The 57,671-nt window shown below is 42.2% G+C and carries 53 protein-coding genes and 1 tRNA gene (2 of these 54 cut by a window edge); 30 read left to right on the forward strand and 24 right to left on the reverse strand.

Going from position 1 to position 57,671, the window contains the following annotated elements; genetic code table 11:
- Positions 1-464 carry the end of a mucoidy inhibitor MuiA family protein gene (locus ABJH64_RS09315; protein WP_348274567.1) on the forward strand. It extends 1,411 nt beyond the left edge of the window, so 464 of the gene's 1,875 nt are visible here — the last part of the coding sequence; its start codon lies beyond the left edge, outside the window; its stop codon occupies positions 462-464.
- Positions 465-503: 39 nt separating this feature from the next.
- On the opposite strand, the gene ABJH64_RS09320 is transcribed toward ABJH64_RS09315, so the two are convergent.
- Genes ABJH64_RS09320 through ABJH64_RS09330 form a run of 3 tightly spaced genes read right to left on the reverse strand, consistent with a single transcriptional unit; the run spans position 504 to position 1,913 of the window.
- Positions 504-1,016: a hypothetical protein gene (locus ABJH64_RS09320; RefSeq protein ID WP_348274568.1), complete on the reverse strand. Its 513-nt coding sequence runs from the start codon at positions 1,014-1,016 to the stop codon at positions 504-506.
- Positions 1,017-1,063: 47 nt separating this feature from the next.
- Positions 1,064-1,351: a transcriptional regulator gene (locus ABJH64_RS09325; protein ID WP_348274569.1), complete on the reverse strand. Its 288-nt coding sequence runs from the start codon at positions 1,349-1,351 to the stop codon at positions 1,064-1,066.
- A complete protein-coding gene (locus ABJH64_RS09330; protein ID WP_348274570.1) occupies positions 1,338-1,913 on the reverse strand; it encodes a hypothetical protein in 576 nt (191 codons plus the stop codon). Before ABJH64_RS09330 ends, ABJH64_RS09325 begins: the two co-directional genes overlap by 14 nt.
- Before the next feature lie 340 nt (positions 1,914-2,253).
- Here ABJH64_RS09330 and ABJH64_RS09335 point away from each other — a divergent pair, with 340 nt between their 5' ends.
- Positions 2,254-2,706: a DUF1569 domain-containing protein gene (locus tag ABJH64_RS09335; RefSeq protein WP_348274571.1), complete on the forward strand. Its 453-nt coding sequence runs from the start codon at positions 2,254-2,256 to the stop codon at positions 2,704-2,706.
- Positions 2,703-3,071, forward strand: a complete 369-nt coding sequence (locus tag ABJH64_RS09340) for a glyoxalase (protein WP_348274572.1) — start codon at positions 2,703-2,705, stop codon at positions 3,069-3,071. The genes ABJH64_RS09335 and ABJH64_RS09340 overlap by 4 nt, the downstream gene beginning before the upstream one ends.
- 24 nt (positions 3,072-3,095) lie before the next feature.
- Here the strand turns inward: ABJH64_RS09340 and ABJH64_RS09345 are convergent, their stop codons facing one another.
- Genes ABJH64_RS09345 through ABJH64_RS09355 form a run of 3 tightly spaced genes read right to left on the reverse strand, consistent with a single transcriptional unit; the run spans position 3,096 to position 4,651 of the window.
- Positions 3,096-3,668 (reverse strand): aminodeoxychorismate/anthranilate synthase component II, encoded by a 573-nt coding sequence (locus ABJH64_RS09345; protein ID WP_348274573.1) that lies wholly within the window; start codon positions 3,666-3,668, stop codon positions 3,096-3,098.
- Positions 3,652-4,197 carry a CvpA family protein gene (locus ABJH64_RS09350; RefSeq protein ID WP_348274574.1) on the reverse strand — a complete coding sequence of 182 codons (546 nt, stop codon included), beginning with the start codon at positions 4,195-4,197 and terminating at the stop codon, positions 3,652-3,654. Before ABJH64_RS09350 ends, ABJH64_RS09345 begins: the two co-directional genes overlap by 17 nt.
- A 1-nt stretch (position 4,198) precedes the next feature.
- The gene (locus ABJH64_RS09355) at positions 4,199-4,651 is read right to left on the reverse strand and encodes a GatB/YqeY domain-containing protein (protein ID WP_348274575.1); all 453 of its coding nucleotides are present in this window, start codon (positions 4,649-4,651) and stop codon (positions 4,199-4,201) included.
- A 60-nt stretch (positions 4,652-4,711) separates the two neighbouring features.
- Here ABJH64_RS09355 and ABJH64_RS09360 point away from each other — a divergent pair, with 60 nt between their 5' ends.
- The 5 genes from ABJH64_RS09360 (at position 4,712) to ABJH64_RS09380 (ending at position 9,490) form a co-directional block, all read left to right on the forward strand.
- A complete protein-coding gene (locus ABJH64_RS09360; RefSeq protein ID WP_348274576.1) occupies positions 4,712-5,425 on the forward strand; it encodes a pyridoxine 5'-phosphate synthase in 714 nt (237 codons plus the stop codon).
- 136 nt (positions 5,426-5,561) lie between these two features.
- Positions 5,562-6,320, forward strand: coding sequence for an alpha/beta fold hydrolase (locus ABJH64_RS09365; RefSeq protein WP_348274577.1), 759 nt, complete (start codon positions 5,562-5,564; stop codon positions 6,318-6,320).
- 35 nt (positions 6,321-6,355) lie between these two features.
- On the forward strand, positions 6,356-7,507 hold the full coding sequence (locus tag ABJH64_RS09370; RefSeq protein ID WP_348274578.1) for a lycopene cyclase family protein: 1,152 nt from the start codon (positions 6,356-6,358) through the stop codon (positions 7,505-7,507).
- A gap of 198 nt (positions 7,508-7,705) precedes the next feature.
- Positions 7,706-8,416: an SAM-dependent methyltransferase gene (locus ABJH64_RS09375; RefSeq protein ID WP_348274579.1), complete on the forward strand. Its 711-nt coding sequence runs from the start codon at positions 7,706-7,708 to the stop codon at positions 8,414-8,416.
- Positions 8,417-8,419: 3 nt separating this feature from the next.
- The gene (locus tag ABJH64_RS09380; protein WP_348274580.1) at positions 8,420-9,490 is read left to right on the forward strand and encodes a membrane dipeptidase; all 1,071 of its coding nucleotides are present in this window, start codon (positions 8,420-8,422) and stop codon (positions 9,488-9,490) included.
- Between the two features lie 230 nt (positions 9,491-9,720).
- Here the strand turns inward: ABJH64_RS09380 and ABJH64_RS09385 are convergent, their stop codons facing one another.
- A complete protein-coding gene (locus ABJH64_RS09385) occupies positions 9,721-11,193 on the reverse strand; it encodes a hypothetical protein (protein WP_348274581.1) in 1,473 nt (490 codons plus the stop codon).
- A gap of 4 nt (positions 11,194-11,197) precedes the next feature.
- On the reverse strand, positions 11,198-12,274 hold the full coding sequence (locus ABJH64_RS09390) for a hypothetical protein (RefSeq protein ID WP_348274582.1): 1,077 nt from the start codon (positions 12,272-12,274) through the stop codon (positions 11,198-11,200).
- An 855-nt stretch (positions 12,275-13,129) separates the two neighbouring features.
- Here ABJH64_RS09390 and ABJH64_RS09395 point away from each other — a divergent pair.
- The 6 genes from ABJH64_RS09395 to ABJH64_RS09420 all read left to right on the forward strand — a co-directional run bounded on the left by ABJH64_RS09395 (position 13,130) and on the right by ABJH64_RS09420 (position 19,647).
- A complete protein-coding gene (locus ABJH64_RS09395; RefSeq protein WP_348274583.1) occupies positions 13,130-13,828 on the forward strand; it encodes an orotidine 5'-phosphate decarboxylase / HUMPS family protein in 699 nt (232 codons plus the stop codon).
- Positions 13,829-13,841: 13 nt separating this feature from the next.
- Complete coding sequence (locus ABJH64_RS09400) at positions 13,842-14,879, forward strand: zinc-binding dehydrogenase (RefSeq protein WP_348274584.1); 1,038 nt, start codon at positions 13,842-13,844, stop codon at positions 14,877-14,879.
- Between the two features lies 1 nt (position 14,880).
- A complete protein-coding gene (locus ABJH64_RS09405; protein WP_348274585.1) occupies positions 14,881-15,678 on the forward strand; it encodes an SDR family oxidoreductase in 798 nt (265 codons plus the stop codon).
- A 145-nt stretch (positions 15,679-15,823) separates the two neighbouring features.
- On the forward strand, positions 15,824-16,711 hold the full coding sequence (locus ABJH64_RS09410) for a sugar phosphate isomerase/epimerase family protein (protein WP_348274586.1): 888 nt from the start codon (positions 15,824-15,826) through the stop codon (positions 16,709-16,711).
- Positions 16,712-16,829: 118 nt separating this feature from the next.
- On the forward strand, positions 16,830-17,708 hold the full coding sequence (locus ABJH64_RS09415) for an SMP-30/gluconolactonase/LRE family protein (protein ID WP_348274587.1): 879 nt from the start codon (positions 16,830-16,832) through the stop codon (positions 17,706-17,708).
- A gap of 58 nt (positions 17,709-17,766) precedes the next feature.
- Positions 17,767-19,647: a heparinase II/III family protein gene (locus ABJH64_RS09420; protein ID WP_348299329.1), complete on the forward strand. Its 1,881-nt coding sequence runs from the start codon at positions 17,767-17,769 to the stop codon at positions 19,645-19,647.
- A gap of 474 nt (positions 19,648-20,121) precedes the next feature.
- Here the strand turns inward: ABJH64_RS09420 and ABJH64_RS09425 are convergent.
- A tRNA-Arg gene (locus ABJH64_RS09425) sits at positions 20,122-20,193 on the reverse strand.
- 150 nt (positions 20,194-20,343) lie between these two features.
- Here ABJH64_RS09425 and ABJH64_RS09430 point away from each other — a divergent pair.
- Genes ABJH64_RS09430 through rplS form a run of 4 tightly spaced genes read left to right on the forward strand, consistent with a single transcriptional unit; the run spans position 20,344 to position 22,615 of the window.
- Positions 20,344-20,937, forward strand: coding sequence for a 30S ribosomal protein S16 (locus tag ABJH64_RS09430; RefSeq protein WP_348274669.1), 594 nt, complete (start codon positions 20,344-20,346; stop codon positions 20,935-20,937).
- An 11-nt stretch (positions 20,938-20,948) separates the two neighbouring features.
- Positions 20,949-21,479, forward strand: coding sequence for a ribosome maturation factor RimM (gene rimM / locus ABJH64_RS09435; RefSeq protein ID WP_348274668.1), 531 nt, complete (start codon positions 20,949-20,951; stop codon positions 21,477-21,479).
- Between the two features lie 3 nt (positions 21,480-21,482).
- Positions 21,483-22,199 (forward strand): tRNA (guanosine(37)-N1)-methyltransferase TrmD, encoded by a 717-nt coding sequence (gene trmD, locus ABJH64_RS09440; protein ID WP_348274667.1) that lies wholly within the window; start codon positions 21,483-21,485, stop codon positions 22,197-22,199.
- Positions 22,200-22,249: 50 nt separating this feature from the next.
- Positions 22,250-22,615, forward strand: a complete 366-nt coding sequence (gene rplS, locus ABJH64_RS09445; protein WP_348274666.1) for a 50S ribosomal protein L19 — start codon at positions 22,250-22,252, stop codon at positions 22,613-22,615.
- 782 nt (positions 22,616-23,397) lie between these two features.
- On the opposite strand, the gene ABJH64_RS09450 is transcribed toward rplS, so the two are convergent.
- Both ABJH64_RS09450 and aroQ read right to left on the reverse strand, forming a co-directional pair.
- Complete coding sequence (locus tag ABJH64_RS09450) at positions 23,398-24,453, reverse strand: aminotransferase class V-fold PLP-dependent enzyme (RefSeq protein ID WP_348274664.1); 1,056 nt, start codon at positions 24,451-24,453, stop codon at positions 23,398-23,400.
- A gap of 11 nt (positions 24,454-24,464) precedes the next feature.
- The gene (gene aroQ / locus ABJH64_RS09455; RefSeq protein WP_348274663.1) at positions 24,465-24,878 is read right to left on the reverse strand and encodes a type II 3-dehydroquinate dehydratase; all 414 of its coding nucleotides are present in this window, start codon (positions 24,876-24,878) and stop codon (positions 24,465-24,467) included.
- Positions 24,879-25,009: 131 nt separating this feature from the next.
- On the opposite strand from aroQ, the gene xerD reads away from it, so the two are divergent.
- From xerD to ABJH64_RS09470, 3 genes are all read left to right on the forward strand, one after another.
- On the forward strand, positions 25,010-25,915 hold the full coding sequence (xerD, locus tag ABJH64_RS09460; protein ID WP_348274662.1) for a site-specific tyrosine recombinase XerD: 906 nt from the start codon (positions 25,010-25,012) through the stop codon (positions 25,913-25,915).
- A 60-nt stretch (positions 25,916-25,975) separates the two neighbouring features.
- Complete coding sequence (locus ABJH64_RS09465; protein ID WP_348274661.1) at positions 25,976-26,548, forward strand: redoxin domain-containing protein; 573 nt, start codon at positions 25,976-25,978, stop codon at positions 26,546-26,548.
- 324 nt (positions 26,549-26,872) lie between these two features.
- Positions 26,873-27,514: a hypothetical protein gene (locus tag ABJH64_RS09470; protein WP_348274660.1), complete on the forward strand. Its 642-nt coding sequence runs from the start codon at positions 26,873-26,875 to the stop codon at positions 27,512-27,514.
- Between the two features lie 37 nt (positions 27,515-27,551).
- On the opposite strand, the gene ABJH64_RS09475 is transcribed toward ABJH64_RS09470, so the two are convergent.
- Positions 27,552-29,120 (reverse strand): phage tail sheath C-terminal domain-containing protein, encoded by a 1,569-nt coding sequence (locus ABJH64_RS09475; RefSeq protein ID WP_348274659.1) that lies wholly within the window; start codon positions 29,118-29,120, stop codon positions 27,552-27,554.
- Positions 29,121-29,565: 445 nt separating this feature from the next.
- Here ABJH64_RS09475 and ABJH64_RS09480 point away from each other — a divergent pair, with 445 nt between their 5' ends.
- Positions 29,566-30,438, forward strand: coding sequence for a glycoside hydrolase family 16 protein (locus ABJH64_RS09480; protein ID WP_348335459.1), 873 nt, complete (start codon positions 29,566-29,568; stop codon positions 30,436-30,438).
- Positions 30,439-30,590: 152 nt separating this feature from the next.
- Positions 30,591-31,862, forward strand: a complete 1,272-nt coding sequence (locus ABJH64_RS09485; RefSeq protein ID WP_348274657.1) for an alpha/beta fold hydrolase — start codon at positions 30,591-30,593, stop codon at positions 31,860-31,862.
- Positions 31,863-31,962: 100 nt separating this feature from the next.
- Here the strand turns inward: ABJH64_RS09485 and ABJH64_RS09490 are convergent, their stop codons facing one another.
- Both ABJH64_RS09490 and ABJH64_RS09495 read right to left on the reverse strand, forming a co-directional pair.
- The gene (locus ABJH64_RS09490) at positions 31,963-33,039 is read right to left on the reverse strand and encodes a BamA/TamA family outer membrane protein (protein ID WP_348274656.1); all 1,077 of its coding nucleotides are present in this window, start codon (positions 33,037-33,039) and stop codon (positions 31,963-31,965) included.
- Between the two features lie 227 nt (positions 33,040-33,266).
- The gene (locus ABJH64_RS09495; protein ID WP_348274655.1) at positions 33,267-33,764 is read right to left on the reverse strand and encodes a hypothetical protein; all 498 of its coding nucleotides are present in this window, start codon (positions 33,762-33,764) and stop codon (positions 33,267-33,269) included.
- 433 nt (positions 33,765-34,197) lie between these two features.
- Here ABJH64_RS09495 and ABJH64_RS09500 point away from each other — a divergent pair, with 433 nt between their 5' ends.
- The 4 genes from ABJH64_RS09500 (at position 34,198) to ABJH64_RS09515 (ending at position 39,880) form a co-directional block, all read left to right on the forward strand.
- Entirely contained in the window at positions 34,198-35,757 is a 1,560-nt protein-coding gene (locus ABJH64_RS09500; protein ID WP_348274654.1) for an SDR family oxidoreductase, read from the forward strand.
- A 150-nt stretch (positions 35,758-35,907) separates the two neighbouring features.
- Positions 35,908-37,296: a dipeptidase gene (locus tag ABJH64_RS09505; protein ID WP_348299327.1), complete on the forward strand. Its 1,389-nt coding sequence runs from the start codon at positions 35,908-35,910 to the stop codon at positions 37,294-37,296.
- A gap of 180 nt (positions 37,297-37,476) precedes the next feature.
- Entirely contained in the window at positions 37,477-39,594 is a 2,118-nt protein-coding gene (locus tag ABJH64_RS09510; protein WP_348275685.1) for a cytochrome c biogenesis protein CcdA, read from the forward strand.
- Between the two features lie 130 nt (positions 39,595-39,724).
- Positions 39,725-39,880, forward strand: a complete 156-nt coding sequence (locus ABJH64_RS09515) for an addiction module protein (protein ID WP_348335465.1) — start codon at positions 39,725-39,727, stop codon at positions 39,878-39,880.
- 364 nt (positions 39,881-40,244) lie between these two features.
- Here ABJH64_RS09515 and ABJH64_RS09520 read toward each other — a convergent pair whose 3' ends face one another.
- From ABJH64_RS09520 to ABJH64_RS09565, 10 genes are all read right to left on the reverse strand, one after another.
- Complete coding sequence (locus tag ABJH64_RS09520) at positions 40,245-41,522, reverse strand: alginate export family protein (protein WP_348275684.1); 1,278 nt, start codon at positions 41,520-41,522, stop codon at positions 40,245-40,247.
- A 109-nt stretch (positions 41,523-41,631) separates the two neighbouring features.
- Positions 41,632-43,074 carry a rubredoxin gene (locus ABJH64_RS09525; RefSeq protein WP_348275683.1) on the reverse strand — a complete coding sequence of 481 codons (1,443 nt, stop codon included), beginning with the start codon at positions 43,072-43,074 and terminating at the stop codon, positions 41,632-41,634.
- Positions 43,075-43,085: 11 nt separating this feature from the next.
- Positions 43,086-46,610, reverse strand: coding sequence for a molybdopterin-dependent oxidoreductase (locus tag ABJH64_RS09530; protein WP_348299325.1), 3,525 nt, complete (start codon positions 46,608-46,610; stop codon positions 43,086-43,088).
- Between the two features lie 101 nt (positions 46,611-46,711).
- A complete protein-coding gene (locus ABJH64_RS09535; protein ID WP_348276161.1) occupies positions 46,712-48,136 on the reverse strand; it encodes an MFS transporter in 1,425 nt (474 codons plus the stop codon).
- Positions 48,137-48,282: 146 nt separating this feature from the next.
- A complete protein-coding gene (locus tag ABJH64_RS09540) occupies positions 48,283-48,945 on the reverse strand; it encodes a response regulator transcription factor (protein ID WP_348276160.1) in 663 nt (220 codons plus the stop codon).
- Between the two features lie 59 nt (positions 48,946-49,004).
- A complete protein-coding gene (locus ABJH64_RS09545) occupies positions 49,005-50,816 on the reverse strand; it encodes a type IV pili methyl-accepting chemotaxis transducer N-terminal domain-containing protein (protein WP_348276159.1) in 1,812 nt (603 codons plus the stop codon).
- A gap of 4 nt (positions 50,817-50,820) precedes the next feature.
- On the reverse strand, positions 50,821-51,399 hold the full coding sequence (locus tag ABJH64_RS09550; protein ID WP_348276158.1) for a DUF4202 domain-containing protein: 579 nt from the start codon (positions 51,397-51,399) through the stop codon (positions 50,821-50,823).
- A gap of 13 nt (positions 51,400-51,412) precedes the next feature.
- On the reverse strand, positions 51,413-51,790 hold the full coding sequence (gene nirD / locus ABJH64_RS09555; protein WP_348276157.1) for a nitrite reductase small subunit NirD: 378 nt from the start codon (positions 51,788-51,790) through the stop codon (positions 51,413-51,415).
- A gap of 19 nt (positions 51,791-51,809) precedes the next feature.
- A complete protein-coding gene (gene nirB, locus ABJH64_RS09560) occupies positions 51,810-54,320 on the reverse strand; it encodes a nitrite reductase large subunit NirB (RefSeq protein ID WP_348276156.1) in 2,511 nt (836 codons plus the stop codon).
- Positions 54,321-54,813: 493 nt separating this feature from the next.
- Positions 54,814-55,236 (reverse strand): nucleoside-diphosphate kinase, encoded by a 423-nt coding sequence (locus tag ABJH64_RS09565; protein WP_348277035.1) that lies wholly within the window; start codon positions 55,234-55,236, stop codon positions 54,814-54,816.
- Between the two features lie 184 nt (positions 55,237-55,420).
- Here ABJH64_RS09565 and ABJH64_RS09570 point away from each other — a divergent pair, with 184 nt between their 5' ends.
- The 3 genes from ABJH64_RS09570 to ABJH64_RS09580 form a co-directional block, all read left to right on the forward strand.
- Positions 55,421-56,455 (forward strand): bifunctional oligoribonuclease/PAP phosphatase NrnA, encoded by a 1,035-nt coding sequence (locus ABJH64_RS09570; protein WP_348277036.1) that lies wholly within the window; start codon positions 55,421-55,423, stop codon positions 56,453-56,455.
- A gap of 168 nt (positions 56,456-56,623) precedes the next feature.
- On the forward strand, positions 56,624-57,547 hold the full coding sequence (locus ABJH64_RS09575; RefSeq protein WP_348277037.1) for an FKBP-type peptidyl-prolyl cis-trans isomerase: 924 nt from the start codon (positions 56,624-56,626) through the stop codon (positions 57,545-57,547).
- A gap of 47 nt (positions 57,548-57,594) precedes the next feature.
- A protein-coding gene (locus ABJH64_RS09580) for an FKBP-type peptidyl-prolyl cis-trans isomerase (RefSeq protein WP_348277038.1) crosses the window boundary here: on the forward strand, positions 57,595-57,671 show its 5' portion. 475 nt of this gene lie beyond the right edge of the window; the window shows 77 of its 552 coding nt (coding positions 1-77); it begins with the start codon at positions 57,595-57,597; its stop codon lies off the right edge, out of view.

Genomic DNA, 57,671 nt, shown 5'->3' on the forward strand with positions numbered 1-57,671 from the left:
TTGCTGAAATCGCCGACTGGAGCAAATACAGTTTACTCCAAGGAGAAAGTAATTTGTACTTCGAGGACGGCTTTGTCGGAAGATCTATTTTGGATGGCTCTTCACTGCAGGATACCTTGCAAATCTCCATGGGACGAGATAGAAGCATTGTGATTCAGCGGGAGAAAAATGATGAATTTTCCAAAAAGCGCACCATAGGGTCAAATATCACCGAAAACCGCGAGTATAAGATTACTGTGAAAAACAACAAATCTCAGGCAGTGACGATCGATGTAGAAGATCAGATTCCAGTATCTGTGAATTCTGATATTACAGTGGAGGCTCTAACTCTTTCCGGTGGAAATCTGGATGCTCAGACAGGAAAAGTAACTTGGACGATTACCCTACCACCAGGCGCTCAGAAAGAGCTTATATTCCAATACGAAGTGAAATACCCGAAGCGAGAGAAAGTGCTTTTGGATTAACTAGGGAAGGCTCAAATTCAGAGGAATTTGAGCCTTTTTTTAGGGTACTTTATCTAGAGTCATCTCAAAGAATGGATACCAATTTCCAATTTTATTGATTTCCCCGATTTCATACCATTGACCTTGCTCATTGACGCGGATGGTATAGCGAATGAAATTGGTGGGATACCAATAAAGAGCCCCTTCTGTTAATTCTGATTTGTATAGTCCTTTTTGGCCAGAAGGAAGAAATGATTGAAAATCATACTGATTACTTTCTCCTTTATAGGTGATGATTGCCAGTGCTTCCTGCACTATTTTTTCATTGGATTGACCTTTGCCTTCTATCAAAAGAGCAGTAGAATCCAGTTTAAACTGTACTGTTTCTGTTTGATCGAATGTGCGTTTGATCATGTCTTGACCGATTATCCATCCTGAACCTTTCCATTCGCCTACTAGAAAATTCAGTTTTAGTGCCTTTTCCTGGGCGATGGTGTCTGTTTTATAATTTTGGGCTTGCACACAGAATGCTGCATCAAATAAAATGAGTAGTAAAAATGCTGTCTTTTTCATGATTTATATAAATAGGTTTACTTTATAAACCTAAGATTCAAATTTTTTTAAGTGATGTAGTTTTTAAGATTTTCTACATATTGCTCGAATGCCTTCACCCCGGTTGGGGTTATTTCACAAGTAGTAAGCGGACGTTTTCCCTTGAAAGATTTGGTGATTTTAATGTAGCCAGCCTTATCAAGCTTGTCTAACTGCACGCTAAGATTTCCTGCGGTCGATTCTGTTTTATCTTTCAGGAATGTGAATTCAGCTGACTCCAAACTGATAAGCAAGGACATGACAGCCAGGCGCAACTGTGAATGTAATAGGGGGTCTAACTGCTTAAATTCGCTCACGATAAGTATTTTTCAAATAGTAACCAGGCACAAGGTATCCCAAAACCATGGCAATTCCAGCCACTAGATATTGGTCTGTCACAGGTACCGTAAAAGCTATAATGGTCGCAATGCCTAATACTAATGCGCCCATTTTCACTATAACAACCCGAATCAAACTCCCAGTGACGAACATCCCGATAGCCGCCAAAATCAAAATCACAGGGTTATGATTAAAGCTCAACGTAGGCATGAATGCTAAGATGACTATAATGGCTACAAATACAGCTATCCATAGTTGATTCAGTGTTTGATCAAGATGAGTTCTGATTTTTGAATTACTTCTTTTTTTATAACTCCAGTAAAAACTGAAGAAGGTTGCAGGTAGGATCAAAACCCATATGTAATAGGGATGTTCAACGTTGGCCTTTTCCAGAAAGTAATATCCAAGATTGCAGACTGCAATCACCCAGCCCCACAGGAGTAAATGAAAACTTCCATCTCCGGCAGCTTCTTTTTTCGCCTTTGCTATCATATCTGTGATGATGGCTAAAGATTCTTTACTTGTCAATTCTTTTTCCATGATTTTAAGTTTAAAATAGAATGTTGGATAAATGTAAATAGGTTTATGATATAAACCAAATTGTTTTTCCAACTCAATGCAGCTTTATATTCCTACTAGGGGATTTGTTTTCGATCTCAAATTAGTAATCGAGTGAAAACTCGTTTTAGAGTCCATTTCTTTATATTTAACATGTAAATCCGCTATGTTACCAGTAAAGAGTTAAAAGCATGATAGGATTTGGTCAACATAAGAATTGAGGTCACTTCGGTCTTCTATCTGGTTGAGCAAAGGAATTTTATGTACTGGTAAGATTGCGGATAATCAGCTTAGTTAAAATTCAATCTTTTGCTACCAAGACATGAAAAATATTTTTGACCCAAAAGTCACTCAAGAATTGATCGATCGAATTAACTCTCTGGCACCAGAGACCACACCTAAATGGGGAAAAATGTCAGTAGATCAAATGCTAGCGCATTGCGCTGTCGCTTACGAAATGGCCTACACAGACAAACACCCTAAGCCGAATGGTTTGGTACGATTTCTCTTGAAAACTTTTGTGAAAAAGGGAGTAGTCAATGAAAAGCCTTATCCCAAAAACTCCCGGACCGCACCTGCTTTTATCATTGCGGATCAAAGGGATTTTGAGAAGGAGAAGAACCGACTGATATCTTATCTCAAAAAGACACAGGAGTATGGCGCTTCTTATTTTGATGGGAAAGAGTCCTTGTCGTTTGGGGTCATGACGACTGAAGAATGGAATAATCTGTTCTATAAACACCTCGATCACCATCTCACACAATTCGGCGTATGATCCATCCAGCCAAATCTATTCGCACTTTTATTGGATCCAAAAACTACGCAGAAAGCATACGATTCTATGAAGTTTTGGGCTTTGATGTGCATTCGGTAGGAGAGAAAATGTCAGTCGTGACAGTAAAGGAAAACATCGTTTTTTATCTTCAGGATGCCTACTTGAAATCATGGTGTGAAAACTCCATGATATTTCTGGAAATCGAGGACGACCTAGAGTCGTATTGGGAGGCGATCAAAGTCTTGGGTTTGCCGGATAAATTTCCCGGTACAAAACTCAGCACAATTCAACACAACGACTGGGGCAATGAGTTTTTCCTGCACGATCCAGCCGGAGTTCTCTGGCATTTTGGAAATTTCAAGTAAGTTTTAACAGCAAAAACTTGGGAACTAACTTTCCTTACCAATTGACTGAACCCAATTTTTCACCACGTCCAATCCATACTCAGTCAGGTAAGCTTCTGGATGATACTGTATTCCTAGAATAGGCAGTTCTCGATGTGCAATCCCCATAATCTCTCCTGATTCAGTCTCCAATAGTACTTCAAGGTCGGCTGGTAAGTCTTTCAGCTGAAGGGAATGATAACGAGTTACATTGAAAGTTTCGGGAATTTCATTGGTATAGACATGAGTGATAGTCTTTCTTACCTTCCTCACTTTACCATGGGTGGGGACAGTATTCTTTATCAGTTTGGCGCCAAAGAACTCCCCGATAGCCTGATGACCAAGACACACTCCAAGTATAGGTACCTTATCGTGGTAATGAGCTAAGATTATATTGAGATTGCCTGCCTGACTAGGAATGCCAGGCCCCGGAGATAAAACTAAGCCATTAAACTTCAGCTTTTTAATTTCTTTCAGCGTGACATCATTGCGAACTACAAGTAATTCTTCGCCAGTCTGCCTCAGCAGATCCGCCAACATGTGGCTGAATGAATCAAAATTATCAATCAGTAGTAGCATCTTTGATATTCTCCACTACCTCTTCCAACTTCTCCAAACTCTCTTCTATACTTGGGAAAAATGGCTCAATTCCAGCGACAATTGCTGGCGCAATGGGCTCAATAAAATACAACATCTCTGAATCTTTCGTCCATTTCTTTGGCATCTCCAATTTGAAAAGACCAGCCTGCCAAAAGAACAAGCTGATAAAAAATGCAGCTTTCACTGCGCCAAAAAGGCCGCCAACTATGGAATCTAACGGTCCCAGCAAAACCATATCCATCACCTGTTTTAAGATCCAGCCAGCTATTTTAATGAATAATAGAGTCAATATAAATACAACGATAAATCCTAGAATGGGAAATCCCAGATTGAATTCTGTGACATTTGCTGCAAGCCAGTCATTCATGGGTGACATAAAATATAAGCCTAGAATCACGGCGATCACAAAGCCAAAAAGGCCAAGGACCCCAAGAAGGAAACCTTTTCGGTATCCTTCGTAGGTTCCTAGGCCTAGGAGAACCACGATGATGATATCTACGGCGCTCAACTTAGCTGTTCAGTATGGCTTTCACTTTCTCAGAAATCACCTTTCCATCAGCTTTTCCAGCTAGTTCCTTGCTGGCGACACCCATGACCTTACCCATATCTTTTGGGCTGGAAGCGCCAGTTCGAGTGACGATTTCTTGTATAGCAGCAGTTATTTCTTCGTCAGTCAGCGCCTGTGGCAAAAACTCCTGAAGTACTTCCAATTCAGCCATTTCCACTTCATAGAGGTCAGCTCTATTTTGCTGTTGATAGATATCCGCTGAATCTTTACGTTGTTTCGCTGCCTTGGTCAATAACTTCAACTCATCTTCTTCAGTGATCTCAGCTTTGGCACCACTTTTAGTTTCTTCCAAAAGAATCAGCGACTTGATAGATCTCAAAGCTCCCAAGCGGGTTTTGTCTTTTGCGATCATGGCTGATTTAATTTCACTTTCTATTTTCTGCTTTAAACTCATTAGTCCTAAGTTTGTGTTACATTCTAAAATTCAAACAAAAATACCTTTTTCGACTCGGATATGACTAAGCTAAGTGTAAATATTAACAAGATCGCCACCCTTCGCAATGCGCGTGGGGCAGATAATCCTAATGTGGTGAAGGTAGCATTGGATGCCGAACGGTTTGGATCACAGGGAATTACTGTGCATCCAAGGCCTGATGAGAGGCATATTAGATATCAAGATGTAATTGACCTTGCAGAAGTAGTGACGACGGAATTCAACATCGAAGGCTATCCCGATCAGCGTTTTATGGAATTGATTCGTCGGGTAAAACCGGCTCAGGCAACACTAGTTCCCGATCCGCCAACAGCGATTACTTCAAATTCAGGATGGGATACCCTAGCTCATCAAGATTTGTTGAAAGATATTGTGGCTGAGCTTCACGAGTCTGGGGTTCGGGTTTCTATTTTCATTAACCCTGAGACAAAGTACTTTGAGCCTGCAAAACTTACTGGTACGGATCGAGTCGAGCTATACACTGAGCCCTATGCCGCGCACTATCACCAGGATCGAGAAGCTGCGGTGAAACCTTATGTGGAGGTGGCAGAATTAGCGAGGGAATTGGGATTGGGACTGAATGCAGGGCACGATCTGGATTTACAAAACTTGGCTTTTCTGAAACAAAACATTCCGTTTCTAGAGGAGGTTTCCATTGGCCATGCCTTAGTTTGCGATGCGCTTTACTATGGTTTGGAAAATACTATTCAGCTGTATAGGAGGAAGCTTGAATAAAAACTGTTGGGTGTTTGTTGCCCGATGCCAGATGTGGTATTTCAACTACAGTTGTGTAAAAAAGTTTGAGTATAAAAATAGAGGTTGGAGGTTCAAAAGACCTCGTAAATCCTAGTTCAAAAATCGTAAATCCCAAATGCAGTTAAATTTCAAAAAATTAGGCGCAGGAAAGCCATTAATTATACTTCACGGACTTTTCGGATCGGCAGATAATTGGTTCAGCATTTCCAAAGAACTTAAAGACAACTTCACGCTTTACCTGATTGATCAGAGAAATCACGGTGATTCACCACAATCAGAGGAGTGGAATTATGAGGTGATGGTGGAGGATCTAAAGGAGTTCATGGATAATGAGGGCTTGAAGAAAGCGTTTCTCATGGGGCATTCCATGGGTGGGAAAACGGTAATGAATTTTGCCTTGAAGTATCCTGAGAAAGTCGAAAAACTGATCGTAGCGGATATTGCTCCTCGGTATTATTCTGTCCATCACCAGACTATTTTGGAAGGATTGAATTCGCTGGATTTGTCAGAAATCCAATCTAGAAAAGAAGCCGATGCAGAATTGGCCAACTACATTCCTGAAATCGGAGTTCGTCAATTTTTGCTGAAAAGCCTCGGTAGAGATGCAGATGGGTTTATGTGGAAAATCAACCTTCCTGTGATCACTTCAAATATTAATGAGGTTGGGAAGGCTTTGCCGGAGGGTCAGCAGTTTCAAGGCCCTACTTTATTTTTGGCTGGCTCCAACTCCAGTTACATTCAGCAGTCTGACCTGGATGATATTGACACATTTTTCCCTACTAATAAAGTGGAATTCATCGCGGATGCTGGCCACTGGCTTCATGCCGAGCAGCCAGACGCGGTAATCGAAGAAATAAGGAAGTTTCTACTCTGATCTATCTATAGGTTCACCAACTTTGAAATAACCCCATGTCCACCTCTTTTGACTACATCATCGCAGGATCTGGCCTTGCCGGCTTGAGTTTGCTACATCGACTGGCGCAAGATGAGCAGTTTGCCGAGATGAAGATTTTGGTGATTGATGGAGAGAAAAAGACTAAAAATGATCGGACTTGGTGCTATTGGGAAAAAGGCGAAGGAATCTTCGAGCCAATCGTTCATCATAGCTGGAGTACGTTGAGTTTTCTCACACCGGAATTCACCAGAACTTTCCAGCTGGAATCTTACCAGTATAAGATGATCTTGGGGGATGAGTTTTACCGCTTTGTGCTTGAAGGAGTGAAGGGGAAAAATAACATTAGTTTCTACACGGGCGAAATACAGAAGATTTACTCGGAGGCGAATAGTGGAGTGGTGCAGACAGCCTCAGAGACCTTTCGGGCGACTTATGTATTCAATTCTACCAATCTTTTTTATCCTAAAATCACCACCCAGAATTCACTTCTACAGCATTTTCTAGGCTGGAAAATCAAGGTGAATCAACCCACTTTTAATCCAAGTGAAGCCACATTGATGGACTTCACGTTGGATCAAAAGCATGGAACTACCTTCATGTATATGCTTCCCACCACTTCCCAGGAAGCGTTGGTGGAATACACCCTTTTCAGTCCTGAGGTATTGGAGCGCGAGGAATATATAGCTGCACTCAAGCGGTACATAGCGGAGGATTTGGGTATCGCTGAATATGAGATTACGCACGAGGAGTTTGGAATCATTCCTATGTCGTTGGCTCGATTTGATCGAAGTATAGGGGGAGAAAAAAGGATCATCAATATTGGTACTGCGGGAGGTTTCACCAAAGCCAGCACAGGTTATACTTTTTATTTTGTGCAAAAACATCTAGATCAGTTAATAGTAAGTCTGAAAGCTGGGAAATCTCCTGCGCTTAAGAAAACCTTTCGGGAAAAAACGCTCGACTGGTACGATAGGACCTTGCTGGATGTTCTCTTGACCAAGAAAGCAGAAGGCAGGGATGTTTTTGCGCAGCTCTTCAAAAATGTCCCTCCGGAGTCAGTTCTCGCTTTTCTGGCCAATGAAAGTACGGCTTGGGAAGAATTCCGTATTCGGCACAGTGTTCCGCTAGGGCCATTTATAAGTTCGGGCATGAATCAGCTATTTTGAGCGTATGCTCAAAACTCTCAACAGTCAATCTAGAAGACTAGCTTTGTCCATAGCCATAGAAGCCCTCGAGCTTGGTTGATTACTTCAATTAGCAGCTTTCTAATTCCCGGGATACCTACAGTTTGTTTGTATCAAATAAAATGTCAAAGATTTTACCTATTAACTTTTAACTTTGACCCTACATCCTGATTAGTAAAAATGCCCAAAGGAAAACTTTTCCTCATCCCCAATGTCCTAGCTGAAAACACGGCTCAATCGGTAATTAGTCCGCAGATCAAAGAGGTGGTGGCACACACCAAAGTTTTCTTGGTAGAGAATCTTCGTACTGCTAGGCGCTACATCAGTAGCTTGAAATTAGGGGTAAATATCGAAGAGCTCCACATGGAAATCCTCGACAAGGACACGGCTCCTGAGACTATTAATCGCCTCATGCAACCTTTACTGAATGGAGCAGATATGGGGATCATCTCTGAGGCGGGCTGTCCTGGAATAGCAGATCCGGGAGCTATAGCTGTAGCCCATGCACATGTGAAAGGTATCCAAGTTGTGCCACTTTCCGGGCCTAGTTCCATGTTTATGGCGTTGATGGGCTCAGGGTTTTCAGGTCAATCTTTTGCATTTCACGGCTATTTACCGATTGATAAAAAGGAGAAAGCCGCAGCAATCAAAAAGCTAGAATCAGAATCTCTTCGAGAAAATAGAGCTCAGATTTTTATGGAAACTCCTTTTCGCAATAATCAACTGCTGGAAGATTTGCTGAAAACACTTGCTCCACAGACCAAGCTTTGCATCGCAAAGAATATCACAGGTTCTGATGAAATGATCCTGACCAAAACGGCTCAAGAATGGAAGCAATTCCCTCTTGATCTGCATAAAATTCCCACTGTTTTCGTACTTCAAAGTTTTTAAAACATGTTTACAATCGACGCCCACCTTGACCTAAGTATGAATGCGCTGGAATGGAATCGTGATCTCACACAGGCCGTTTCAGCTATTAATTCCCGAGAATCAGGCCTGACAGATAAGCCGGACAGAGGAAATGCAGTGGTTTCTCTTCCCGCACTTCGGGAAGGAAATATAGGTTTGGTCGTTGCTACGCAGATAGCCCGCTACGTCGCCCCGGGCAATTCCCTGCCTGGTTGGCACTCTCCAGAGCAAGCTTGGGCACAGACTCAAGGTCAACTGGCTTGGTACCAGGCGATGGTGCAAAAGGGAGAAATGGCGCAGATCAGGAATCTAGCTGAGTTAGACGCGCATTTGGCACTGTGGGAAAATGGGGGAGATAACTCGACCAAGCCGGTAGGTTTTATCCTTTCACTCGAAGGAGCGGATTCTATTGTGACGCTTGATTATTTGGAAAAAGCCTACGAAAATGGACTTCGCGCGCTTGGTCCAGCTCATTATGGTCCAGGCAGATATGCTTTTGGAACGGATGCGTCAGCACCCCTGAGTGAAGAGGGTAAATCACTAATCCGGAAAATGGACGAGCTGGGAATAATCTTAGATGCGACTCACTTATGTGATTTGGCATTTTGGGATGCGCTGGATAGTTACCAGGGGCTAGTTTGGGCAAGTCATAACAATTGCCGGGCTTTAGTGGACCACAATCGCCAATTTTCTGATGAAATGATCAAAGCACTGGTCGATCGAGGAGCAGTGATCGGTGCGGCGATGGATGCCTGGATGCTGAGTCCTCATTGGCAACGTGGAAAATCCACTCCTCAAGAACGAAATGTGAGTTTGGAGACTGTGATTGATCACATGGATCATATTTGCCAGATAGCGGGAAATGCCAACCATATAGGGATAGGCTCTGATTTGGATGGGGCTTTCGGAAGCGAGCAGTGTCCTGCTGATCTCAAAACCATAGCTGATTTGAATACCATACCAGACTTACTTCGAAAAAGAGGATTTACCGAAAAAGATATTTCCAAAGTCATGCATGGAAATTGGTTGAAGTTCCTCAGAAGGGCCTGGGGATAATTGGGAAATTTTTTGGTGATTTAATCACCTAAATACTTCACGTTTAATTATTTAACGAAAAATAATCGCAAACCACCTATTAATGAAGTAGAAGTAGTTGTTTCACTTACTAGCTTAACGGGATGCTACCATATGTCGCTTTGAATGTCAGAAGTTTAGAAATCACAGCTGAGCCCTACGATGCTGAAATCTTAGTAGATGGAAGAATAATTTCCTTCTTAATTTTTTCCTCATTTATAATCAATCCATATAGCTCGTAGTTGGCCAACTACGTCTTCGATTATCTCGATTTCTTTATCTCGAAACTCTTCACTGCTTGATTCATTTTTTTTGTTTGAAGTGTTAGAAGCACCTGAAGGCCACGGTCGTAATCTTTTGCCGGAATTAGCTAGGAATTGCTTCTCAAGCGGTATTTTCTTACCTAAGTCTGAATTAACCTTGGCATAAATTTTATCTGAGACGCTACTACTTCCCTGCCAGTATTTAGGATCATAAGGAACCATACTTTCCAATCCAATTTTTGACATAGCTTTTCTTAAATTGTCTAGATTTTCATCACTTACTGCCTTATAATTTTTTAGATACATCTTCTCGGAAATGGAAGCTTCGTTACCCTGTTCAAATGGTCTTGGAAGACCAATATTTCTTCCACCAAAAAACTTAGCTTCCAACCCAATTTCCGAAGGTATTATTATATTATTTTCCTTCTCATAAGAGACTGAAAGCACGCCACTGATTTCCCAAACTAGTCTCCTTTTCAATTCTAAATTTATAGCTTTGTAGCTGGAGAAATTAAATATCAACTTATCGACCATATCACCACTGCTAGTTAGATAAAGAATCCCTTCTCCTATCAAAAACAAAGGGAGTTTAGCATCTGATTTGAATTGGTCTTTGACATTGAAATAAATCACATCATTGTTGTCCTCAACTCCATATTTAAAATCATAGTACTTTATACTTTTTTCATCCAATGGGCCCGATACCTCTAATGCTCTGTAGATTTCTCTGGAATAAAATGGCAACATCCCATATTCTTTATCTCTAGTGGGCTGATTGAAAAGTTGACTTGCAATGGTATCTCCATTTGTATTCCAGTGGAAACTTCTTCTGATTTCCATGGGAACCAAATGATTGTAAGATTCTCCAGTCGAATTATTATTTGCAAAATCCCATGGCTTCCACTTCTTATTTCCAGAAAGTAGCGACAGCCCATCCGCTTCATAATAATCTAAAATTTTTTCTTTTTGACTGACCAGAAAATATCCTGAAAAGGCACCTAAATGAGGAGAAGAAATATACTCAGCGCTTATTTGCTTTGACAGCTGCTTCACATGGTCTCTAGGATCCTTAAAAAATTTAATTTCAAAAACCTGTAAAGCCACATCTTCATATTCCAAAATGATTTTTGTCAATCGATTTTCTACTACTTGAAAAGTAGTATCAGTATAGAAAAGACTTCTTATCTGAAATGATTCACCGATAGGAAGGGAAACAACACCAACACTATCTGCCAAGGCCTCTACCTCGCCCGCTTGATTATATATAGGTAAAAATGGTAGAGAAATGGTACTTTCTCCTTCCTTGAAAAAAAATTTTGCTCTACCTCTTGCTCCGTCTTGAGCAAAAAGCGGCGTGACCGCAAAAAGTATCAGTAAGAATAAAACTTGAGTTTTGACTAATTCATTAAATGCTTTTGCCATGATATCAATTTTCTGGTAATTCAAACCTTAAAAGTTTTATGGGATCCTCCTCCTTGTCTGCTCTGTACCTAAACTCACCATAATAATAAGGTGCTTTATAACCTACGAAACGAAAGTCTTTGGGAACTTCTACATCTCCTATCAAGCTGTCATCTCGGTAGATCTGAAGACCATCTGTGGCTGAATTAGATTTGGTGTACCCTCTAAACAGCAGACCTGTCTCTTTGACATAATCAAGTGAAAAATAATAGCTATACCGCGCTCTATCCAACTCCCTAACCGCATCATACTCTTCTATACTTTCAGCTTTAAAATTGTCATAAGATATATTCATTTCCTTTCCAGCAACTCCAAAAGCATAGTGTGATTCTCCAGCATCACTCAACTTATATAAGATACTATCTGCCTCATATCCCTGAATGTAGGTATCCGCATTCAGATAAGTAAAGGGTGCACCAAGCAAAGTGGACAAAAATTGAAATTGGTTGTAGATATTTGAATACCTGCCTTGGATAGCTACTTTGCCATCGTCAGGATTGATTTTACCCAGAATTCGTGCTTCTCGATAATAGGTCTCATGCCAGACATAATTAAAATCAGGATGAGGAATACCCACTGAAAACACCAGATTGCCTTTGTAGTCATGACTTAGCTTTAAAGGTCCATCTAAAGTCTCATAGAGCCCAATATAATTCGCCTTAGGATTTTTCAATAGTTCCTCGTAAGGTGTTTCCTCATGATAAAAATCCAATTGTCCTCTATTCTCGATTTCCCAATTTTTATTGATTAGGCTATAGTCATAACTCCCACCTAATAGTACCAGGTAATCATCCATGACCGTTTGTTGTAGGATAATATTGCTAAGTAAGTTTGGCCCATCTCCTTTTCCCAAATACGTTGATCGATGAACTAACTCATCAGAAAAAACATAGGCTGAGTCCAACCTCTTATCTAAAAGCGTCAAACTATCATTAAAAATTACCCATAATCCAAGTCCTGAGTAAAAAAACGATTCGTTCGTTAATGTATCTATTCTTACAGCATCGATTGACAATTCTTTTTTTGGATAATATTTAATCACTTCTCCTTTATAGGTTACCTCTTTTTCGTGTTGGCATCCAAAGCATATCGCAAAAATTAAAAAAAAGATAAAATAATGAATTTTGTAATTCATAGTTACTCTAAATATTGAATTTGAAATAGGAGTTTTGAAAATTTTCAAAACTCCTGAAATTAAAATTAATCAGTATTACTACAGATATTACTCCATGCAGTACAATCGCCAGTCCCCCCTGGGAATTCTGCACACTTTGGCCTTACACTAATGTAATTACCAGGTCCACAATATTTAATTCCTTCTCCATCATTCCTACACCTGCATTTCAGCGCACCAGTATCTGGCCATGGCTCTTCAGATAGCGAAATTTGAGAAATTGCTTCTCGAAGTTCTAATGTAAGACTTGGACCTTCGAAATCCACATTAACCCCATCTATTACATTTAAGGTTAAACCAAACACTAAAAGTGTTGCAATCTAGTAACTTACTCTTTTCATAACTATTGTTGTTTTAGTTAAAATTATTTGATTTGATGAAAACTTTAAAAACCTATCGACTAATAAAGCTGTTTTAAAGAAAGAAAGAAAGAAAGAAACAAATTTTTAGTTAAATTTTTTTAGTAGGTTCTATCACGAATTTGAAGGAGATCTTCTTATGCGAAAATTTAGTGCCTCCCTAGGAGATAACTATGCTATCATTTATACTCTGAGTTAAAAATAACTTAAGTGCTCTTTTTCAACATATTTTCAGAATATAATCTCCCATTTTATACCAATACAGGAAAGTATCTTTTCCAATTTTCCTTAACTTAAAAATCTTAGTGCATCCCGATAGCTTAGAACTCTTTTTTTCAACGGACTACTTTTAACCCAACCCAAAATGAAACCTATAGTACAAATCTCTTTAGATCTGACGGACATTGATGAAGCGCTGGAAACGGCCGTTTTGGCAAGACGAGCTGGAGTAGATTGGCTCGAAGCTGGCACGCCATTGATTCTAGCCGAAGGACTTCATGGAGTCAGGAAATTACGGGAAGCTTTCCCCGGAGTGCCAATTGTAGCAGATCTAAAAACCATGGACGGAGGCTATCTGGAAGCAGAAATGATGGCAAAAGCAGGAGCTACTCATGTGGTAGTGATGGCAAGAGCACATGCAGAGACAATCAAATGCGTGGTTCAGGCAGGAAAAGATTATGGGGTGAAAGTCATGGGAGATAATCTGGGTTGTCCGGATATGGTGGAGGGAGCAAAATTTTTAGAAGACCTCGGTTGCGACTTTGTCATTCATCATATTGGATATGACGAGCGACGTGGGGTCGCTGCAGCTGGCCATAGAATGCCAAGTCCCTTAGACCAATTACGCGAAGTGGTGAAAGCTGTAAAAGTGCCCGTACAAGCGGTAGGGGGACTTTCGCTTGAGCAAGCAATCCAATGTCCGCAGTTCGGTGCTCCACTCGTAGTGCTAGGTGCGCCGCTGACGATTGACGCCGAAGCCTTTAAAACTGCCGGTGGCGACCTGGAAGCCTCTTTGAGGAAAATATGTGCGGCCATCCATTCTCAACACGTGATCAAACCTTAAACTTAATTTCATAATGTCAATTTCAGGCAAATCAGCAGCTGTCGTTAATTATTCGGAAACCAAGGGCTCCGTAGAAATCAGGGAAATTTCCGTCCCGAAAATAGGAGAGGAGGATGTTTTATTGGAAGTAGAAAATGTGGGAGTTTGCGGAAGCGACTTACATCAATGGACTTCCAATCACTCCTGGCCGGTGAATTACCCGGTGGTTTTGGGTCACGAATTTGGCGGGAAAATAGCTGCACTTGGAGACCGGGTCAACGGCTGGAAAGTAGGGGACAGCGTAGTAAGTGAGACGGCAGCAGTGATAGATTCTCAAAATCCCATGAGTAAAATAGGCCTGTACAATTTGGACCCAACTCGCAAGGGTTTTGGGTACGGAGTGAATGGCGCAATGACCAGATTTGTGAGAGTTCCTGCACGATGTCTGCATCGGATACCAGAAAACCTGTCGTTTGAAGAAGCTTGCCTCACCGAACCCTGCTCGGTAGCCTACAATGCAGTTGCTGTCAATTCACATATCAAGCCTGGCGATCGGGTGCTAGTGATTGGTCCCGGAACGATCGGGATACTTTGCGCTGCAGTTGCCAAAATCTGTGGAGGGGATGTAGCCATTTTAGGTTTGGAAAAAGACCGTGGTAGATTGGAAATAGCGAAAAGTTACGGAGTCACTCCCATCATTAATGACGCCACTGATTGGGCGAGAAAAGTAGATGGATTGGGTGCTGACTTGATTATTGATGCGGCGGGAATCAGTGCCACGCTCAAGATCGCCATGGATTTAGTCCGGCCAAATGGACAAATCACCAAAGTAGGCTGGGGACCTACCCCTTGTAATTTTTCTATAGATCCTTTGGTACAAAAAAATGTACGTCTTCAGGGAAGTTTTAGTCATAATTGGCTCATTTGGGAAAAAGTCATCGGGATTCTGGCTTCAGGTGCGCTAAATGTAAAGCCGATTATTGGGGGTGTATGGCCAATTACAGAATGGCATACGGCTTTTGAGAAAATGCATTCTGGAGAGGTGGTAAAAAGTGTACTAAAACCAGTGTAATATGAGATTGAAGGATAAAGTCATCATCGTCACAGGAAGTACGATGGGGATAGGTAAGGCCATCGCCAGGAAGGTCGTTGCCGAAGGTGCAAAAGTTATAATACATGGTTTGGAAGAAGATTTAGGAGCTCAAGTAGTATCCGAATTAGGTGCTGAAAATGCCCTACTTCACATAGAAGATCTATCCAATCCTGGAGCTGGGCAAAACCTAGTCGAACTAGCCGTAACCACCTGGGGAAGAATCGATTGTATTGTGAATAATGCCGCAATTGTGGCAGCATCAGATATTCACACTACTGACAGGGCATTTTTAGACAAGCTAATGGAGGTAAATACCTATGCTCCTTTATTTCTGATCAAATCCGCCTTGCCTCATTTAATTGAAAGTCAAGGTGCTGTACTAAATATTGGTTCGATAAACGCCTGGAGTGGGGAGCATAATTTATTGGCTTACAGCATTTCCAAGGGTGCACTTATGACGATGACTCGGAATCTGGGAGATTCCCTTTTTCGGGAACATGGCGTGCGTGTCAATCAGATAAATCCTGGATGGGTCCTGACGGAAAAGGAGATTGAGCGGAAAAGAGAACATGGTCTTGCTGATTCATGGTATAAGAATTTGCCGAAAATGTTTGCGCCAGCTGGCAGGATTATTTGGCCAGAAGAAATAGCTGCCGCGACTATTTATTGGCTTTCAGATGAAGCTGGTCCTATCAGTGGTCAGGTAGTTGATCTGGAACAATTCCCGATGATAGGCAGAAATATTCCGAAGGATGCAGGTACTATTCCACATAAATAATGGAGGTAGTTATCAGAAGAGATTGCTATTGCCTTAAAACCTTTGCTTATCAGGTTGGAAGTGCGAAGCCCCTAAACTCAAGAGTTTAGCAGCAACTTCTTTCCTTTAGGTTTTTAATAAAAACAAACTTCAAAAACAGTACACAATGCCAAAAATTGCCGCTTTTCCCAAAGCCTTTATGCAAGCACTTTGCAAAGACGGAAGCATGAAATTATCGGAGTGGATAGAACTTTCTGCTGTACTGGAAATTGATGGATTGGAGTGGTATGCAGGTTTTCTGGAAATGGAAAACCAAGCCAATTGGCGGCTTTTCCGCAGAATGGTGGAAGACCAAGGAATGGTGATCCCAATGATGTGTTGCTCTCCGGATTTCACTCATCCGGACAAAGCTTTTCGAGACAAAGAAATCCAGAAACAGAAGCGTTGGATAGAGATGACGGATGAACTCGGAGGGAAATACTGCCGCGTACTTTCTGGACAATATCGTCCTGAACTCACGGAAGATGAGGGAATAAAATATGCTTCTGAGTCAATTCAAGCCTGTTTACCTTATGCAAAATCACTTGGAATCACACTGATTTTGGAAAACCACTATAAAGATGACTTTTGGAATTATCCCGAATTTGCGCAGAAGAGGGAGCTTTTCACAAAGTTGGTCCATAGCATCAAGCATCCGAATTTCGGCGTGAATTACGATCCTAGCAATGCTTTTTTGGCGGGAGAGGATCCACTCGATTTACTGTATGAGGTTTCGGAGCGAATAGTTACCATGCACGCCAGTGATAGGTTTTTGAAGTATGGAACTATTGAAGACTTGAAAAAGGAGGAAAGTGGCGTGACTGGCTATGCAGCAAGATTAAGTCATGGGGAAGTGGGGAAAGGCTTAAATGATTACGATGCCATTTTCACTGAATTAAAGCGTGTGGGATTTGACAACTGGATCAGTATAGAAGATGGGGTCGATGGCATGGATCAGCTCGAGCGATCTGTGGCATTTTTGAAAAAGAAAATTGCTCAGTATTGGCATGAATGATTTACGAAATGAGAATTACGAAATATGGCCTTAGGAGTAACCTTTGAGGTGTCATTTCGAAGGAGGAACGACTGAGAAATCTCCTCGAAGGTTTATAAAATATTTAATCGAAACAACCTTGAATACCTACAATTACACCTCCATCCCATCTCAATGCTTCCTCGGTGAAGGACCTTATTGGCATGCTGGAAGACAAAATTTCTTCTGGGTGGACATTGAAAATGGGAAACTATACGAACATCAGCTCAAGACTGGGGAGACGAAAACGCGAAGTTTCCCACATCGTTTGGCAGTGGCTTTAGAATCAGAAGACGGAAGTTTAATGTTAGGTTTGGACCGAAAAATCGCAAAGTTTGATTTAGATACAGAAGAACTAACCTGGCTATGCGAGGTGGAATCAGATTATACTTTGCATCGCTTCAATGATGGGAAAGTGGATGCCAAAGGAAGAATTTGGATTGGAACTTTGAGTACCAAGTTCACTGAGGGAGCAGGATCCCTTTATTGTATCGATCAGGATTTAGAACCAAAAAAGAAACTATCCAATCTGACTATTTCCAACGGAATGGCCTGGACAGCAGACAATCAGACTTTTTACTTTATCGATACACCTACAAGACAAATCAAAGTCTTCCACTTTGACCTTGAATCTGGTGAAATAGAATTTGATAGGATTGCTGTTGAGATTCCGGAGGAGTTGGGATTTCCTGACGGCATGTGCATCGACCGAGAAGGCATGCTTTGGGTGGCTCATTATGGGGGTTCGGGAGTTTATCGCTGGAATCCAAGGAATGGTGAATTGCTGGATAAAATTGAGCTCCCTGTACCGCAAGTTACTTCCTGTTGCTTTGGTGGCGAAAACCTGGATACGCTTTTGATTACAACTGCTCAGGAAAATCTAAGTGAAGCCCAACTCAAGGAATATCCGCAAAGTGGTGATGTGTTTTTGGTAAAAACTACTACCAAGGGCTTTTTAGCAAACAAAGCAAGTATTTAAGGAATTCGAAAAATTATAAAATCACCTCTTAAGATTGATTATTAAAACCCAGAAAACCATGCATTCAAAACTCAGATTGATTCTCTTACTTTTTTTTACTCTGGCTCTTTTTCCAGCTTTGGCACAAGAGCAAGAAATCCCCAAACTTGACAATCCCATGTCGGTTTCTTACCTCCAAAAAAATCTGAGAAAATCTTCCCCAAGATTGGTTTTCGACCAGCCAATTTTGATGGATCTGAAAAAGAACATCAATACAGATCCAGTTTTACAAAACATGTATGGGAGTATCCAAAAGAATGCTGAATCTATTCTGGAAGAGCCACTTTTGGAAAGAGTGATGGAAGGAAGAAGGCTCTTGAGGACTTCCAGAGAAATGCTTTATCGGATCAACATGCTAGGTGTCGTTTACCTCATGGAAAAGGACGCTAAGGTATTAGCCAGAATCAATGATGAAGTATTGGCAGTTTGTAATTTTTCTGATTGGAACCCAAGCCATTTCTTAGATGTGGCTGAAATGGCCACTGCGGTAGCTTTTGCGCTTGATTGGACAGCTGGTGACTTACCAAAAACCACACAAGAACTGGCTAAAAAATCCTTGATTGAAAAAGGTATTCTTCCAAGTTGGCCGGAGAATGGAGAATCTCCTGAATGGGCTGATGGCACCAACAATTGGAATCAGGTCTGTAACGGAGGAATGATTGCCGCATCTATTGCGATCGCTGAAGATAATCCTTCATTGGCATCTAAGACTATCAGTCGGGCATTGGATGGCTTGCCTCACTCTCTTGCTGAATATGGTCCAGATGGGGTTTATCCCGAAGGATCTACGTATTGGGCTTATGGCACCAGCTATTCAGTGACAACAGCCGCTATGCTGGAAAGCGCTTTCGGAACAGACTTCGGACATTGGGAATTCCCGGCATTTAAGGAAAGCGCTGTTTTCAGAACTTTGGCAAATGCCCCTTCAGGATGGTATTATAATTTTGCAGATTGTGGAGATCAGAGAAGCGAGGCTGGCGACTTTACCTTGGCATGGTTTGCAGCCAAATCCGGTAATCCTCATTATTTCGAAAAGGAGCGATTTCTTATTTCTCCAGAAAAAATGGGGAAACTTGGTCGTCTGGCTGGAGCTTCACTGGCCTGGCTTTCCCAGTATGAAGAAAAAGGCGGAGCAGGGATTCCTACTGCCTGGAAGGGCGAAGGTTCTAACCCAATTGTGATTTTTACCGGTGGTGAAAACGATCCCCATAATTTCTATTTCGGGGGTAAAGGTGGCCGTGGAATGGTCAATCATGGCAACATGGATGCTGGTTCCTTTGTATTTGAACTGAATGGTGTCCGATGGTCCATTGACCCAGGAAATCAAAATTACAATGACCTGGAAATAAATGGTTTCGACCTTTGGAATCGATCTCAAAGCAGCGAGCGCTGGACCTTGTTGACCAAAAATAACTTCGGACACAGTACGCTGACTGTCAATGACTCTCTCCACAGAACGGAAGGCCAATCAACGCTTCTCTCTTTTACGGATGGCTACCAACCTGAAGCAGTTTTCAACCTTAGCAAAACGCTGGAAGGCCAAGTAAAATCTGCTCGAAGAAAATTTATAAAAGATAGCCCAATTTCTATAACCATTGAGGATGAAATTGAGCTTTCAGAAAACACCCAACTCATCACTTGGCAGATGATGACTTTAGCTGAGGTAGAGGTAACAAAGGATGGAGCAATATTGAAGCAAGAGGGTAAAACGCTTCACCTTCAGAATCTTTCTCACCCCGAAATAATGCTTTCGATTGTATCCCTTGATCCGGCTCCATTGGAGTTAGACAGACAAATTGAAGGAATTAAGCGAATTGAAATCCGGGTTCCAGCTTGGACTATTCAGGGCGATAAAACTACCATTAAAGTAAGGTTGACTGGAGAAAAAACACCGCTCTAATTTTCTAATTTAAGGTGACCTACTATCCGAAAGAAATCACTTGTAATTAATCGCCAGTTTATATAGTGTAGGAGTAAGGGGGGACACCTTGGGATTCTTTGTTAGCTTACCCATGGCTGCTTTCTGCTCATATATGCGGATCTCCCTTTTAATACGCGGCATCTGACTTTTCATTTTTGTAGTCAAATCTTCAATCTCCTGAGTAAGCTTATCTTTTGCCGTACTCCTATTTCAATAACACTAAATTTTAGAATATGATTATCTCCAATGATGGTAGTCCCCTTAGATTCCTTGCTTATCCGGTCGGATGACCGAAGACCGATGTGGCCTTAGTTATAAATTTTAGCCTATCCTAGCTTGCTTAACCTCTTGCAGTAGGAGCTATGCGGATAATCAGACCTCCTTATATCAGGAGAAACTGTTGTTTGAGACCAATGCAAAAAAAAGTAGCCTTGTTCTCTTTATCCTCCGAAGTAGCCCCGCTAAGAATCGAACTTAGATCTAGCGTTTAGGAAACGCTTGTTCTATCCATTGAACTACGGGGCCTGAGAAAATTGTCTCGCAAGATATAAGAAAAGCCCGCTTTCAGGCAAATATTCCTTAGCCAACTTATGGCTTTACAAGTATTTACCCTATATTTGCACTCCAAAATTAGGATGGACGGGTTCCATCCACTCACTAAATACATTATAATTTATGTCAGTAAAAATCAGATTAGCACGAAGAGGTAGAAGAAAAATGGCTATCTACGACGTGGTTGTAGCTGATGCAAGAGCTCCACGTGATGGACGCTTCATCGAAAAGATCGGGTCTTATAACCCAAACACAAACCCTGCTTCTATCAACATCAACAATGAGCGCGCTCTTAAATGGTTGTTGAACGGAGCTCAGCCAACAGACACTGTGAAAGCTATGCTTTCTTACAGAGGTGTGATGCTGAAAAAACACCTTCAGATTGGTGTATTGAAAGGTGCAATCACGCAAGAAGTAGCTGATGCTAAATTCGAAGCATGGTTGAGCGAGAAAGACACAAAAATTGCTGGTAAGACAGAAGGTATCACTGCTGCTAAAGCTGATGCTCGTAAGAAAGCGATGGATGCTGAAACTGCTAAGAACCAAGCGAGACTTGATGCGATCAAAGCAAGAGAAGACGAGCAAAAAGCTCTTCTAGCTGCAGCTGAAGCTGCTAACAATCCTACTCCTGCTCAGGAAGCCGAAGCTTCTACTGAAGAAGCTCCTGCAGCTGAAGCGCCAGAGGCTACAGAAGGCGAAGACGAAGCAAAAGCTTAATATAAATCCCCATGAATAAGGACCAAAGCTTCCAGTTAGGCTACGTGTCTAAAGTTCATGGACTTCGTGGAGAAGTAATGATAGTGTTGGATGTCGATTATCCAGAGGATTATGAGACATTGACGCACTTATTCATAGAGCAAAAATCCCGGCTAGTGCCGTTTTTCCTGGAGCACTTTGTACTCCAACCTGGGAATAAAGCACTAGCGAAGTTTGAGGATTTGAACTCGATAGATCAGGTAGAAGATTTAGTTGGATTGGGAGTATTTCTTCCCTTGACAGCACTGCCGGAACTGAAAGATGATCAATATTTCTTCCATGAGTTGATTGGATTCGAGGTTTTTGACGAAGCCAAGGGTTTGATCGGACCTATTCAGATCATCTATGATCTGGAGACACAGAATCTCCTCGGGGTTACTCATCAGGAAAAAGAAGTTCTCATACCCATGCAGGACGGAATTATCCAAAAGGTGGACAAGGCAGCTAGAAAAGTTTACTGCCAATTACCCGAAGGTTTACTTGAAATTTATCTGGAAGATTAACCCATGCACATTGATATCATCACTGTAGTTCCAGGATTATTAGAAGGGCCTTTTGCACACTCAATTCTGAAAAGAGCGGAGGACAAAGGACTTGCTAATGTTCGCCTGATCAATCTACGTGATTACTCAACAAGCAAGCAAAAGCAGGTCGATGACTACGCTTTTGGAGGGGGAGCCGGGATGGTGATGTCCATTGAGCCTATCGCTCGATGTATAGAAGCACTTCAGAAGGAGCGCACGTACGATGAGATCATCTACATGACACCTGATGGAGCTCGATTTGATCAACCAATGGCAAATGCACTTTCGCTCAATCAAAACCTCTTGATCCTGTGTGGTCATTACAAAGGAGTCGATGAGCGAGTAAGAGAGCGATTCATCACCAAGGAAATCAGCATAGGTGACTATGTGCTTTCCGGAGGAGAATTAGCAGCAGCTGTAGTAGCTGATGCGCTGATTCGATTGATTCCGGGCGTGTTGAATGATGAGACCTCTGCATTGACGGATTCTTTCCAGGATGGACTGCTTGCACCGCCGGTATATACACGTCCCGCTGAATATCAGGGGATGAAAGTACCAGCAGTTTTGCTATCAGGTCATGAAGCCAAGATAAACGAATGGAGATTTGAAGCATCGGTTCGCCGAACCCAAGAAAGAAGACCTGACTTGCTAGCCAAGAAGGACACTGGGGTAAGCGATGCAGAATCGTATAAGAAATAAATAAATAAGCCACGCGTTGGCAAACAGCGAAAGCATAAAAACATAAAGCTATGAGCGATCTAATGAAAATAGTAGAAGCGGAATACAGCGAAGCAAGAGCTAAATTCCCTTCATTCAAAGCTGGAGACACCATCAACGTACACGTACGTATCAAAGAAGGTGCTAAGGAGCGTATCCAGCAGTTCCAAGGAACTGTGATCCAGCGTAGAAACCCGAACTCTAACGGTGAGACTTTCACTGTAAGAAAAATATCTAATGGTATCGGTGTAGAAAGAATCTTCCCTATCATCTCTCCAGCTATCGAGCAAATCGACCTATTGAGACAAGGTAAAGTGAGAAGAGCTCGTCTATTCTACCTAAGAGGACGTCAGGGTAAAGCTGCACGTATCAAGGAAAAAATCAGAGTGAAAAAGTAAGATTTCACCAGTCTGAAATCAAAAAGGAACCTAGTAATGGGTTCCTTTTTTTTATCACTTTGAAGCTGGATTTAGAACTAAGGTCTATAAAAATTTAGCACTGTCTGATCAGTCTTATAAAATGGTAGCCTTCGCTTAACTACTTTTAGAACTTAGGTACTTAGCAGCATCGATCGAAAGTTTCAAACAACTCATTCAAAGCATTTAAAAAGCCACCGTATTCCTAAGGATACTTAAACTCCTGAGCCAAAATAACACCTGCCAAATACAAAACATATCGGATTAGGAGGTCAACAATAGCTGGGGATTTTTGGTAAATGAGAACTGCACATAAGCTAGTTTAAGTACTGCCTTGGCTACCACAAGCGCAACAATTACAACTTTGGAAAGCTCGACAAACTCAAACTTATAGTCGCGAAGAAGTATGATCTTAATGATCATAAAATCGCCAATCCAGGAGAAAAAATAAAGTTAGGTCAGAGGCACCGACTTCAATTCCGCTGGTATTTTATCTTTTATACTCATTGCGTTGGAATGAGTGGGTGTGTGATAATTGATTTATATTTTGACTTACATGGATTATCCGCAATAATTCCAGTCACCTTATATTCCTTGCTTATCTGGTTGGAAGACCGATGACCGAAGATCGAAGCGACCTCAATTCTTAAGTTTAACAGTTGCTACATTGCTTATTCCACCTTAGTGGTATAAAAGCGGATAATCATAATGACTAATTTATCCTTAAAATATAGTGCGCTATTAGCAGCACAAAAGCTTAACGGCTAATACCTCCCCAAAAAACCAATTAACTTATCCATCTCTGTATTCGTGATCGCAGGGAAGTTAGCGATTCGGAAGCTAGTCGGCTTATGTGGGCCATATCCAGATCCTAACTGCATTCCTTCCTTTTCCGCATCTTTTTTCACAGAAGCGATTAGCTCTTCCGAGCCAGAAACCGCCAAAACTGTAGTGCTTCTTGTCTCTGAATTGTCAACCAACATTCGTAAAGATTTACTCTGAGCCACTGCAGTTTCTAGCTTCAGCATGCGCTCATGGAGATTTGCATCTATGTGCTGAATCTCTTCCAGATCTTTTAAAACTCTGTTAAGCAGATAAATCCCCAAAACATTTGGAGTATAGTGTGTCTGATAACTTGCAGCATTTTCTAGGATAAAGCTTAAAGAATTGTAGCGTCCATTTTCCCCTTTGCTTTGGCACTTTTCTATGGCTTTGGGAGAAAGAATAAGAATGCCCAAACCTGCCGGGAGTCCGAAGCACTTTTGTACAGAAGCGTACCAAATATCTGCTAAGCTGAAGTCCAATTCGATTCCTGCCATAGAGGAAGTCGTATCCACTGCGATCATTTTCTCAGGATATTTTTCCTTGATTGCTTCGATCACAGACATTGGAACTTGGGTCGCATTGGCTGTTTCATTTTGCGTCAGCGCGATCACATCGAAGTCCTCAGAAATCTTCAAGTCTGCAACATCGACTACCTGGTTTGCTTCAATTTTCAAACCGTCAGTCGCAGGATTGATATGCTTTGCGAAGCCTATCCACTTTTTCCCAAAAGACCCGGAATAGATATGAAAACTCGCCTGCTGCACGATGGACTGAGTGATAATCTCCCAGTTCTCCGTAGCGCTGGATGTGAATAGCAACTTGTAATCATCCGGCATGTGCAGCTTCTCGCGCATCAATTGCTCAGTTTCCTGATACAAAGACATGAAGGCATTGCTGCGATGGTTGGCGCTGAGAATGCCAGCATTGTAGGCATCTTGCAAATAGGTAGGAAGGGCATCGTAAACCTTAGATGGCCCGGGCGCAAAGGTAAGCATAGGTAGATAGGTTATTGAAAGTAAAGAATTCCAAGCGCGTAGCCTTTCAGGCCAAGGCCGGAGATCATGCCGACGCAGGATTTGGAAATAATGCTTTTGTGACGAAATTCTTCTCGCTTGTAAATATTCGAAATATGAACTTCCAGTGTCGGAGTTGTCACACTGGCAATAGCATCTGAGATAGCTACCGAAGTGTGAGTATAACCTCCTGCATTGAGCAGAATGGCATCAAAAGAAAACCCAACTTCGTGAATTTTATTGATCAACTCCCCTTCCACATTGCTTTGAAAATAGTGAAGTTCTACATCTGGAAACGCCTTTTTCATCCCTTCGAAATATTCTTCGAAAGAAGTGCTTCCATAGACTTCAGGCTCTCTTTTTCCCAGTAAATTGAGATTTGGGCCATTAATGATCATTATTTTCAAAACAAAATTCGGTTTGATGATTACTGGTTCAAAGTTAATCGGATTCAGATTAGAAAGTTAAAACCTTTCGACATTTGAACCTTCCAATTTTCCAACCTAATTTTCCAATCTTCCAATTTTTAAATCTTCCAATGAATACAACCTGGCAAAACCACATTCGTCGATTCCGTCATTACCTTAAGCTGGAGCGATCGCTGAGCGAGAATTCCATAGAAGCTTATACCCGGGATGTTGAAAAACTGGCAGTTTATTCTGAGGCAAATTTCCCAGAAAAAAGCCCGTTGAGTCTGGAGTTGGAACATCTGCGGAGATTTGTGAATTCCTTAGCCCAACTTGAAATATCAGATTACACGCAAGCCAGGATCATCTCTGGAATCAAAGCATTCTATAAATACCTGATGTATGAAGATGTGATCTCGGAAGATCCAGCCCAACTTCTCGAAGCACCAAAACTTGGACGGAAACTTCCCGATACGCTAAGCTATCAGGAAATCGTACAACTTCTTGAATCAATCCCTCTTGGCGAACCCGAAGGTCATAGAAATAGAGCAATGCTGGAGATGTTGTACAGCTCTGGATTGCGAGTTTCTGAATTGACAGAGCTCAAAAAAGGACAAGTGTTCGAGGATATTGGTTTTCTGAGAGTTATCGGCAAAGGCAACAAAGAACGCTTGGTTCCCATCGGAAAGGATGCGCTAAAATACCTGAACATCTACATGGATGAAGTGCGGTTACATCAAAGCATCGCAAAGGGACACGAAGAATTTGTCTTCCTGAATCGCCGTGGCAAAAAGCTTTCTCGGGTAATGATTTTTCTGATCATCAAAAAGACAGCTGAGCAAGCCGGAATTGAAAAGAACATTTCTCCCCATACCTTTCGTCATTCCTTTGCCACGCACCTGATCGAAGGCGGTGCGGATCTTCGGGCCGTGCAGGAAATGCTGGGGCACGAGAGCATCACGACTACGGAGATTTACACGCATTTAGATCGGGATTATTTGAGGCAGGTGCTGACGGATTTTCATCCAAGGAAATGATTGTTGGTTATTGGTAGTTGGTTGTTAAAAAAATAGTTTTATAACATAATTTCATTCTTATTGAAAAATCTACTTCTACTACTCTTTGCTTTTCTAGGATCGTATTCCTTTTCCATAAGCCAGAGTTATAATTTATTTAAATCAGATGAGCTTTTAGCCTATATCGACGAATGTAGAAAATTAACAGATGGTATTGCTATAGGCTCTGAGTTTCCTGAGTTTGAATTCATAGATCTAACTGGAGATTCTCTAAAAAATGATGATTTCGAGAACAAACTGATTGTTCTGAATACTTGGTTTGTTGGCTGCACTGGTTGCAAGCAAGAAGAGGAGAATCTGAAAATGCTTACCGAAGAATTCAAAGATAGGGATGACATTATTTTCCTCAGCTTCGCGATGTCCTCACCTCAAAAGATAGAAAGATACTTTGCAAAGCGGGGTGATTTTGGATACAAAACCGCTAGCGTTGACAGAAAATGGATAAGCGAAAATTTAAAAATCGAACTATCACCTACTCATTACATCATCAAAGACGGTATTTTGGTTGAGCTAATTTCTATGTCTATTGCTTTGCCTCAACTTTTGGACTGGTACCAAAATAGAATCTTGGAATTTGCTCCTAAATCAAAATAAATCTAAACCTATGCAATTCACCTAATTTTGCCTTATGGACATTATCCTTTTCAAACTTTTCCCAAAGCTAAACAGCCTCACCAAGCGTCAGAAACTCATGTTTCGCTTACTGATGATAAGTGTGACTATGTTTCTTTTTGGAGCTTTTTTCAAAATTAATAATCAGCCAAACTCCGATTTAATCCTTGGATCAGCCATAATTATTCAGCTCATTTCAATAGTAGGATTGCTTAGCAAATGGGCGAAAAGTCGCACTATAACTGAGATATCAAATTAGTTGAGATTTCGTATCTTTTTTGCTATTATAATTTTACTTAGCTGATTTTGAAGAAACTATTACTACTCTTATTCACGCTGATAGCTTTTTCCTCCTGCTCTTCCACGAAAATCTACCCGAGGATTAAATGTCACATTTGCCTGGCGCATGAAGATGGAATTTTACTTCTACCGCTCCACTGGCAGGAAAGCTTCAGTCAGCTTACTTCTGGAGATCGCAGGTATCTGGAAGAAATGATTATAGAAATCTTCCGTGAAGAGGGTTTTACCAAGATAGCCATCTATGATCAAATGGAATATGAGCTGCTGAATGCAGGAATCAAGGATATTAATGACCCGGATCAACTTGCCCAACTTAACCTAGAGCTGGGGATATCTTATCTCATAAATCTTAGTTTGGGAGAACTAGCCTGGACAGGCAATTGGGAAAAAGTCGATCCCTCTGACTTTAATTCTCCAAGCTATTGGGATACGGATACGCAGGTCAAAAGCAGTCTTCGAATTGCAATGAAGGAGACTGCAACAGGAGAAATTATTTCCGAAAATTCCATTGACACCAGCATGGGTGGGTTTCCAATTCCCATCGGTGATGATGATACCATCGATTTGAATTCCGCTTCACTTTTTAAAGCAGTTAGAATTTCCATCCGAAAAGGCATCAAAAATATGATGAAGGACTGTGGATGCTAGTTCGATAACCACCGAAAAATTAATTCTCCAGCTTATCCTATGAGTCAGTGGACATCTGCTGCTTCAGCGTAATCACGGTGAATTCTGCAGGACGAGTGATAGCTACTCCAATCGAAATCACAAGTTTTCCATCTAGTATATCTTGAGCTGTCATCGTTTTTCCCAAGCCACACGCTACATAAAATGCTTGCTCCGACTTAGCACCAGCGAGACCTCCTTCCCGCCAGAGACTAGTCAAGAAATTGCCAATCGTAGCGCTGATGGTATTCCAAGTAGTTAAAACATTTGGCTCGAATACAATAGCTCTCATTGCCAATTTGCAAGACTGCTCTATAAAAATTACAGTTCTCCGCACTGAGATGTACTTAAATTCCTGATTGTTTCCATCCAGTGTTCGTGCTCCCCAAACTAGAATTCCTTTTCCCGGAAAAGAGCGAATCCCATTGATTGATTTGCCGGTGGTAGCATCCATAGTGAGAGGTGCTTGCTGATCGCTAGTCAGGTGAAAGGGTAATCCTATCACACCAGACAAGCTGACATTCGCGGGCGCCTTCCACACTCCATGCATCGAATCGACTGCTGTAATTAGGCCTGCGATAGCACCACTTGGCGGAAGCAAATTTGCCATATCTCGTACGCTGGTGATCAGTGCAGCATAAAGTTTACTCCTATTTTTCAGTGCAGAATTCAACTGGTTCACTGTCAGATCGGTAACTTCCTTTTCAGTGATCATGTCAAAAAATTTCGCCAAAGTCTCATCTTTTCTTCCTGGATTAATCAGTTCTGCAAGTTTTGACAGATCACCACCAAAGAGGTTGGTATAGTTTACCTCTTCTGTCGGTAGCGCTATAGTTTGCAGAAATGGAATATAAGCAGCTCCATAACTCAGCCCAATTGAACCCTTACTCTTTCTAAAGTTTTCTACTTCCTTTTCAAAACTAGCTTGACCGGGGAAACTCCCAGCCGGAACATCGAGAATGGAAATTGCTGTTTTCAACTGCTGACATTGCTTTAGCATTTCCTGGGTCAGGATTGCATTTTCCTGTAATGGCAATAATGTAGCCTCAGGAACCACGTACAAGGTTGGCTCTGTTTCTTTTTTCAGCACATGGAGGCCCTTCAGCAGATCGGTGAGTGAGACGTTTGGATTGACCAGCGGATCGCCAGCCTCAAGTGTTTTTCCGGAAGGCTTACCATAACCACCAACTGAAACAATATAAGCTTCTCCACCTCCATTTTGGTAGAACAGATATACGCTCAAATACAAATAATAAATGGTGCTGGGGTCCGGAGAAATCTTATAATGAACTTGATCAATAAATACAAAACCGCGCGTATCGTTCCTACCTTTTGACAGCCTGATAGAGAAATGAGGATGATAATTCCTCTGCATTTGTCCTGCAACTATAGGGTAGCAGAATATTTTGACAAACTCATCCCAAGAATTAACCTTAACAGGCAGATTTAAATTTGATTTGCCTCTATAATCGGTCACGGGCGTGTAGCCTACAAAAGCCGGTATAGCCGTCGCAACAGGTGCTACAGAGTTCGGAAGGGCATTTTGTTCATTGATGTAAACGCCGGGGGTTTTATACTTTGCAGCCATGATATGATTTGGATGAAAATGATACTTTTAGAAAAACAGAATATGATTATCCGCAGTGATGTCAGTATTTGAACTTCCCTTGCTCAGCCGGACTTAAGCCCCAAGACCGGTGACCGAAGTGGCCTACATTCTTAAGTTGACCAAATCCAAAAATACTTTTGGCTTTTTACTGGTGTCAAAGCGGATATACATGAAACAGAAAAAGAAAAAAGGTAAACAAGGACATTCTCAGTTACAAAGTATGATGAATCGAATGCAATAAGTTGATCCTATAAAATTGCCTTTCCAATTCTAAAATAGGGTTAATTCCAGACTATACCTTAGATCGGGCGGAAGTCTTGCTAATAAGTTTACCTTGATCTATCTTCTTCAAGTACTTGTCGCCCTGATAAAAACCATCCTCAACTTTAGGTAAATAAACCGCCTAAATTCTACCTTCCAATCTATGAAGCAATTGTTCCTAATTCTATTAATCATAACGGTTAGTTTATTTCCAAATGACTCTCAGAAGATGCACAAATCTTTTTTGGAGGACTTTTCTTTCCCTGGCTCAAAAGTTTTCCGGTACGGTTCCACAGGAATACCAACCGATTTCACCTACAAAATTGGAATCTCATCTCCCTCTGAGCCTGACACCAAGATTCTTTCTTTTAAACTCAATCCCGAAGAAGATGCAGGGCCGGGAAAAGGACCAGAAATCATCTCTAAGAAATTCACGCATTTTGGTAGCTATTCTGCTCGTCTGAAAGTACCTGATGCGCGGAAAAAGCAACCGAATGTCGGAGCTGTGGTTGGCTACTTCACATACCATGAAGATGACGAGGAAGGGCTGAGCGAAATTGATTTTGAGTGGCTCATCGCTGATCCCAAAATTATCTATGTAGGTACCTGGACTGGGAAGCCCGGCAACCTTCAGCGCATCGGTAGGATCATCAATCTGGCTGAAGGAAAGATAGTAGAGACGATCTCTAAAGTGAATTACGATGGCAAACCTACTCTATTAAAAGGCATGCAAAATATCCCCGAAAGTATTCCTGCTATAGAAAATTACGATGCTTCTTCACAGTTTTACACGTATGGATTTGACTGGAAAGCGGCTGGCTTACGCTGGTGGATGCTGCATCCTGAGACGGCTGATACCGTCGTACTGTGGGATTATCAAGGTTCGCAACTAGGAATTCCTCACCATGCTTCCAAGTACAGAATGAATTTCTGGCACACAAAAGACTGGGCTGTCGAAGGCAATCCCGAGTCACTCGAACAGCCTGAATTCCCTTTCGAACTGGAAGTGGATTGGATGAGGTATGTGAAAAAATAAAATAGGTCTCGGGCTTTGCCAATAGATAGGATCAACCAAGCGCTTATGAGATTTTACACGTCCGTTTGTTAATTTTTACAAATACCTGTGCATCAGCATTTCATAAACAGATTATTTTAGTTAACTTTTAGTTCAAACTAATTGACAGCCTTATGAAGAAGTTGCTAATACTCGGATTCCTACCTGCATTTTTATATTCAACTAGCCTTTTTGCTCAATCCAAAACCGAACTCATCTCTGTGGATGGTATTCAGATGCGAGCCAAAACCTCTGGATTGACTGAGCGAAAAGCCCATCAGCCCATCGTCATTCTGGAAGCTGGAACTGGTGAAAGTCTTGAGGTTTGGAATGCAGTTTTTGATCAAATCGCAGAATTTTCACCAGTGCTAGCTTACGATCGTGTCGGTCTTGGAAAATCCGCTGAATCTGCTAAAATACCTTCTGTGGACTCACGCGTCAAGGATCTGGAAGCACTTTTAGCAGAAATGAATATACAACCTCCGTATGTATTAGCTGGCAACAACTGGGGGAATTTATTGATCCGGGAATTTGCTGAGGATCATCCAAGTGAGGTGGAAGGAATGATCTATGTAGATCCGGTTTTGGATATAGAAAACACGGAACAACTGAGCGCATACTTGACCGAGAAGGGTTTGGATGGAGATCAACTGGCAGCAGAATACATGAGCTATCAAGCTATGAGAGCGTCCAACCGGTCTGGAAGTAGTAAAGCAGAAGCAGAACTATTTATGGGGATCTTGAACGACAACGAGCTACTTTGGTCTTCCCAGGCCGTGCCTGAGGTTACTTCCTTAGTGATCCTAGGCAGAAGGTTTAATGTCTTTCCAATGATGGGTTCTCTTTCTATGAATTCTGGCGAGTTTTTCAACTTATTGATAGAGAGCAAAATGGAATACCTAGACGAGTACAGCAGTATTCACCCTGAATATTCCGTGCTTCTTTCTTCAGGATCTATGAATTCACTGCTTTTCCAAGTGCCTACTCAACTAGCGCAATCAGTTCGCCAAGTGCTTTATTCTGACCCCAATAAGAAGATCGTAAATGCGGCTCATAAGCTTAGTCCAGAAGAATTTGACGCGTTTATCACAGATTTTTATACCTATATGCCAGCCTCTTTACTTTCAGAAGAAACCATTAATATGATGGGCTATAGCCTCATGCGTTTGGATAAGTACAAGCAGGCGGTATCGCTTTTCAAGAAAAACCTGGAGAACCATCCAAATTCAGCTAATGTATATGATTCTCTCGGTGAAGGTCTATTGGCTTTGGGCAAAGTAGAGGAGGCTGTCCCACTGTTCAAAAAGGCGGTAGAAATGGGTGCAGAGCCTCAGCATCGGGACTATGCGCTTTTCAAAAAGAATTTGATAAAAGGCGAAGAAATGCTAGCGGGCATGGAAAAATAAAGGACTAGTGCTGGAAACTGAGAATAGAATTCTTCTCCCTACCTAACGCTCACTTTTATCGTTTACCGCTTACAACTTACCTAAATCGACCTATCACTTCTTAAAAAGCCTCTCCAATCCTGAAATAAATCCCCCAATCATCCTTGCCGACAGCAGCATCCAGACCGATGTTGAACTTCACAGTTTTGAAAGCTCTATACCGATAGCCAACCCCAACTCCCGGATACATTTTCCAGTTGAAAGACTCTGTATCCGAACCGTAGATCGTGGCAAGTCCGGCGAAACCGACCACACCCATTTTTTCGCCGAAATTGTAGCGGTATTCTCCTTGCAAAGCCATCTGCCCATCGCCTCTATACTTGCCTTCCGAGTAGCCTCTGATATCTTTTCCACCAAGAGTCACCTGCTGCTCAAAAGCAATGTCTCCCAATCCAAAAGTGCCTGAAAACCTAGCCGCAAATACATCTTTTCCATTTTTCATCGGAAAATAGCGATTGTATTCAGTCAGAATTTTGTTGGCAGCCACATCATTCCCAAACCATTCCGGGTAAGCGATATACCGAAGTTTACTATTCACCCCGGTCATAGGATAATACACAGCATCTCGGGTATCTAGCATCAGATTCAGCTCTATTCCATTGGTTTGGGTAGTTGATTCTGGCTGCACATCATCTTCGTATTTGGTATCGTAATTCGCATAGGTGTAGCTCAATCCGCCAAATAATTTCCCTGCAATTTTGCGCTGCACACCTACACTGATCAAAGTAGTATTCGTACCATAATCATAGAATCCGGGTTCATCAAAATCATCCATGAAAAACTGAGAATTGTGATCCCCTGTCACCCCAAACATTTTGATACGCCAAGTATCTTCTGCCAAATACCAACGATTAAAAACTGAGATAAAATAAGAACCATTGGTGGTATAAACTGCCGCCAGGCCAGAAAGAGATTTGGGAGAAATGGTATCAGCTTGGTTCAGCCTGTACATGGCCATCGGAATAGCCCCAATCATGAATTTGAGATTTCTATTGTAGCTGATGTATGGCATGACATTAAAATCAAGCTTTTTCTGCACCGTGGAATCACTCTTTACGGCTTTGTCCCTTTCTTGGCTTTGTGCCAAAGTAAGTGCGCTACAAAAAATCAAAAGGATCAAGAGTAGATTTTTTTTCATTTAAAAGTGGCGTATGATAGCCTTTTTTTAAAACATGAGTAGCTAAACATCAGATTAAATGTCAAATTGAGCTTTACCTTAAAACTTACAGTCTAGCTACCATTAAGATACAGAATGATTGGGAAAAAGCATGAATTAAGCTCCTGGTACTGTTCTCACTTGAGTTACTCTATCTTGGATGATTTATAATAAATCTGAAGACCCTTGTGCAGATTATAATCAGAAAATTAACCCGTTACAAAAACTAACGCCATTCCATAATTCCCTTTTTCACCAGCTGCAAAAATCATCTGACTAGCTGAAAGTTCTACCAGTTGCAAACTGAAAAAGTTGTTCTTGATGACTCCATTCACTTCAGATGCTTTGCTGATCGAAATAAAGACAAGTCCCTCATCCTCATAAAATTCATAAGAAGCAGTTGTAGTTTCATCTTTCGAATTGACTTTACTACAGCCAACCTCACCTGCGGTAACTTGTATTTCTTTAGAGTCTTTTTTAAAGACATAAACATCATCAATAAAACAGGCATTTCTTTCGCTGAGCACCTTCTGCTCGTAGTTATCATAAAAAGCCTGTAATTCCCATAGCTTGAAATCCTCTCCATGTAGTTTCACTAAATCCTCTGATTTGTATTTCTCCTGATAGAATGATTCCTCATCGGAAATGCATGAAAAGAGGCATAGAAGCAAGAGAATCACGAAAAATAGAGATTTGAAAATATTCATAGTTGGATTGGTGAAAATTAGAGTTGTGAGAAAACCTTCTCAAATCCCAAACCAATCTAAGACATACGCGAATCAAAACTAAAATTAAGGGTAGCTAGGCATTTAACCCCCTGATTTGTTGATACAAAAAAACCGAAGCGGCCTCAATTCTTAAGAATGATAGTTCAAATGGTACTCTTGCTTTTTTACTGATAAAATAGCGGATATACCTATGGTCAAATGATAAAAACCCGTTAGGCCAATTGAATAAATGAGCAATTTTTGTTTTATCAATTCCAAAATTCCGATAGATACTATTGATACAGCTCCATTCAACTTCATCAACGCACTGAAAAACAAACCACACTAAGTGTCGAACTACAAAGCATCTTAGTGAGTGACAGCTATTTCCATGGTATAAATCTTTACTTTTGCGCCCTCGTAGTTGACTATCATGGAAAAGGAACCAGAATCTGTAAAATCAGTGAAAATCACCGCTCAACAAATCGCTCAAGCCATAGCCGTGTTGGAAGGTTTGAATGCTGATACGGATCTGATTTTTGACATCCCAAAAGAAAGTAGGACTGCGCTACTGAAGGCTGCCGGACAGTTTTCACGTCCTAGCAAGGAAGAACTTGCTGAGCGAAAGAAAGGCGCAAAAAAAATTCACAGAAAGAAAAAAGCAGAGAAAGACAAGTCTGCCCGGAAGACCACAGGTATTCGTTCAGCTCGTGAAGCATCGATTTTCATCGCTCCTGCTAGGTTGGAATTGACAGGTAAAGAAGCTGATGAAGCTATTATTCTCGAATCCCCTCGGGAGTGTTATGTCTGCAAGGAATCCTTTGACCGGCTGCATCATTTCTACGATACCATGTGTACGAGCTGTGGGGATTTCAATTATGCCAAGCGTTTTCAGACGGCGGATCTCCATGACCAAGTAGCTTTGGTGACAGGTTCACGCTTGAAAATCGGTTACCACATCACACTAATGATGCTTAGAGCGGGCGCTACTGTGATTGCTACGACCAGATTTCCGGTGGATTCAGCGTTGCGCTTCGCAAAAGAAGCTGACTTTAATGAGTGGGGAAACAGGCTTCATATCCATGGGCTCGATCTGAGACACATTCCTAGCGTGGAGATTTTTTGCAATTACATCGAGCAAAAATACGATCGACTGGATGTCTTGATCAATAATGCGGCGCAGACGGTTCGACGTCCCTCTGGATTCTACCAGCATTTGATGGAGAATGAATCCTTAGACTGGAAGGATCTTTCTTCTGCTTCGCAAAAATTACTTTCCGATCATCATGCATGCTTGCAAGAAATCAGAGTTCTCAGCCAGGAATTTGCCGAAGGCGAAAATAAAAACCTACCGGTATCCTGGCATGGAAAGCAACTCGGTATTGGACTGACTTCATCTGCACAGCTGACCCAAATCCCTTACAGCATCGATGATTCCTTGAGTTCGGAGGAGATTTTTCCCATTGGAAAACTAGACGCTGATCTCCAACAAGTAGATCTGAGAAAGACCAATAGCTGGAGGTTAAAACTGGGAGAAATCCACACCAACGAAATGTTGGAGGTACAACTGGTGAATTCCGTGGCTCCTTTTGTGCTTTGTAATCGCCTGGTGAACATCATGAAAAAAGACAATACCGGCGCTAAACACATCATCAATGTGTCGGCAATGGAAGGCAAATTCCATCAGTTTCACAAGGAAGCCCGGCATCCACATACCAATATGGCTAAGGCCGCATTGAATATGATGACGCTGACATCTGCTGCTGAGCTACCAAAGTTTGGCATATACACCAATGCAGTGGATACAGGCTGGGTGACGGATGAAGACCCAGCAGAACTTGCGAAGCGAAAGCAGGATTTGCATGACTTCCAGCCGCCATTGGATATTGTCGATGGTGCAGCCCGAGTGATGGATCCGCTTTTTGATGGGATCAATACTGGCAAGCATTGGAATGGGAAATTCCTGAAGGATTATATGCCGACGAGCTGGTAGAAGTTTTTACCAAGCGAAAAGGCGACCTAGCGAATAGTGCTACTTTTTAGATCCCCTTGCCTTAATACCACGCAATAAAGCCTATTTGGAATAGGCTTTTCAGGCTTAAAAGGATAATTTTGCACCTCGTACCAACTAATCCCCAGATATATGGCTGTTAATGATTTTATCCGAGACAACAAGGATCGTTTTTTAAATGAATTGCTGGATTTACTCCGAATTCCATCGGTAAGCGCTGACCCTAAGTTCAAAGGTGATGTCATCGCAGCTGCCAATTTTGTGAAGGAAAGCTTGGAAAAAGCAGGCGCGGATGTGGTAGAAATCTGCGAAACTGCAGGCTACCCAATCGTTTATGCTGAGAAAATCGTAGATCCAGCATTACAGACTGTGCTGGTCTATGGCCACTACGATGTGCAGCCAGCAGATCCGTATGAACTTTGGGATTCTCCGCCTTTTGAGCCAGTAATCAAAAAGACCAAGATTCATCCTGAGGGAGCAATTTTCGCACGTGGATCGGCGGATGACAAAGGACAATTTTACATGTATGTGAAGGCGTTTGAAGCCATGATGGCTTCCGATGATCTGCCATGTAATGTCAAGTTCATGATCGAAGGTGAAGAGGAAGTTGGATCCAGCAACCTGGAGAAATTTGTCATCGAGAATAAGGAGAAATTGAGCGCGGATGTTATTCTGATCTCGGATACCCACATGATTTCCATGAAGGATCCTTCGATCACGGTTGGCCTTCGCGGCATGGCCTACATGGAGGTAGAAGTCGTGGCGTCAAACCGAGATCTTCACTCAGGAACCTATGGCGGCGCAGTTGCCAACCCGATCAATGTCCTTTGCGACATGATCGCTTCCATGAAAGATGAAAACGAGCATATCACAATTCCGGGATTCTATGACAAAGTACAAGAACTCACCGATGCCCAGCGAGCCCGTCTGAATGAAGCACCATTCGATCTTGCTGAGTATAAGGAGAAGCTAGACATAGATGATGTCCATGGGGAAAAAGGCTATACGACCATTGAGCGTGTGGGTATTCGTCCTACTTTGGATGTCAATGGAATCTGGGGTGGCTACATCGGTGAAGGTGCCAAAACTGTTTTGCCTTCTAAAGCAAATGCAAAAATCTCAATGAGATTGGTCCCTGATCAGGATTGGCATGAGATCGCCGAGCTTTTTCAAAAACACTTTACCTCCATCGCTCCAAAATCAGTGAGGGTCAAAGTAAAAGCGCATCATGGTGGAGCTCCGGCTGTTGTGTCGGATTCTTCAGTAGGGTACAAGGCGGCTGAGGCAGCTATGGAGGAGACTTTTGGTAAAAGACCTATCCCAACACGAGAAGGTGGATCTATTCCTATCGTAGCGTTGTTCCAGAAAGAGTTAGGGTCAGATCCAATTTTATTCGGTTTTGGACTTGACACAGATGCACTACATTCACCTAATGAACACTACGGTGTGAAAAATTACTTCATTGGAATAGAAACTATCGCGGCATTCTTTCGTCAGTTTAGAAAGCTTACGGAGAAGTAGCATAGACCTAAAAATATAAGGTATAGATCACTTGTTCTCTTATCTCAGACTCCTAGTTCATCAGGTTGGAAGACCGAAGGATAGAATCGTTGGAGTCAGCCCTTTTATAAGACGGGTTTATTTAGGTAATAAATAGATGAGGTGACTCACAAAAGTAAACTGCTAATCAATCATTCTTTCATGACTAAAGCCCAAAGAAAATCAAGAAAACTACTGCTACTGGCATTACTTTTCTTCAGTTTCTACGCTCAAGCCCAGATTATTGCACCTCCAAAATGGGTCGTATCGATAGAGCCGAAAAGTTTGGTGCAAGGTGAAGAAGCTACTTTGGTGCTCGAAGCCCAAATTCCAATCGGTTGGTACATTTATGCCAACGATTTTGATCCGAATCTAGGGCCGATTTTAGCAACTCTGAACCTGGATAATCCAGCAGGATATGCGTTGAAAGGTGATTTTAAAGCTATTAATCCTAAAGAAAAATACGAGGAGATCTGGGAAGGTGACGTCAAGTATTTCATCGGAAAAGGAAGGTTTGAGCAATCTTTTGTGCCTAATTCTAGCTCAGGAAAAATCTCCGGGACAGTAGAATATCAGATGTGCTCTGATGTCACAGGTCAGTGTGTAAATTATGATCTCGAAATAGAGCAAAGTTTTGAGGCTGGGGCTAATATTTCCTTGTCCACTGCTGAAGTAGATGAAGACACGTCCTTGCAAGAAACATCGACAACCTCGCAATCTGATACGGTCGAGATGTCTGAAGTGTCTGATGGATCGGCTATCCATGAGGATCAGTTGTTCGAAGATTTGTCCAATGGCGAAAAGCCTTCAACCATTGAGATTGTTCCCCTTCAGGAAGATGAGTCACTTTGGGGCTTTATGGTGTTGGCATTCCTGGCGGGACTTGCAGCCTTGTTGACCCCGTGTGTATTTCCTATGATTCCTATGACGGTAAGTTTCTTCACTGGACGTGCTGGAAGCAAAGCAACAGGGATAAGGAACGCATTCATCTACGGTTTTTCTATTATTGCTATCTACACTGTCGCCGGGACAGCCGTGGCGGCAATTCAAGGTCCTGAGTTTGCAAATTGGCTAGCCACGCATTGGCTTCCAAATCTATTTTTCTTCGGGATTTTCATCTTTTTTGCCCTGGCTTTTCTCGGAATGTTTGAGATTACTTTGCCTTCGGGATTTATCAATAAAGTAGATGAAAAAGCTGAAAAAGGAGGGTTAACAGGTATTTTCTTTATGGCCTTCACGTTGGTTTTGGTATCGTTTTCCTGTACGGGTCCGATCGTAGGATCAATTTTAATCTCTTCGGCTGGAGGAGAATTACTGAAGCCAATTTTGGGAATGTTTGCATTTTCTCTGGCATTTGCCATTCCTTTTACGCTATTCGCCATTTTTCCAGAGTGGATGAACCGACTTCCTAAGTCCGGTGGTTGGTTGAATTCAGTAAAAGTGGTTTTGGGTTTTCTGGAACTCGCCTTAGCGTTCAAGTTTCTTTCAATCGCTGACTTGGTTTATCACTGGGGGATTTTAGATCGGGATATTTTCCTGATCATCTGGATTGTGATTTTCTCAGGATTAGGACTTTATCTTTTGGGAAAAATTCGCCTTCCGCACGATTCGCCTGTAGAAACGATTGGTGTTCCACGATTGCTTTCAGCTCTTTTCGTATTCATGTTTGTGTTCTATATGATTCCTGGATTATTTGGAGCTCCGCTGAAATATCTGAGTGGCTATCTTCCACCTATGTCCACACAGCAGTTTACACTTAGCGCAGGGATAAATTCAGCTGAGGCAGGAGAAAATATTCTTGGAGAACCTATCAAATACGCTGACATCCCACTGGAAATCCCCCATGGAATTCCAGGTTACTTCGACTACGAACAAGCCATGCGTGCTGCCAAAAAAGCGAATAAACCTCTGCTAATTGACTTCACCGGACATGGCTGTGTAAATTGCAGAAAGATGGAAGAGAATGTCTGGGTGGATCCGCAGGTATTGATGCGTCTGAAAGAAGATTTCGTGATGGTAGCGCTTTACATCGATGAGCGATTAGAGCTTCCCGAAAGCGACTGGTACACTTCAGAATATGACGGGAAAGTCAAGAAAACTCTGGGGAAGCAAAACGCCGATTTTCAGATCACCCGCTTCCAAAACAATGCGCAGCCTTACTATGTGATCCTAGACCATAACGAAAATCTTCTCGCTCAACCGAAAGGCTATGATGCCGATAAACAGGCTTTTATTGAGTATTTGGACAGAGCGAAGAAGGAGTTTGAGGTGAGGAATTAGCCTTTTTCAAGGGAGAATTTCATATCAATTCTCTTTTCTTTATCAAAACGCTAAAACTGATTTTCTGAATATTCAAGCGAGCAAAATTGAGCTTATTCACTGGCTGACAGAACTCCAGGATCAGAAAATCATCGAGCAACTTCAGGTTTTTAGGGCCCAACAAGAAAAAGGGTTAAGTGATGCTCACAAAGCGCTGTTGAACGAAAGATTAGCTATTTACAAAAATGACCCAACCAATGTACTAGATTGGAAAGATGTCATGGAAGAAATCGGAAATGGTTTGTGAGTTATATACTAACCCTACTACCTGAAGCTAAAATCGATATTCAGGAAATCATTCAATGGTACAATCAAGAAAAATAAGGGTTGGGCGCTAGATTTTATACTTCTTTAAAATTACGTTTGTCCTCCATAAAGGAAAATCCACAACTCTATCAGATTCAATATCTTGATAGTAGAAATGCTTTATTGTAAAAATTCCCTTATCAAATCCATTACCAGATTGTTGAATCTAACTCCTCAATACTAGTTCTTGCGGTGACCCATACCAGTAGAAATCCAACAATCTGGAAAAATAGGCTTTGATTACTAGTTTAAAATCCATAAAATCTTACGAATCGATTTTTCTAACGGCTTAAAGCCTCAGACCTTCAATTCTCCTTAAAGGTATGAGTCAGCAATCTTGGATTGATGATCAGCTGCACCCAGCCCCAGTTGTTGGTGTTTTCATAGCTGATACCGCCTTTGATCGCACGCATACTTTCGGTTGCAAATAGTTGAGAATACCCCACGTTGAGTTTCACATATTTTCCCAGGGAATTACCATAAACCACGTCTAGCTCTGTCCCCAAATTTTGATTTAGATCATTTGCCATTTCAGCTTGTGCCGAGAAATAATGGACATTCAAGCCAACCGTAGATTTTTCTCCAGCAGCCAATGATATCTTTCCGTACAGATCATTCAGGCCCACATTATTGGCATGATTTCCTACATAGAAATAATCCATCAATCCATTAAACTTATGATTGGTACCGTAGAGCGGGAAGAATGATTTATTCTTTTCCTCACCAACCTGATCCGTACCACTCAGGGATTCAAAACCCGCTATCAAAGTCACTATTCCAGTTTTGTACTTTGCTTCCACCATATACTGATAGCCAGTCAGATCAGTAGAAGCATCTGCTTTTCCTGTCTGCAAATAAGCCGAGCCAGTAATGGCTAGCACAGATAAGGGAAATGTAAAGTATGCCCCAGTCGTTTGGCGATGATATAGACCGTCAGTAAGTGGAGTAGGGTCATTGGTATATTTCTGAAAGCCATTATTCATGAATAGAAAGCTGAACGAAGCTCTGTCCCAAGCCTGAGTAAAATGTGCCATCTGCATAGTTTTATAAGAGAAACCACCAGTAATGGTATAGTCTGTGCCTAGGAAGTTTTGCTTTTGCTGGTTGTAGGCAAAAGCCAAATCTAGCTTGGATTTATTCTTAGCATATTGGATCATGGCAGCATCATGAAACCTCCCCTGCATCGTCCAATCCACCTCTCCCAATATCCGCTGATCGTCATAAGAAAGCGTTTGCCTACCTAGCTTTAACGCCCAGTTTTCAGTAAAATCATACTTGATCCAAGCCTGAAAAAGCGAGAAGGAATTGTTGTTGTCAGCAGCCGTGAGCGTTTGCTCATCGCCCCAAGTGCTCACATCCTGCATGCTGATATATAGGCTCAGTTTTTCATCCCTGAACCCCAAATTTAACCGAGATCTCTGAGTGACAAATGCTGCTGGCTTGGCCTCATCTGGGAATAGGTTTCCATACCCGTGCCGATATTCGAATCGCGGACGGATGTCAGCGTCAAGGGTAAACTCTTGCGCATCAGTGACTTTTACCATTGAAAGCAAAACTAAAATGAGTAGTATAGATTTTTTCATAACAAAAGATATTCATGTCTTTTAATGCACTAATGTATGCCTTAAAGACCTTGGGTGAGGCACTTATTGAATGATATAAATCAGCTTTAATGCTAAGTTTTAAAAGTTTTCATTGGGCTACTATTGCTTTATTTTTTCTGATGAATTTACTTTTTGGAGCTTCGCAAAGTGAACAGCAATAGCTGGATGAAAGGTCTTCAAATGGAACTCCTGCTTCTATTCCTTGCATTTCATCTCCATAGGTGGAATCGTAAATCGTCAGGCAATCTGCACATTGGTAAACTTCAACCTCTTTTGTCTCCTTTAATGGAATGGACTTTTTAGATGGTTCAGGCTTTTTCCCCAACTGCTCAAAATACATCTTACTCAATTCAATCAAAAGCCCTGGCAATTCAGCCTTATCCACCTCCTGGACATAGACGATATATTTTTGGGTATTGGGATCAAAGTTTTTTGCATAAAGCAAATTATACGTGTTTCTCAATTTGACATTCTCCAAGCCCGCTGGGGGCTGGTTTTTCTCAATGATAATAGAAGTGAAATAATACGCTTTTCTCGTATAATCTGTGATGCCAAATGTCAACCCATAGGTGCTAATGTCTCTTTTATCAAAGTTGTCCACCAAAAATTCCTTCAGCTTTAGAGCAGATTTATTATTGACCGGAAGATGCCAATTCAATTCAAGCATGGAGTGCCGCACATTGATCCCGTAGCGACCTAGAAGTCTTTCCCACTCGATTTTGGTGTTTTCAGGAATTCCTTTGATGATGATGGATTTCCATGGTGTGATGGAAATTTTACCGATTCGGCTATCTGCACACAGATCGCAAAGAACCTTCAAAAAGTCTATGTAGTACTTATTATTTCTCCAATAGAGCCCCAGCCAATAGCGATCATCTCCCACACGATTCATTCCCTCATAGTAAGGAAAAGGATAAAAGGGAACTTCCAATGGTCTATCCACCGTCCGATTGTTGCAATCCACGGCATCGTTGACTAAATCAAAAAGAAATTCCACTGTCTCTGGCTCTTCCTGCAAAATCTTCTCAATCGAAGCAGACACCTTTGCCATATCCCAACTGTATATCAGCGCAGGATACATCTTGGTCTCCTCCCATTCAGGCAATCGGACGTACAGATACCAGTAGTCTTCATGCTCTGAAGCAATAAAATTCAGATGACCTGTGAAAAGTGGAACCAGTCGCTGCTTGGGATCTGTGATGTTGATTTTCAGATGCGGCTGAGTTCTGAACTGCTCCAAAACATATAAATAGCGATCGCCCGTAAGCCAAGGTGTGCTAGGGAAAATATCAGCGGAAACATACGAAGACACGATGTTCTCCGAGCCTGTGTCTTCTGGCGCTACCAGCTGAAACTTACTCTGAGCTTCAATTTCCAACAAGCCCTCATCTTTAATGAAAAGGATATCCTGTCGAGAACCTAGCGAAATCGTATCTAAACCCGCCTGTTCTGCCAACTCCAATAGTTGCTTAAGCTCAGCAGGCGAAAGAACTCCGCCTTTCACTACCACTCTGGAATAGGTGTTTTTCATTTTTTGCGATTTTAGGCCAGTACTTTGGATTGATGAAGAATATCCCGAACCTCTGTTTTGCAGCTACCGCATCCGAGGCCGGCTCCTGTTTGCTGACAAAGCGCCGTGAAGTCAGAGCATCCCCCTGCTATTGCTTCCTTGATATTTCCCTCGCCCACACGGCTACAGCTACAGACTAATTTGCCGATCACTGGTCGGGTGTCGGAAGATCCCATGAGCAAAGATTTTCGTTTTTCGGAAAGCTCAATTTTGTTTTCGATAAGGGATTTGAATTCAGCAAATTCATTTTTATCTCCCATCAAAACTGCCCCGATAAGCAAATCATCCTTCACGATACACTTCTTGTAATAGCGACGGCTCATGTCCGTAAAGATGATTTCCTCGTAGGAATCATCATTCTCAGGAATCAGAATATCGCCAATGCTGCACAGCTCCAGATCCTTGAATTTCAGGATATTCATCAGCACAGATCCGGCGTAAATACTACTCACGTCACCTGCAATATAGTTCGCTAGGACCATGGCCTGTTCCTCAGCCGCAGAGGTGATTCCGAAAAGTTGATTTTCGAATTCTGCGATTTCTCCTATAGCAAAAATGTTTGGGTAATTGGTTTGAAGATGCTGATTCACCTTTATTCCCCGACCACAAGCAATCCCATTATCTCTGGCGATTTTGATGTTGGGTTGGGTTCCTATTGCATAGACGACAGCATTCGCAGAGAGAATTTTTCCACTTTTCAGCGTGATTGAAAGCATTTTCTGCTCCTCATCGTCAAAGACCGTACTCACTTCGTTGTCGAAATAAACATGTATCCCTCGCTCTTGCACGTCCTGCGAGAGAAGCTTGCTAGAGACATCATCCAGCTGTCGCTCCATGAGTCGGGACGCTCGCTGAACGATAGTTACTTTCACACGATTATGCTGTAAAGCTGCGGCAAGTTCCAGACCCAACAAACCTCCACCTATGACTACCACATGCTGATTTTCCGGTGGTAGATTAGTAGAATCCAAATAATTCTTGAATCGATCGGCATCGATTTTACTTCGTATGGTAAACCGTCCCGGGAGGTCTAATTGGGCATCTTTAGGAATAAAAGCTCTACTGCCGGTAGCCAGAATCAACTTATCAAATGAATATTGCTGTCCCTGATCATCTACAACCACCTGCTTATCTGGATCGATCTTTACTATGGATAAATCTGTGTGAAGGGAAATTTTTAGCTTCTGAAGTTCATGCTCTTTGATCTTCTGAAGTTGCTCCCAAGTCAATTCCTCAGTTACATATTCTGGCAAAAGCACTCGATTGTAAAATGGGTGCGGTTCTTTGGAGAATACATGGATTTGATCGGAATCATTGTGCTCTCGATAGTTTTGGATAAATCGGAAAGCTGCCGCTCCAGCACCCACGACCACTATTTTCTCTTGTGTCTTTTTATACTTGGAAACGGATACTGTGGTGAATTTGAAATCTGGTTCCTTGGACTGCGGATCGACCACAGTATTTGTCAGGTTATTCGCTCGGTTCAGATCCGATTGCAATTGCTTCCCCCAGTGCATCGGTAGGAAGACCACGCCCTCTCGAATGTTTTTGGAAAGCTTGGCCTTCACGCGAACGATACCATTTTTGCTTTTCACCTCTACCACATCACCATCTTTTACCTTATCGATGTAGGCGTCGATAGGATTGATCTCCAGTACAGGACTTGGGTAATGCGTGCGAAGTCGGGATACTTTCTGGGTTTTGGTCATAGTATGCCATTGATCCCTGATACGGCCAGTAGTGAGAATGAGCGGATATTCCTTGCTGGTTTTTTCGGAGGTATTCTCGATTTGAGCGGGAATATTGAAGACCGCCTTTTGTGAAGGAGTGTAGAATTTATTGTTAGCAAAGAGTCGGGGAGTGCCTTGATGTCTGTATTCCGGAACTGGCCACTGGAAAGTGCCTTCGCTTTTCAGCCTATCGTAATTCAAGAAGGAAATATCGATGTTTGTGCCTTTGGTCATGGCGCAATATTCCTCGTAGATTTCTTCGGTATTGTTGAAATTGAAACCACGGAAACCCATTCTTCTAGCGAAATCACAAAGTATTTCTACGTCAGGTCTAGCTTCACCAGGAGGATTGATCCCTTTAGTTAGATAGGAGATTCGACGCTCTGAATTTGTCATCGTACCTTCCTTTTCCAACCAACCTGCAGCCGGAAGCACCAAGTCGGCATATTCTAGCGTGTCTGCTTTATGAGAAATATCCTGAACAACTACGAATTTGGCATTTTTCATCGCCCGCTCGATGCGTTTGGAATTCGGTAAACTCACCATGGGATTGGTGCAAATAATCCAAACGGCTTTCATCTCGCCACTTTCCAAAGCGTCAAACATCTCGGTAGCCGAATAACCTGGCTCGGGAGAAATCTCGTTTACCCCCCAGAAATTCGCTACTTCCTGTCGATGGACGGGGTTGTTCAGGTCTTTGTGAACAGCCAGTAAATTCGCCATTCCGCCCACCTCACGTCCTCCCATAGCATTTGGCTGACCGGTGAGAGAGAAAGGGCCGTTCCCAGGTTTACCGATACTTCCTGTGACCAAGGAAAGATTTAATAGGGAAAAGTTCTTGTCAGTGCCGACGGCGCTTTGGTTCAGCCCCATCGCCCACATGCTGATAAAACCTTTCGATTCACCGATAAGCTTAGCTGTTTCTGCTATTTCTTTGACGGAGATCCCACAGAGCTTGGCAGCATCTTTAATAGAAGTTGCCATGACCTGGTTTCTATAATCAAGGTAATTTTCTGTGTGATTTTTGATGAATTCTTTATCAGAAAACCCATTTTCTATCAGCTTCCTGCCTATGGCATTGTATAAAATGATATCCGTACCCGGAATGATTTGCAGGTGAATATCAGCGAAAGAAGCGGAGTCAGTTTTGCGCGGATCGACTACGATGATCTTCACGTTTGGATTTTTCTCCTTGTGCTTTTCCAGCCTTCGAAAAAGAATTGGGTGGCACCAGGCTGGATTTGCCCCAGCAATCAAAAATGTATCTGCCAGCTCAATATCCTCATAAGAAATAGGAACGGAGTCTTCACCAAACGTTTTTTTGTAAGCTACTACCGCTGAACTCATGCACAAACGACTGTTGGTATCGATGTTATTTGTACCGAAAAATCCCTTGGCAAGCTTATTCGCAATGTAATATTCTTCAGTAAGGCACTGTCCGGAAATGTAGAATCCTACGCTTTTTGGCCCATATTTTTGGATCAAAGACTTGAAAACTCTCGCAGCTCTATCTAAGCCCTCATCCCAACTTACCCGCTCACGGGGATGGGATCTGCTCCAGCGCATCTCGGGATAGAGAATCCTGTCGGAGGTATCATTCACGACGTAGTGGAGGTTCATGCCCTTCGAGCAAAGCATGCCCTGATTTACAGGATGATCTTGGTCACCTTCGACGTGAACCTTGTTTTGAGCATCTACGCCAGCGACTATGCCGCAGCCTACGCCGCAGTATGAACAGGTGGTTTTGACTTTTTTATCTAAGATCACTACTCAGGAGTTACCGTTGGAAATAGGTTAAGAACAAAATAGCTCATCCGCAAGACAAATGGTCATTTGCAGAAGAGCTATTTTGGGTGTGATGCTACAAGTTAATTATCAATTCTGACTAATTCAGGTTGCAGTTTGCTTAATTCTACCTCTGCTACTTTTTCATCTTCGGTACTGAACCTGATGGCTAAGGCTACAACGCCCGAAACCACAATCATACCTCCAATAATTAAATATCCAGCAGAGACGGCACTTGCTGCGGCAGCGGATTGAGCGGCTGCGGCAGCTGCAGAACCCAGCCCTTCACTCGCTAGAATTGCTGACTTTTCAGCCACTGCTGATTTGGAGCTCAGAAATAGCGCTGCCAAAAAGGCTCCAAAATTCCCGCCCGCACCCACTATTCCGGAGATAGAGCCAATTGCCTTTCTATTTACAAAAGGTACCACCGAGAAGGTGGCTCCTTCGGCCATTTGCACAGACAAACTGAAAGCAATTAGTAGTGCGAAGCCTACGAAAAGACCTGTGGCCAAAGAAAACAAACTAAGCATCAGTCCTTCTACAATTAGGATTGCAGCAAGAAACCACACGCGGCCTTTTAACCCCCTTAATTTTCCAAATTTATCCCCAAAGTATCCGCCAAGGGTACGGGCAAAAATGTTCATCAGCGCAAAGGAGAGTACGATGTTACCTGCAGTGATTCGCTCCAGTTGGAAGGTGTTCTGCAAGTAATCGTCCATGGTACCATAGACCGTCAATTCGATTCCGAAACAAGCTGCGTAAACGACAAACAGTAGCCAAACTCGATAGTCTTTGATAGCTTCGAGAAATCCAACTTTATCCTTCTTGGTGGTAGGAATCTTGATGCCTTGCGCTTCCAATTCCTTGAAATTGCCTTCTGGAGTGTCTTTTGTGAAGAAATAATAAACCAATCCCATCGCGAAGCAAACGATCCCGGCAAACACCATGGAATATCTCCAAGCATCTGCCTGAGCTACCCCGGCACTTATCACTATAGCTGCGATAATTGGCATACCCAATCTATTTGCTCCGCCACCTAAGTTACCCCAGCCTGCTGAAGTTGCATTGGCAGTTCCTACAACGTTCGATGCAAACATCAGCGAGGTATGGACCTGAGTGATGACAAAAGAAGCACCAATAAATCCCGTCAAAAGTCTGCAAATCATAAACTGCATCGGTGTCTGTACCAATCCGCTAAGAACTACCGGAATAGATCCCAACACCAAAAGCCAGGTGTAGCAAAGTCTTGGGCCGTATTTGTCACATAATTTCCCGATTAGCAATCTGGCGAAGACTGTTCCGGCTACGGCAAGAACTGTTGCATTCCATTTTTGGGCAGGAGTAAGGCCAAGATCCTTGACCACGTCTGGCATGAAAGGAACTATTCCGAACCATGCGAAAAAGCAGATGAAAAAGGCGATAGAGGTGATCCAAAAGGTTCGGATCGGAACGGTTCTAAGGTTTAGTAGATTTAACCGTGTGGCTTTGTGTGTAAGTAGTGGTTCCATAATACTTATATTTAACTGAGTTAAAAGTAAGTATAAATACGTAATTAATAAAAATAGTACGTAATTAATTTAGAATAAAAACAAAAAAATCCATTCAGATTGCTCTAAATGGACTTAGGACTACTTATAAATCTTAGTAAGAATTTCTAGATCAAATTCAATTCTCTGGATTTGGTAGTGAGCTCTACCAGATTCTTCACATTCATTTTTTTCATCAGGTTAAAACGGTGAACCTCTGCCGTTCTTTTGCTGATTTCCAGCGCATCGGCGATTTCATTATTTCCTTTTCCTTCCAGAATGAGTTCTAAGATCTGCTTTTCTCTGTTTGTCAGAGTAGCCAATTCCTCCGGGAGTACATCGGTCTTGGAAGATGCTTTGGGTTTTCCATTGACGAAATTGTTGATAATATACGCCGACACATCTCCAGCAAAAAATTTTCCGCCATTGGAAATTGTGTGTAAGGCCTTTAGGAACTCACTTTTGGAAGACCCCTTAAGCAAATATCCATCTGAACCAGCCTGTATAGCTTCGACTACGTACTCTTCTGAATCGTGCATGGACAGCACTAGTTTTTTGATTTTCGGAAAAGATTTAGTCATTTCTTTCACTACTTCGAGCCCATTCATTTTAGGCATTCGGATATCCACAATCAGTAAATCGGGATTTTGAAGGGCAATTACCTCCAGCGCTTCTACTCCATCAGATGCCTCGTCGATCACTTGAAATTCCTTTTCACTTTCTAAGAGAGATTTGATTCCATCCCGTACTAGTTCGTGATCATCAGCTAAAACTATCTTAATTGGGTTCATATGCGCTTAAGTAAATACGTAGTAAAGTAATAGAATTTACGTATAAAAATCTAAAAAATCTAAGTTAAAGGCAGGTTGATGGTGACTTTGGTGCCTTCGTTTGGAGAGGAGTTGATGAAAAGTCTTCCACTGATGTACTTCACGCGCTCTCGCATAAAAGTCAACCCCATACCACCTTCTTCATCGGGCTTGGATTTCAATTTTGATTTGTCAAAACCTTTCCCATTGTCATCCACGATGATGCTCAAGATAGTTGGGCTATGAGAGACCGTGACGATGATATGCGAGGATTCTGCGTATTTGATTGCATTGTTGATTGCTTCTTGTGTGATGCGGTACAGGTTGATTTCTATCAAAGAATCCATGCGCTGGGAAAATTCTGTTTTATTGAAAAGCACGATGTCTTTTCCGGTGAGTTTTGAAAGTTCCTGTGTCAGTTCCGTCAGTGCCGGGACAATTCCGTAATCTTTCAATTCCGGAGGAGTGAGGTTGAAGGTAGCGGTTCTTACCCCTTTGATAATGTTAGAAGTGAGTTCTTTGAGTTTGATGATCTTGACTTCGGCTTTTTCAGGATCGGTCGTATCCACACTTTCCAGCAGGTATTTCAATCCGGTGAGCATTTGCCCGATTCCATCGTGAATGTCCTTAGCGATACGGTTTTGCTCATTTTCCTGATTCTCTATGATTTGTCTGGAGATCACCTTTTGCTGATGCATTTTTTCCTCGAAACTCTCCTTCGTCAGCTGTTCCACCTGATGCATATATTCCTTTCGCTTGGTGATATCCAGGCAAATCAAAATCAGTTCAGATTTGTCTTCGGAAGAATTAAATGGAATCATGGATACGTCCAGCCAGATGTCTTCGCCAGTCTGTGCGGTAGTTTTGAATTCCCCTTCCCAGCCTGCTTTTTTGTTCTCGGCGATGATGCGATCGATGGTCAATTGTTCGTTTTCCTGAGTAGAAAGCACATCGGAAATTTTCGCATTTACATTGAATTTCTGAGCCTTGTATAGCCTGCTGAAACGCTCACCGAAATGTGTGATGTAACCTTCCGGAGTGATTCTGGCGAAAAGCAACGTTTGATCCATAGCCTTGCTGAGTGCCTGCAGCTCACGTACAGATTTCTCTTTGGATTGACTTAAGAGATCTGCGTTTTTAGCCATTTGGACCGCTTTTTTCTCTGCATCCATGAGCTCGTGAATGCTTGCTTTCATAGCTTTGGCCGAAGGCCAAAATATAATCAGGAACTCACCAACTAATACTAATAAGGTAAATAGCGTGATCAAAAGCTCCAGGCGCTGCAAATCTGAGACTTTCTCCTTGGCTTCGTGATCGTATTGATTTACGATCTGATCCATCTTGATCAGAAAGTCATTTGCATTCGTTTCAATTAGCTGTAGTTGCTCAGAAAGTGCTGCGGAGTCCGCAGAATTGCTTGATTTTAGAAAGAGCAAATTCTGTGTAGCCTCTACCACTTTTTTGAAATCCGGATCGATTTGCTCAAACATGGCAGTGATTTCCGGACTATTATTTACCAGGAAATCTTGTGATTCATCCCCGAGCTGCAAGAGTTGGTGGGCATTTGTCCAGCGGGCAAGTGTGTGTTCCAGGCTGTCGGACAGGTTCTTAGAAATTTGGGGATTCTGTGTGTGGGAAAGTAAAAGTGCTTCTTTGGTCAGTTTTTGGCTTAGCATACGCTGCCTGCCGGCCACATTCACCACATAGCTGTCATTTTCCTGATCGTTCAGGTATTGTCTGATCAGGATCTGACTTGCTAAAAGGGAGAGTGCAATCGCCCCTAAAGCAATAATATAAAGTCTGCGGAGACGATTAAAAGTTTCTTGATCCAGCGATCGTGGTGTACCGGTCATTAGTTTAGGTAATTGCTTCTTTGACTAGTTGAAGACTTGAAGGTGATAGAGGTAATTGAAGTGCGGCTCGATGTCCTTTTTCAGACATCTTCGCCCAGGTTTTTTGAAGGATGTCTATGACTTTTTCGTTTTCATGCTTGGTAGCGAATTCTTCGAAATAGTATTCAAGAAACACCAGGCAAATGACATCTTCCATCGTCTGGGTATCCGGATCGGTTTTCAGTTGCTTTTTTCGGATTAAAAATTTCGTTCGGTCTATTATCTCCTGATCGTAGCCAGATTTCTCGAGAATTTCAGCTGCCATATCAGCATGCATTTTCTTCAATTCCTCCCGCCATGTCAAATAGCCTACTCGATCCATGGGATAATCAGTTCGTGGGATTTTCCACCTTCCAATATGTTGTGCCCGAACAGCCAGCATCATAGCTTCTGAGCAATTTGGCTCAAAATCAGCAAGTTTCTCCGTCATCCGCAGTGAGTATAGGAGCTCTTTAGCGTATTCTTTTCCCTCGAAGATTTCTTTGGTGGGATCTTGAGCATTGATCTCATCGATTAATGAGATTGCTTTCTGAAATTGGTTCATGTGTCAAATTGGATTAATCAGCAAATCCAATATATACATTTCCCTCCTGAATCCTGACCGGATAAATGGCAATACTATATTCTTCTCCGTTCAGATTGCTGCCATCTTCCAGCGAAAAGGTCTTCTTGTGAAGCGGACAGGCCACTTTCGGAATTCCGTGAGAATCCCCAGTCATGCCTCTGGAAAGTACCATTTCCATCTTGTGCGGGCAAAGGTTTTGGCAGGCGTACCAGGAATTGCTTCGGGTAAAATGGTAAACTGCAATTTGCCTGGCGTTGTATTTCACACAGGCTCCGGCATTTGGTGGAAAGTCATCTGTCTGACCGACTTTGATCCAGTTAATTGCCTGCCGATCGGCTACAGTTTGATAGTTTTTCAATAATTCTTCCATGATCTTATTCTTATTGGATTTACCAAGGTCTAGGCATTTTCTGTTCTCTCATTGGCACAAAAACCAAGCTTTCGTCAGTCTCATCAGAATTGACAAATGGCTTGAATCTCTTCATCATGTGTGGATCCTCGATGGCTTCTTTCCATTCACAGGCATATCTCTTCACCAATTCTTCCATTTCATCTTCCAATTCTTGACCTATTCCCAGACTATCTTCGATGATTACTTTTTTTAAATAGTCTATTCCACCTTCGAGCTTCTCCAGCCAAGGAGCTGTGCGCTGCAAAGGAGCAGCAGTTCTGATGTAGTAAACCAGGAATCTATCGAGGTATTTGATGCAGGTATCGTCGTCTAGTTTTTCTGCCAAAAGAATGGCGTGCTTCGGGGTAGCCCCGCCGTTACCACAGACGAAGAGGTTCCAACCACCTTCTACGGCGATCACTCCAAAATCTTTTCCTCTGGCTTCTGCACATTCTCGAATACATCCTGATACTCCACCTTTAAGTTTGTGAGGTGAACGAAGTCCTTTATATCTGTCTTCGATTCTTATTGCGAAGCTCACGCTGTCATGCAAGCCATAGCGACACCAAGTCGAACCTACACAGCTTTTGACGGTTCTAAGTGATTTGCCATAAGCGTGTCCACTTTCAAATCCAGCATCGATGAGTTCTTTCCAAATCATTGGAAGCTCATGAAGCTGAGCTCCGAAAAGATCAATTCGCTGTCCACCAGTGATTTTGGTGTATAGATCATATTTCTTAGCTACTTGTCCCAGTACCATTAGTTTCTCAGGAGTAATCTCTCCTCCCGGTACTCTAGGCACTACAGAGTAAGTGCCGTTTCTCTGAATATTTGCCAGAAATCTATCGTTGGAATCCTGAATAGGGGCTTGACGATTGGCTGTTTCCATGTAGATGCTGGCAAAAATCGAGGCCAAGACCGGCTTGCAAGTTTCGCAACCGTGTCCTTTTCCATGACGATCCAGCGCCTCATCAAAATCCATAATGCTGTGCAGCTTCACCAGATCGTACATTTCCTGACGGCTGTACTCGAAGTGCTCACAGATGGTTTCCCTCACTTCCTGGCCCATGGATTTCAGCGTTGCTTTAACCAAGTCGCTCACCATTGGCTTACATCCACCACAAGAGCTGGAAGCTTTCGTGTTTTTCACCACATCAGATAAAGAGCAGCACGTTCCACTCGTAATGGTATCGCATATCGTTCCTTTAGTTACCGCTTCACAAGAGCAAATCTGTGCTGCGTCTGGTAGATCGAGTACAGATCTTAAAGCACTTTTGCTTTCACCACCTCTGGATCCCAAGATCAAATCCTCAGGATTCTCAGGCAGCTTCATCGCGTTGATGTAAAGCTGGAAAAGTGTGTTGTAATCTGAAGAATCACCAACCATGATTCCTCCAAGAAGCTTGGAGCCATCTTTGGAGATGTTGATTCTTTTGTAAACTCCGTGTTGCTTATTTTCATAAGCGATTGCGGTGACTTCATCATTTTCTATAAATGGATCACCAAAGGAAGCCACTTCCGTACCCACTAGTTTCAGTTGAGTGGACATATCGATGGATGGGCTCATTAGCTTTTCCCCGCCGGTGATTTGATCTACAGCCACCGCCGCCATCTCATATCCTGGAGCCACTAGCCCATAGATGCCATTATTATATAGTGCTACTTCACCTATCGCATAGATCGAAGGATCGGAAGTTTCCATTTTATTATTTACATAGATCCCGCCGCGCTCGCCGGTTCTGAGGCCACACTTTACAGCCAATTCATCTCTAGGACGGATTCCTGCCGAAATGATCAGCATATCTACCTGAAGGGAAGTATCGTCAGTAAAGTCGATTTTCTCAATCCCTTCTTCACCTACGATTTCCTTGGAGTTTTTACCTAGATGAACTTTGATTTCTAGACTTTCGATTTTAGTCTGAAGCATGTCACTGGCGGCTTTATCCAGTTGCCGCGGCATCAATCTCGGAGCAAATTCAATCACATGTGTTTCTAACCCGAGTTCTTTCGAAGCATTGGCAGCTTCTAGACCGAGGAGACCACCACCAAGAATTGCGGATTGGATATTTCCTCCATGCTTTAGTTTCTGAGCATAGTCTTTTATAGCGTCCAGATCTTCGATAGTGCGATAGATAAATACGCCTGGCTTGTCCACTCCAGGAATATTGGGCACAAAGCAGGAGGATCCTGTCGCCAAAACCAGGTAGTCATATTCGAAATAGTCATGCTTATGTGTGAAAACACGCCTAGTTACCGTCTCGATATCCGTGATCATCTCACCGGTTCGTAGCGTGATGTTATTCTCCAAATACCATTCACGGGGAGCTAAAAGTAGTTTATCCGCATCGTCTGAGGAGAAATACTCACTGAGGTGAACCCGGTCGTAAGCAGGTCTTGCCTCCTCGCCAAACACAAGTATCTCAAACTGATCGCGTAGAGGGTGGGCAGCTAGTTTTTCACAAAACTTATACCCGACCATTCCATTTCCTATGACAATAACTTTCTTCATGGCTACGTAATTTAGAGCTCAAATATAAGTATAAATACGTAATTAAAAATGAAATATTAAATAATTACTTATTTGAAATAAGTAGGGTAAAATGTTAGAAAATGGAATAATACCCATTAATAGGGTTTTTAATACAATTAATGAGCTAAACACGTACTTACGAAATGCTACTTAGGTACATGGCATACGTAAGTGATATCTTCGAAAAGTTGGATTCTAGAGAAGAGTGTATAAATAGGCTTTTAGGTATTTGTATTCCAAAATTTGGATGAACGGGCTTCTGGGGTAGCATGAAGACCTTTGGGTCAGCGATTGGAATAATTCAATTTCTAAAAATCTTGCTTCTGGAGAAGTAGGATAGCGTTGCCTTACGTTCTCGGCGCCACCTTATGTGCACCTTGCGGTTAGACCCACATTAGGGAAAAATACTGTTGACTTTAATCAAAAAAAGCACCCCAAATTGAGGTGCTTTCAAGTTTATTTTCGGTTGAGATTAACCTACTCTTTCGATCTGGGAGAAATAGAACGCTCCTTCGATAGCCGCGTTCTCGTCTGAGTCAGAACCGTGAACGGCGTTAGCTTCGATAGACTTAGCGAAGATCTTACGGATAGTTCCTTCCGCAGCATCCGCTGGGTTGGTAGCTCCGATCAATTTTCTGAAATCCTCCACTGCATTATCTTTCTCCAAGATCGCTGCGATGATAGGTCCCGAGGACATATATGCACACAGGTCAGCATAGAAAGGTCTCGCCGCGTGAACTTCGTAGAATTTTCCTGCGATGGCTGGAGTCAGTTGGGTAGCTTTCATGGCTACGATTTTGAAGCCTGCCTCTTCGATCATTTTCAAAATAGCTCCTGAGTTTCCTGCTGCAAAAGCATCAGGCTTGATCATGGTGAATGTTCTGTTGGTTGCCATGTTATTCGTTTTTCATTGGTTTAAATCGGGCGCAAAAATAGGCTTTTTAGTAGCATTAACCACAAAAACTTTTTGATTTCTACGCTACATGCTTCATAGTCAGCCTAATGCCATACTTGGGAATTGTCAAAATTTTCCTGACCTTTGCGAACCACAAGAGCCAAAAAGCAGCTAAATGTATAAAATGGAAGCTTTAGCCTCGTTTAAGAGAGAGATAAACTCACCCAAAAAAATATTCATCACCACACATGTCAAACCCGATGCCGATGCATTGGGTTCTTCATTGGGATTGGCTAGCTACCTACTCAAGAAAGGACATGAAGTGACTGTGGTGACACCGACTGATTATCCTTCGTTTCTAAACTGGATGAAAGGCAATGAGGATGTGTTGGATTTTAGCAATCCCACACAGACAGAATTAGCCACCAAGAAGTTAAATGAAGCCGATGTTATATTTTGTTTGGATTTCTCCTGCTTAAGCAGAGTCAACGAATTAGGTGAATTGATTCGAAAGTCGTCAGCCTACACTGTTAATATTGACCATCACCAGGATCCAGAGGATTTTGCTGACTACAGGGTCTGGAGCACGGAAGCTGCTGCTACATGCGAATTAGTCTATGAAATGATCGTGCAGCTAGGCGATGAAAAGCTTCTGGACAAAGATATTGCAGAATGCCTTTACGCTGGAATCATGACAGATACCGGAGGTTTCAGACATCCAAATACCACCAAGAATGTCCACCTAGTAGTAGCAGAACTATTAGATCTGGGTGCGGACAGTTCGCAGATTGCCAACTGGATCTATGACTCAAACTCTGTTAACCGACTCAAGTTTATCGGTTTCGCCATCAGTCGTCGCCTAGTCGTGCACGAGGACCTTCATATGGCGTATTTCGCGATCAGCAAAAAAGATCTTAAAAAATATCAAAGCCGTACCGGAGATACCGAAGGATTGGTCAATTATGCCTTATCTTTGGATGGGATCAAACTAGCCGCCTTATTTTCGGAACGCGAAGATGGAGTTAAGATTTCTTTCAGATCATCCAGCGAAGTAGCTGTCAATAAATTTGCTGCGGATTATTTTGACGGAGGTGGTCATAAAAATGCTTCAGGAGGCAAGTCCACCACCAGCCTAAAAGAAACGGTAGAGCGATTTGAGTCTTTGGTAGAAAAGCATCAGGACGAGTTATTCCGAGTTGCACCTGCCACTGTTGACTGATGCCGATTGTCACCCCTGTAATCTTGAAAAACCAATTATCCTTTACGAAGTCGAGCAAGAATATCCTAGAGAAATACCCTGAGAGGTATTACAGATAATTCATGCGAGAATTCACCCCGACCTTAAAAGCGGGACAACTTATGACCTTAGAAAAACAATTTTAATCAAATGAAAAATTCAAAAAGCCTTTTGGCAATCCTAGCTCTCTTGGTTGGAGCTGTTACTTTGACTTCATGTAAAAAAACGAAAGTCACTGAAGTAGATGGTATAGAGTACACCTACGTAAAGGAAGGAAATGAAAAAGCGCCTAACGGCGAGTTTCTGCTTTACAACTTTGAAGTCCTGACTGGATCCGACTCTGTATTGATTTCTACGGCTGATAACCCTTATCCGGGCTACATGCAGGTAAATGACTCCATGCCGGTACGTAACGGGATGGATGAAATTTTTCTTGGTTTGAGAAAAGGCGATAGCATCGCTTTTGAATCAACTGCTAAAATAATTTTCGGTGACAATCTACCTCCTTTCCTGACTGAAGATGAGATTATTAAAGTGAGATTGGGCGCTTTTGATATCATGAATCAAGAGGCTATACAGGCTTATTTTGACAAAGTGATGGCGGCTGAAGAAGTGAAAAGATCCGAGCGAGCTGTAGAAAGACTGGCTGAAGAAGATAAGATGATCCAAGAGTATATCAAGGAGAAAGGTCTAGACGCCAAGAAAACAGAAAGTGGACTTTACTATGTCATCGAAGAAGAAGGAACCGGTGAACCAGTGACTCCAGGTACAACTATGCATGTAAACTATGCTGGCTACCTAATCGATGGATCTTTATTTGACACATCGATAGAATCATTGGCCAGAGAAAATAATGCATTCAATGAAGGTCGTCCTTATGAGCCACTTCCAGTAGCTGTAGGTATGGGTCAAGTGATTCCAGGTTGGGACGAAGGATTGTTGCTTTTGAAAAAAGGATCGAAGGGTAAATTCATCATTCCATCTCCACTAGGATATGGTGAGAACGCGATGGGAGATAAAATTCCTGCTAATTCCATCCTTGTTTTCGATGTGGATGTAGCGGATGTAGAGTAATTCTCGTTCTGGAGATATATCTAGTTATTTAAAAAAAACCAACTACAATGAAAATTAGAATATTTGCCATTTTGAGCTTGATCGCTGGGAGTTTTGCTTTTTCATCTTGTATAGATGATGAAGC

The sequence above is a fragment of the Algoriphagus sp. genome (assembly GCF_039969895.1).
Lineage (GTDB): Bacteria > Bacteroidota > Bacteroidia > Cytophagales > Cyclobacteriaceae > Algoriphagus.

Excerpts from the sequence above, each read along its gene's own strand:
- ABJH64_RS09550 (WP_348276158.1), bottom strand. The coding sequence starts at position 51,399 with ATGAACCAATTTCAGAAAGCAATCTCATTAATCGATGAGATCAATGCT.
- rimM (WP_348274668.1), top strand. The coding sequence starts at position 20,949 with ATGAATAAGGACCAAAGCTTCCAGTTAGGCTACGTGTCTAAAGTTCAT.
- nirB (WP_348276156.1), bottom strand. The coding sequence starts at position 54,320 with ATGAAGAAAGTTATTGTCATAGGAAATGGAATGGTCGGGTATAAGTTT.
- ABJH64_RS09340 (WP_348274572.1), top strand. The coding sequence starts at position 2,703 with ATGATCCATCCAGCCAAATCTATTCGCACTTTTATTGGATCCAAAAAC.
- ABJH64_RS09330 (WP_348274570.1), bottom strand. The coding sequence starts at position 1,913 with ATGGAAAAAGAATTGACAAGTAAAGAATCTTTAGCCATCATCACAGAT.
- ABJH64_RS09405 (WP_348274585.1), top strand. The coding sequence starts at position 14,881 with ATGAGATTGAAGGATAAAGTCATCATCGTCACAGGAAGTACGATGGGG.
- ABJH64_RS09375 (WP_348274579.1), top strand. The coding sequence starts at position 7,706 with ATGCCCAAAGGAAAACTTTTCCTCATCCCCAATGTCCTAGCTGAAAAC.
- ABJH64_RS09490 (WP_348274656.1), bottom strand. The coding sequence starts at position 33,039 with ATGAAAAAAAATCTACTCTTGATCCTTTTGATTTTTTGTAGCGCACTT.
- ABJH64_RS09430 (WP_348274669.1), top strand. The coding sequence starts at position 20,344 with ATGTCAGTAAAAATCAGATTAGCACGAAGAGGTAGAAGAAAAATGGCT.
- ABJH64_RS09360 (WP_348274576.1), top strand. The coding sequence starts at position 4,712 with ATGACTAAGCTAAGTGTAAATATTAACAAGATCGCCACCCTTCGCAAT.
- ABJH64_RS09480 (WP_348335459.1), top strand. The coding sequence starts at position 29,566 with ATGAAGCAATTGTTCCTAATTCTATTAATCATAACGGTTAGTTTATTT.
- ABJH64_RS09395 (WP_348274583.1), top strand. The coding sequence starts at position 13,130 with ATGAAACCTATAGTACAAATCTCTTTAGATCTGACGGACATTGATGAA.
- ABJH64_RS09370 (WP_348274578.1), top strand. The coding sequence starts at position 6,356 with ATGTCCACCTCTTTTGACTACATCATCGCAGGATCTGGCCTTGCCGGC.
- ABJH64_RS09355 (WP_348274575.1), bottom strand. The coding sequence starts at position 4,651 with ATGAGTTTAAAGCAGAAAATAGAAAGTGAAATTAAATCAGCCATGATC.
- ABJH64_RS09545 (WP_348276159.1), bottom strand. The coding sequence starts at position 50,816 with ATGACCGGTACACCACGATCGCTGGATCAAGAAACTTTTAATCGTCTC.
- ABJH64_RS09450 (WP_348274664.1), bottom strand. The coding sequence starts at position 24,453 with ATGCTTACCTTTGCGCCCGGGCCATCTAAGGTTTACGATGCCCTTCCT.
- ABJH64_RS09570 (WP_348277036.1), top strand. The coding sequence starts at position 55,421 with ATGGAAGCTTTAGCCTCGTTTAAGAGAGAGATAAACTCACCCAAAAAA.
- ABJH64_RS09535 (WP_348276161.1), bottom strand. The coding sequence starts at position 48,136 with ATGGAACCACTACTTACACACAAAGCCACACGGTTAAATCTACTAAAC.
- ABJH64_RS09575 (WP_348277037.1), top strand. The coding sequence starts at position 56,624 with ATGAAAAATTCAAAAAGCCTTTTGGCAATCCTAGCTCTCTTGGTTGGA.
- nirD (WP_348276157.1), bottom strand. The coding sequence starts at position 51,790 with ATGGAAGAATTATTGAAAAACTATCAAACTGTAGCCGATCGGCAGGCA.
- ABJH64_RS09565 (WP_348277035.1), bottom strand. The coding sequence starts at position 55,236 with ATGGCAACCAACAGAACATTCACCATGATCAAGCCTGATGCTTTTGCA.
- ABJH64_RS09500 (WP_348274654.1), top strand. The coding sequence starts at position 34,198 with ATGGAAAAGGAACCAGAATCTGTAAAATCAGTGAAAATCACCGCTCAA.
- ABJH64_RS09475 (WP_348274659.1), bottom strand. The coding sequence starts at position 29,120 with ATGGCTGCAAAGTATAAAACCCCCGGCGTTTACATCAATGAACAAAAT.
- ABJH64_RS09410 (WP_348274586.1), top strand. The coding sequence starts at position 15,824 with ATGCCAAAAATTGCCGCTTTTCCCAAAGCCTTTATGCAAGCACTTTGC.
- xerD (WP_348274662.1), top strand. The coding sequence starts at position 25,010 with ATGAATACAACCTGGCAAAACCACATTCGTCGATTCCGTCATTACCTT.
- ABJH64_RS09380 (WP_348274580.1), top strand. The coding sequence starts at position 8,420 with ATGTTTACAATCGACGCCCACCTTGACCTAAGTATGAATGCGCTGGAA.
- ABJH64_RS09525 (WP_348275683.1), bottom strand. The coding sequence starts at position 43,074 with ATGAAAAACACCTATTCCAGAGTGGTAGTGAAAGGCGGAGTTCTTTCG.
- rplS (WP_348274666.1), top strand. The coding sequence starts at position 22,250 with ATGAGCGATCTAATGAAAATAGTAGAAGCGGAATACAGCGAAGCAAGA.
- ABJH64_RS09540 (WP_348276160.1), bottom strand. The coding sequence starts at position 48,945 with ATGAACCCAATTAAGATAGTTTTAGCTGATGATCACGAACTAGTACGG.
- ABJH64_RS09485 (WP_348274657.1), top strand. The coding sequence starts at position 30,591 with ATGAAGAAGTTGCTAATACTCGGATTCCTACCTGCATTTTTATATTCA.
- ABJH64_RS09365 (WP_348274577.1), top strand. The coding sequence starts at position 5,562 with ATGCAGTTAAATTTCAAAAAATTAGGCGCAGGAAAGCCATTAATTATA.
- trmD (WP_348274667.1), top strand. The coding sequence starts at position 21,483 with ATGCACATTGATATCATCACTGTAGTTCCAGGATTATTAGAAGGGCCT.
- ABJH64_RS09400 (WP_348274584.1), top strand. The coding sequence starts at position 13,842 with ATGTCAATTTCAGGCAAATCAGCAGCTGTCGTTAATTATTCGGAAACC.
- ABJH64_RS09345 (WP_348274573.1), bottom strand. The coding sequence starts at position 3,668 with ATGCTACTACTGATTGATAATTTTGATTCATTCAGCCACATGTTGGCG.
- ABJH64_RS09420 (WP_348299329.1), top strand. The coding sequence starts at position 17,767 with ATGCATTCAAAACTCAGATTGATTCTCTTACTTTTTTTTACTCTGGCT.
- ABJH64_RS09520 (WP_348275684.1), bottom strand. The coding sequence starts at position 41,522 with ATGAAAAAATCTATACTACTCATTTTAGTTTTGCTTTCAATGGTAAAA.
- ABJH64_RS09510 (WP_348275685.1), top strand. The coding sequence starts at position 37,477 with ATGACTAAAGCCCAAAGAAAATCAAGAAAACTACTGCTACTGGCATTA.
- ABJH64_RS09385 (WP_348274581.1), bottom strand. The coding sequence starts at position 11,193 with ATGGCAAAAGCATTTAATGAATTAGTCAAAACTCAAGTTTTATTCTTA.
- ABJH64_RS09495 (WP_348274655.1), bottom strand. The coding sequence starts at position 33,764 with ATGAATATTTTCAAATCTCTATTTTTCGTGATTCTCTTGCTTCTATGC.
- ABJH64_RS09335 (WP_348274571.1), top strand. The coding sequence starts at position 2,254 with ATGAAAAATATTTTTGACCCAAAAGTCACTCAAGAATTGATCGATCGA.
- ABJH64_RS09505 (WP_348299327.1), top strand. The coding sequence starts at position 35,908 with ATGGCTGTTAATGATTTTATCCGAGACAACAAGGATCGTTTTTTAAAT.
- ABJH64_RS09320 (WP_348274568.1), bottom strand. The coding sequence starts at position 1,016 with ATGAAAAAGACAGCATTTTTACTACTCATTTTATTTGATGCAGCATTC.